The 56984-nt window shown below is 52.6% G+C and carries 57 protein-coding genes and 2 tRNA genes (1 of these 59 cut by a window edge); 49 read left to right on the top strand and 10 right to left on the bottom strand.

Annotation, left to right across the window (positions count from 1 at the left end):
• The 5 genes from ACI4OH_RS10835 to ACI4OH_RS10815 form a co-directional block, all read left to right on the top strand.
• Positions 1–739, top strand: partial view of a LacI family DNA-binding transcriptional regulator gene (locus tag ACI4OH_RS10835; RefSeq protein ID WP_435720916.1) — the 3' portion only. The gene continues 293 nt to the left of window position 1, outside the view; the window shows 739 of its 1032 coding nt (coding positions 294–1032); the start codon falls outside the window, past its left edge; its stop codon occupies positions 737–739.
• A 142-nt stretch (positions 740–881) separates the two neighbouring features.
• Complete coding sequence (locus tag ACI4OH_RS10830; protein WP_435720915.1) at positions 882–2195, top strand: tetratricopeptide repeat protein; 1314 nt, start codon at positions 882–884, stop codon at positions 2193–2195.
• A gap of 120 nt (positions 2196–2315) precedes the next feature.
• Positions 2316–4277, top strand: coding sequence for a methionine--tRNA ligase (gene metG / locus ACI4OH_RS10825; protein WP_439784732.1), 1962 nt, complete (start codon positions 2316–2318; stop codon positions 4275–4277).
• Entirely contained in the window at positions 4277–5053 is a 777-nt protein-coding gene (locus ACI4OH_RS10820; protein WP_432646153.1) for a TatD family hydrolase, read from the top strand. Before metG ends, ACI4OH_RS10820 begins: the two co-directional genes overlap by 1 nt.
• Positions 5054–5247: 194 nt before the next feature.
• Entirely contained in the window at positions 5248–6060 is an 813-nt protein-coding gene (locus ACI4OH_RS10815; RefSeq protein ID WP_432646154.1) for a G5 and 3D domain-containing protein, read from the top strand.
• A 103-nt stretch (positions 6061–6163) separates the two neighbouring features.
• On the opposite strand, the gene ACI4OH_RS10810 is transcribed toward ACI4OH_RS10815, so the two are convergent.
• Positions 6164–6613, bottom strand: a complete 450-nt coding sequence (locus ACI4OH_RS10810; protein ID WP_435720913.1) for a hypothetical protein — start codon at positions 6611–6613, stop codon at positions 6164–6166.
• Between the two features lie 273 nt (positions 6614–6886).
• Here ACI4OH_RS10810 and brnQ point away from each other — a divergent pair, with 273 nt between their 5' ends.
• The 5 genes from brnQ (at position 6887) to ACI4OH_RS10785 (ending at position 12930) form a co-directional block, all read left to right on the top strand.
• Positions 6887–8233: a branched-chain amino acid transport system II carrier protein gene (gene brnQ, locus ACI4OH_RS10805; RefSeq protein WP_432646156.1), complete on the top strand. Its 1347-nt coding sequence runs from the start codon at positions 6887–6889 to the stop codon at positions 8231–8233.
• 241 nt (positions 8234–8474) lie between these two features.
• A complete protein-coding gene (locus ACI4OH_RS10800; protein WP_432646157.1) occupies positions 8475–8831 on the top strand; it encodes a nitrous oxide-stimulated promoter family protein in 357 nt (118 codons plus the stop codon).
• 48 nt (positions 8832–8879) lie between these two features.
• A complete protein-coding gene (locus ACI4OH_RS10795; protein WP_432646158.1) occupies positions 8880–9740 on the top strand; it encodes an HAD hydrolase family protein in 861 nt (286 codons plus the stop codon).
• Between the two features lie 119 nt (positions 9741–9859).
• The gene (locus tag ACI4OH_RS10790) at positions 9860–12109 is read left to right on the top strand and encodes an alpha-galactosidase (protein ID WP_439784731.1); all 2250 of its coding nucleotides are present in this window, start codon (positions 9860–9862) and stop codon (positions 12107–12109) included.
• 176 nt (positions 12110–12285) lie between these two features.
• The gene (locus ACI4OH_RS10785) at positions 12286–12930 is read left to right on the top strand and encodes a YczE/YyaS/YitT family protein (RefSeq protein WP_432646160.1); all 645 of its coding nucleotides are present in this window, start codon (positions 12286–12288) and stop codon (positions 12928–12930) included.
• Between the two features lie 6 nt (positions 12931–12936).
• On the opposite strand, the gene ACI4OH_RS10780 is transcribed toward ACI4OH_RS10785, so the two are convergent.
• Complete coding sequence (locus ACI4OH_RS10780) at positions 12937–13782, bottom strand: helix-turn-helix domain-containing protein (protein WP_439784730.1); 846 nt, start codon at positions 13780–13782, stop codon at positions 12937–12939.
• A gap of 199 nt (positions 13783–13981) precedes the next feature.
• On the opposite strand from ACI4OH_RS10780, the gene ACI4OH_RS10775 reads away from it, so the two are divergent.
• From ACI4OH_RS10775 to ACI4OH_RS10750, 6 genes are all read left to right on the top strand, one after another.
• Positions 13982–14947, top strand: coding sequence for a bile acid:sodium symporter family protein (locus ACI4OH_RS10775; protein ID WP_432646162.1), 966 nt, complete (start codon positions 13982–13984; stop codon positions 14945–14947).
• A 257-nt stretch (positions 14948–15204) separates the two neighbouring features.
• The gene (locus ACI4OH_RS10770) at positions 15205–16197 is read left to right on the top strand and encodes an asparaginase (protein ID WP_435720908.1); all 993 of its coding nucleotides are present in this window, start codon (positions 15205–15207) and stop codon (positions 16195–16197) included.
• A 17-nt stretch (positions 16198–16214) separates the two neighbouring features.
• The gene (locus ACI4OH_RS10765; RefSeq protein ID WP_435720907.1) at positions 16215–17120 is read left to right on the top strand and encodes a LysR family transcriptional regulator; all 906 of its coding nucleotides are present in this window, start codon (positions 16215–16217) and stop codon (positions 17118–17120) included.
• A gap of 165 nt (positions 17121–17285) precedes the next feature.
• Positions 17286–19136 (top strand): FAD-dependent oxidoreductase, encoded by a 1851-nt coding sequence (locus ACI4OH_RS10760; RefSeq protein ID WP_439784729.1) that lies wholly within the window; start codon positions 17286–17288, stop codon positions 19134–19136.
• A gap of 2 nt (positions 19137–19138) precedes the next feature.
• Positions 19139–20086 carry a succinate dehydrogenase/fumarate reductase iron-sulfur subunit gene (locus ACI4OH_RS10755; protein ID WP_439784728.1) on the top strand — a complete coding sequence of 316 codons (948 nt, stop codon included), beginning with the start codon at positions 19139–19141 and terminating at the stop codon, positions 20084–20086.
• Positions 20087–20089: 3 nt separating this feature from the next.
• A complete protein-coding gene (locus ACI4OH_RS10750; RefSeq protein ID WP_432646167.1) occupies positions 20090–20962 on the top strand; it encodes a CoB--CoM heterodisulfide reductase iron-sulfur subunit B family protein in 873 nt (290 codons plus the stop codon).
• Between the two features lie 94 nt (positions 20963–21056).
• Here the strand turns inward: ACI4OH_RS10750 and trpS are convergent, their stop codons facing one another.
• Positions 21057–22064: a tryptophan--tRNA ligase gene (gene trpS, locus ACI4OH_RS10745; RefSeq protein ID WP_432646168.1), complete on the bottom strand. Its 1008-nt coding sequence runs from the start codon at positions 22062–22064 to the stop codon at positions 21057–21059.
• Between the two features lie 499 nt (positions 22065–22563).
• On the opposite strand from trpS, the gene ACI4OH_RS10740 reads away from it, so the two are divergent.
• Positions 22564–22992, top strand: a complete 429-nt coding sequence (locus tag ACI4OH_RS10740; protein WP_432646169.1) for an EamA family transporter — start codon at positions 22564–22566, stop codon at positions 22990–22992.
• Here ACI4OH_RS10740 and ACI4OH_RS10735 read toward each other — a convergent pair whose 3' ends face one another.
• The 3 genes from ACI4OH_RS10735 to ACI4OH_RS10725 are packed head-to-tail and all read right to left on the bottom strand — an operon-like array spanning position 22993 to position 26523.
• On the bottom strand, positions 22993–24750 hold the full coding sequence (locus ACI4OH_RS10735) for an NADH-dependent [FeFe] hydrogenase, group A6 (protein WP_432646170.1): 1758 nt from the start codon (positions 24748–24750) through the stop codon (positions 22993–22995).
• Positions 24747–26000: a complex I 51 kDa subunit family protein gene (locus tag ACI4OH_RS10730; RefSeq protein WP_432646171.1), complete on the bottom strand. Its 1254-nt coding sequence runs from the start codon at positions 25998–26000 to the stop codon at positions 24747–24749. The genes ACI4OH_RS10735 and ACI4OH_RS10730 overlap by 4 nt, the downstream gene beginning before the upstream one ends.
• Before the next feature lie 16 nt (positions 26001–26016).
• The gene (locus tag ACI4OH_RS10725) at positions 26017–26523 is read right to left on the bottom strand and encodes an NADH-quinone oxidoreductase subunit NuoE family protein (RefSeq protein ID WP_432646172.1); all 507 of its coding nucleotides are present in this window, start codon (positions 26521–26523) and stop codon (positions 26017–26019) included.
• A 183-nt stretch (positions 26524–26706) separates the two neighbouring features.
• On the opposite strand from ACI4OH_RS10725, the gene ACI4OH_RS10720 reads away from it, so the two are divergent.
• The 7 genes from ACI4OH_RS10720 (at position 26707) to ACI4OH_RS10690 (ending at position 33078) form a co-directional block, all read left to right on the top strand.
• Positions 26707–26946, top strand: a complete 240-nt coding sequence (locus ACI4OH_RS10720) for a hypothetical protein (RefSeq protein ID WP_432646173.1) — start codon at positions 26707–26709, stop codon at positions 26944–26946.
• Positions 26947–27060: 114 nt separating this feature from the next.
• On the top strand, positions 27061–28194 hold the full coding sequence (locus ACI4OH_RS10715; RefSeq protein ID WP_432646174.1) for a metallophosphoesterase: 1134 nt from the start codon (positions 27061–27063) through the stop codon (positions 28192–28194).
• Positions 28195–28310: 116 nt separating this feature from the next.
• Positions 28311–28826, top strand: a complete 516-nt coding sequence (locus tag ACI4OH_RS10710; protein ID WP_432646175.1) for a cysteine hydrolase family protein — start codon at positions 28311–28313, stop codon at positions 28824–28826.
• A 144-nt stretch (positions 28827–28970) separates the two neighbouring features.
• On the top strand, positions 28971–29873 hold the full coding sequence (locus ACI4OH_RS10705) for a zinc ribbon domain-containing protein (protein ID WP_435720905.1): 903 nt from the start codon (positions 28971–28973) through the stop codon (positions 29871–29873).
• Positions 29874–29932: 59 nt separating this feature from the next.
• Entirely contained in the window at positions 29933–31231 is a 1299-nt protein-coding gene (locus tag ACI4OH_RS10700) for a zinc ribbon domain-containing protein (protein WP_435720904.1), read from the top strand.
• 14 nt (positions 31232–31245) lie between these two features.
• Entirely contained in the window at positions 31246–32184 is a 939-nt protein-coding gene (locus tag ACI4OH_RS10695; RefSeq protein ID WP_435720903.1) for a hypothetical protein, read from the top strand.
• 105 nt (positions 32185–32289) lie between these two features.
• Positions 32290–33078: a gluconate 5-dehydrogenase gene (locus tag ACI4OH_RS10690; RefSeq protein ID WP_432646179.1), complete on the top strand. Its 789-nt coding sequence runs from the start codon at positions 32290–32292 to the stop codon at positions 33076–33078.
• A gap of 75 nt (positions 33079–33153) precedes the next feature.
• Here ACI4OH_RS10690 and ACI4OH_RS10685 read toward each other — a convergent pair whose 3' ends face one another.
• Positions 33154–33945, bottom strand: a complete 792-nt coding sequence (locus ACI4OH_RS10685; RefSeq protein WP_432646180.1) for a sulfite exporter TauE/SafE family protein — start codon at positions 33943–33945, stop codon at positions 33154–33156.
• Between the two features lie 245 nt (positions 33946–34190).
• On the opposite strand from ACI4OH_RS10685, the gene uxaC reads away from it, so the two are divergent.
• Complete coding sequence (gene uxaC, locus ACI4OH_RS10680) at positions 34191–35591, top strand: glucuronate isomerase (RefSeq protein WP_432646181.1); 1401 nt, start codon at positions 34191–34193, stop codon at positions 35589–35591.
• An 81-nt stretch (positions 35592–35672) separates the two neighbouring features.
• Here uxaC and ACI4OH_RS10675 read toward each other — a convergent pair.
• Positions 35673–35763: transfer RNA gene (locus ACI4OH_RS10675), tRNA-Ser, on the bottom strand.
• 4 nt (positions 35764–35767) lie between these two features.
• A tRNA-Ser gene (locus tag ACI4OH_RS10670) sits at positions 35768–35856 on the bottom strand.
• 144 nt (positions 35857–36000) lie between these two features.
• Here ACI4OH_RS10670 and murI point away from each other — a divergent pair.
• The 15 genes from murI to ACI4OH_RS10595 all read left to right on the top strand — a co-directional run bounded on the left by murI (position 36001) and on the right by ACI4OH_RS10595 (position 48036).
• Complete coding sequence (gene murI, locus ACI4OH_RS10665; protein ID WP_435720902.1) at positions 36001–36783, top strand: glutamate racemase; 783 nt, start codon at positions 36001–36003, stop codon at positions 36781–36783.
• A gap of 135 nt (positions 36784–36918) precedes the next feature.
• Entirely contained in the window at positions 36919–37383 is a 465-nt protein-coding gene (locus tag ACI4OH_RS10660) for an acyl-CoA thioesterase (RefSeq protein WP_432646183.1), read from the top strand.
• 74 nt (positions 37384–37457) lie between these two features.
• The gene (locus ACI4OH_RS10655; RefSeq protein WP_432646184.1) at positions 37458–38009 is read left to right on the top strand and encodes a hypothetical protein; all 552 of its coding nucleotides are present in this window, start codon (positions 37458–37460) and stop codon (positions 38007–38009) included.
• A gap of 13 nt (positions 38010–38022) precedes the next feature.
• Entirely contained in the window at positions 38023–38688 is a 666-nt protein-coding gene (locus ACI4OH_RS10650) for a F420-0:Gamma-glutamyl ligase (protein ID WP_432646185.1), read from the top strand.
• A gap of 116 nt (positions 38689–38804) precedes the next feature.
• The gene (gene rph / locus ACI4OH_RS10645) at positions 38805–39587 is read left to right on the top strand and encodes a ribonuclease PH (RefSeq protein WP_439784727.1); all 783 of its coding nucleotides are present in this window, start codon (positions 38805–38807) and stop codon (positions 39585–39587) included.
• Positions 39588–39601: 14 nt separating this feature from the next.
• The gene (rdgB, locus tag ACI4OH_RS10640; RefSeq protein ID WP_432646193.1) at positions 39602–40201 is read left to right on the top strand and encodes an RdgB/HAM1 family non-canonical purine NTP pyrophosphatase; all 600 of its coding nucleotides are present in this window, start codon (positions 39602–39604) and stop codon (positions 40199–40201) included.
• Positions 40198–40689, top strand: a complete 492-nt coding sequence (locus ACI4OH_RS10635; protein WP_432646187.1) for a YfcE family phosphodiesterase — start codon at positions 40198–40200, stop codon at positions 40687–40689. The genes rdgB and ACI4OH_RS10635 overlap by 4 nt, the downstream gene beginning before the upstream one ends.
• Positions 40690–40971: 282 nt before the next feature.
• Positions 40972–41814: a fumarate hydratase gene (locus ACI4OH_RS10630; protein WP_295631353.1), complete on the top strand. Its 843-nt coding sequence runs from the start codon at positions 40972–40974 to the stop codon at positions 41812–41814.
• 45 nt (positions 41815–41859) lie between these two features.
• The gene (locus ACI4OH_RS10625) at positions 41860–42426 is read left to right on the top strand and encodes a Fe-S-containing hydro-lyase (protein ID WP_295631355.1); all 567 of its coding nucleotides are present in this window, start codon (positions 41860–41862) and stop codon (positions 42424–42426) included.
• Positions 42427–42507: 81 nt separating this feature from the next.
• Positions 42508–43134 carry a succinate dehydrogenase/fumarate reductase transmembrane subunit gene (locus ACI4OH_RS10620; RefSeq protein ID WP_295631357.1) on the top strand — a complete coding sequence of 209 codons (627 nt, stop codon included), beginning with the start codon at positions 42508–42510 and terminating at the stop codon, positions 43132–43134.
• 36 nt (positions 43135–43170) lie between these two features.
• Complete coding sequence (sdhA, locus tag ACI4OH_RS10615; protein ID WP_435720900.1) at positions 43171–45078, top strand: succinate dehydrogenase flavoprotein subunit; 1908 nt, start codon at positions 43171–43173, stop codon at positions 45076–45078.
• Positions 45079–45096: 18 nt separating this feature from the next.
• Complete coding sequence (sdhB, locus tag ACI4OH_RS10610) at positions 45097–45849, top strand: succinate dehydrogenase iron-sulfur subunit (protein ID WP_295631361.1); 753 nt, start codon at positions 45097–45099, stop codon at positions 45847–45849.
• Positions 45850–45983: 134 nt separating this feature from the next.
• Positions 45984–46478 (top strand): preQ(1) synthase, encoded by a 495-nt coding sequence (gene queF, locus ACI4OH_RS10605; RefSeq protein WP_036374105.1) that lies wholly within the window; start codon positions 45984–45986, stop codon positions 46476–46478.
• Between the two features lie 25 nt (positions 46479–46503).
• Complete coding sequence (locus ACI4OH_RS10600) at positions 46504–47328, top strand: pyridoxamine kinase (RefSeq protein WP_439784726.1); 825 nt, start codon at positions 46504–46506, stop codon at positions 47326–47328.
• A 45-nt stretch (positions 47329–47373) separates the two neighbouring features.
• On the top strand, positions 47374–48036 hold the full coding sequence (locus ACI4OH_RS10595; RefSeq protein WP_439784747.1) for a TatD family nuclease-associated radical SAM protein: 663 nt from the start codon (positions 47374–47376) through the stop codon (positions 48034–48036).
• Positions 48037–48372: 336 nt separating this feature from the next.
• On the opposite strand, the gene ACI4OH_RS10590 is transcribed toward ACI4OH_RS10595, so the two are convergent.
• Positions 48373–48510: a hypothetical protein gene (locus ACI4OH_RS10590; RefSeq protein WP_439784725.1), complete on the bottom strand. Its 138-nt coding sequence runs from the start codon at positions 48508–48510 to the stop codon at positions 48373–48375.
• A 319-nt stretch (positions 48511–48829) separates the two neighbouring features.
• On the opposite strand from ACI4OH_RS10590, the gene yqeB reads away from it, so the two are divergent.
• From yqeB to ACI4OH_RS10545, 9 genes are all read left to right on the top strand, one after another.
• Complete coding sequence (yqeB, locus tag ACI4OH_RS10585; RefSeq protein WP_435720898.1) at positions 48830–49681, top strand: selenium-dependent molybdenum cofactor biosynthesis protein YqeB; 852 nt, start codon at positions 48830–48832, stop codon at positions 49679–49681.
• Between the two features lie 57 nt (positions 49682–49738).
• Positions 49739–50395: a ComF family protein gene (locus ACI4OH_RS10580; protein ID WP_435720897.1), complete on the top strand. Its 657-nt coding sequence runs from the start codon at positions 49739–49741 to the stop codon at positions 50393–50395.
• A gap of 169 nt (positions 50396–50564) precedes the next feature.
• Positions 50565–52253, top strand: a complete 1689-nt coding sequence (ilvB, locus tag ACI4OH_RS10575; protein ID WP_432646881.1) for a biosynthetic-type acetolactate synthase large subunit — start codon at positions 50565–50567, stop codon at positions 52251–52253.
• 24 nt (positions 52254–52277) lie between these two features.
• Positions 52278–52778: an acetolactate synthase small subunit gene (ilvN, locus tag ACI4OH_RS10570; RefSeq protein WP_432646873.1), complete on the top strand. Its 501-nt coding sequence runs from the start codon at positions 52278–52280 to the stop codon at positions 52776–52778.
• Between the two features lie 178 nt (positions 52779–52956).
• Entirely contained in the window at positions 52957–53163 is a 207-nt protein-coding gene (locus ACI4OH_RS10565) for a hypothetical protein (RefSeq protein ID WP_320834859.1), read from the top strand.
• Between the two features lie 124 nt (positions 53164–53287).
• Complete coding sequence (locus ACI4OH_RS10560) at positions 53288–53578, top strand: HMA2 domain-containing protein (RefSeq protein WP_439784746.1); 291 nt, start codon at positions 53288–53290, stop codon at positions 53576–53578.
• Positions 53579–53581: 3 nt separating this feature from the next.
• Positions 53582–54241 (top strand): HMA2 domain-containing protein, encoded by a 660-nt coding sequence (locus ACI4OH_RS10555; RefSeq protein WP_439784724.1) that lies wholly within the window; start codon positions 53582–53584, stop codon positions 54239–54241.
• Positions 54238–56340, top strand: a complete 2103-nt coding sequence (locus tag ACI4OH_RS10550; protein ID WP_435720896.1) for a heavy metal translocating P-type ATPase — start codon at positions 54238–54240, stop codon at positions 56338–56340. Before ACI4OH_RS10555 ends, ACI4OH_RS10550 begins: the two co-directional genes overlap by 4 nt.
• 214 nt (positions 56341–56554) lie before the next feature.
• Positions 56555–56842, top strand: a complete 288-nt coding sequence (locus ACI4OH_RS10545; protein WP_295631383.1) for a zinc-ribbon domain containing protein — start codon at positions 56555–56557, stop codon at positions 56840–56842.
• The last annotated feature ends 142 nt before the right edge of the window (positions 56843–56984 follow it).

The raw sequence follows: 56984 nt of genomic DNA, 5'->3' as shown, positions 1-56984 counted from the left end.
GCTGAACTGCGCTCAGAATGACCCGGAGCTCGAGATGGAGTGCATCAATACACTCGTCTCGCGCAATGTATCCGGCATCATTGTCATCAGCCCGAATACACAGGGCCTGCGCGAGGAGTTTTACCGCCGCATTGTCAAAAGAGTTCCCCTGGTGTTCATCAATGGCTATCACCGCATTCCCAATGTTTCTTATGTGGCCAATGATGAGATCATGGGCACGCGGCAGGCGCTTGAATATCTTTATAAGCTTGGACATAGAAAGATTGTCCTGGTCCGTGGTGAGAATTCCGATTCTTATACGGTCAAGGAAAAAGCGTACCGTGTCTTTATGAAAGAGCATGGACTCTTGGATGAAGATCATATCATTGACATTGGCGAAGGCAATAACATCGATACGATGGCTTCGGCCAGAATCAAACTCATGAAGGTTCTGCCGGGGCTCAATCCCACGGCTATCCTTTGCTGCAATGACCTCATGGCGACCGGCGCAATCCGTGCCTGCAAGCGTTTGGGGCTCAATGTGCCAAAAGATGTTTCCGTGATTGGCTACGATAATATCACGCTTTCCAAGCTCGTAGAACCGCAGATCACGACTATGGATCAGAATATGTTCCAGCTTGGCACAAATGCTGCGGCTGTACTGGTCGAGATGATTCACGGCGGTCAGAGCAAGCGCATTACGCTGGAAAATATCCTGATTGTCCGGGAGTCGACAGCTCCGTGTGCTGTGAAATCGTAATGCTGCCTTGGCAGATTTTAGCAGATTCGAATAAAAATGCTCTCCATTTTGGGGAGCATTTTTGTGTTGCAGAACGTTTGCGTGAGATATGTTATAATAGAAGGGATGTTGCAGGCAACCCTTTACAGGAGGTTTTTATTTTATGAGAATATCACGTTCCCTGCTGGCTGTGGCCGTCTGCGGGGCTTCTTTTTATTCGCTTTCCGCCCTCTGCCAGCCGCAGGCGGCAATGGCCTCGGCTGCATCTGCTGCCGTTTCTGCAGGCAAAACCGCCAGCGTCACTGAGGATGTTTCCGTGCGCACGATACCGGGGCGTCCGTCTTTCCCTGCTAAAATGACGGGGACGGTCAACAAAAGGGCCATGGACAGCGTCAAATGGCGTCTGGCACCCGCTTATGAAGAGCCGATGCTCGAGGCCGAGGCCGCGGCTGACACGATCACCATCATGGGACCTGCTGAGGCGACGCAGGAACAGATGGTTCATTACATTGAAAAGCGTAATTCGCAGCCCAAGCTCAATTGCTCAGTTGAGGATATCGTGCGCTATTATTACGAAGAGGCAGGCCGCGAGGGCATCCGCCCCGATGTGGCACTTTGTCAGGCACTTAAGGAAACGGGCTTTTTCGCGTATGGCGGCGATGTTTCGCCGAAACAGAATAATTTCTGCGGCCTCGGGGCGACGGGCAACCGCGTTGCCGGAGCAAGCTTTACCACGCCGCAGCTTGGCGTGCGCGCGCATATCCAGCATCTCATGGCCTATGCGAGTTCGGAGCTGCCGCACAGCCAGATCATTGACCCGCGTTACTACCACGTTGTAGAAAACCGGCCGGACATTCACGGCCACATCACGAAGTGGACGGGGCTCAACGGTGTCTGGGCTGTGCCGGGTACGCGCTACGGACAGGAAATCCTCTATCTCTGGCAGCAGGCACAGGCTCCGGACGGCTCGGATGCGTCGCTGGCCGCTGCAGAAAAGAAAGTCCGCGAAATGCCGGATGAGGCCAATTCGTATATTTACCGCGGCATTGTCTATTTCAACCGCCTCGATTATAAAAAGGCAGAAGCGGATTTCCAGCAGGCTGTGCAGTACAAGGCGGATTCGCCGGCTGCTGTCTACAACCTTGCCATCACCCAGCAGCGTGAGGGCAGAGCGAAGGATTCCTTAAAGAGCTACGATGCCCTGTTAAAGCTCAATCCGGAATTCACGCAGGCCTGGTATAACCGCGGGCTTATTGCCATGAATCAGAAGAAATACGCGGATGCCATCGCGGACTTCCAGGAGGCCCTGCGCCTGACGCCGCAGACAGCCGATGCCAAGAATGCACAGGCTGTGGCTTATGTCCGCCAGAAAAAATACGAAAAGGCCTGGCAGACGCTCAGCGAGGCCGCTGATATCAATTCGGCCAATATGAATGTTCTGGCCAACCAGTTTATCTTTGAAGCCTGCCTGAAATGAGCGGACAGGGGACAGTTTTCATTTATGAGGATTTGATTTATAATAAGTAGATAGATTCGCACGAATCCTGTAAATTTTGCGCGGGCGTTCCATTAGCGCCTGACAGGGAGGAATTTTCTCATGACGGAAAAGAAAGAAAAGAAACCATTTTATATCACGACACCGATTTATTATCCGAGTGCCAAACTCCACATCGGCCATGCTTACTGCACGACTATTGCGGATTCCATTGCCCGCTTTCACCGCCTCATCGGCGATGATGTCTTCTTCCTGACCGGTTCGGACGAGCACGGCCAGAAAATCCAGCAGAAAGCGGAAGAAGCCGGCGTTACGCCGATTGAATACGTCGATAAAATTGTCGCGGGCTTCCAGAACCTCTGGAAACGTCTGCACATCAGCAACGATGACTTCATCCGTACGACGCAGAAACGCCATGAGCGCGTGGTACAGGAAGTCTTTAACCGCATCTATGCCAAGGGTGACATCTACAAAGGCGAGTACAAGGGCCTGTACTGCACGCCGTGCGAAAGCTATTGGACGGAGCATCAGCTCGATGAGAACGGCTGCTGCCCGGACTGCCACCGCCCTGTACAGGAGGTATCCGAAGAGGCGTATTTCTTCAAGATGAGCAAATACGCGGACCGCGTGCTCAAGTACATTGAAGACCATCCGGACTTTATCCAGCCGGTTTCGCGCCGCAATGAGATGATCAACTTCATCAAGCAGGGCCTCGACGACCTCTGCATCTCGCGTACCTCGTTTGACTGGGGCATTCCGGTGCCGATTGACCCGAAACACGTCATCTACGTCTGGTTCGATGCCCTGACGAACTACCTGACGCCGATCGGCTTCCTCGATGACCCGGAGAAATTCAAGAAATTCTGGCCGGCAGATCTTCATCTTGTGGGCAAGGAAATCGTGCGTTTCCATACCATCATCTGGCCGTGCATCCTCATGGCCCTTGACCTGCCGCTGCCGAAGAAGGTTTACGGCCACGGCTGGCTGATTGTCGATGGCGATAAGATGAGCAAGTCGAAGGGCAATGTCGTCGACCCGAACGGACTCATCGATGAATTCGGCGCCGATGCCATCCGCTACTTCCTGCTGCGCGAGATCAACCTCGGCCAGGACGGCAACTTCTCGCGCGATGCCCTCATCAGCCGCATCAACAGCGACCTTGCCAATGACCTCGGCAACCTGCTGCACCGCACGCTCAACATGACCATCAAATTCCAGAAGGGCATTCTGACGGCGCCTGTTGGTGAAAGCGAAGTCGATAAAGCCCTCAAGGCCGACGCGAAGGAAACGGTTGAGTTCTTTGAAAAGAATATGGAGGATATGCAGCTTTCGGCTACGATCAAGAAAGTCTGGGCCTTCATAAGCCGTGCCAATAAATACATCGATGAAACGGCGCCGTGGGCACTGGCGAAGGATCCAGAGAAGAAACAGGAACTTGCCAATGTCATGTACAATCTCGCAGAATCCCTGCGCATCATCAGCGTCCTGATTTCTCCGTTCATGCCGGTGACGGCCGAGCGCATCTGGAAACAGCTCAATCTGCCGCAGGCTTTCAAGGATGTCCAGATTGAGGATATCGAAAACTGGGGCGGCACGCCGGCGGGCCTTAAAGTCGGCACGCCGGAGCAGCTCTTCCCGCGCATCGAGGTAGAGAAAGAAGAAAAAGAAGCCAAGAAGGCTCCTGCAAAACAGCAGAAGGCACAGAAGAATAAGAAGGCAGAGGCCAAGGAAGAAGTGCCGGGCGTTATCGGCATTGAAGATTTTGGCAAAGTCAAGCTCCGCGTTGCAGAGGTTGTTGCGGCTGAGCCTGTGCCAAAGGCCGACAAACTCCTGAAGCTTCAGCTGAGCCTTGGCGAAGGCGTTCCGCAGCGTCAGGTCGTTTCGGGTATTGCGAAATTCTACAAGCCGGAAGAACTTGTCGGCAAACACCTTGTGCTCGTTGCCAACCTCAAACCGGCGAAGCTTCGCGGCGTCGTCTCGGAAGGCATGATTCTCGCGGCCAGCGATGGAGAGGCCCTTAAAGTCCTTGAGGTCAATATGCCGGCCGGCACCGAGGTGCGCTGATGAGCATGGAACTCGTCGATACGCATACGCATCTCAACGATGCAAAATTTGCCGAGGACATTCCTGAAACAATTGCACGGGCAAAAGAAGCCGGCGTCACGCGCATGATCAACATGGGCGACACGCTGGCCTCCTCGGAATTGGCCGTGAATCTGGCGGAACAATACGAGGGGCTCTATGCCGGTGTCGGCATTCATCCGGAAGAAGCATTTGAGATGACGTCACGCGAGGACGATATCCTCGCGGCCTGGACGGATATGCCAAAGGTTGTGGCCATTGGTGAGATTGGTCTCGATTATTATTGGGAGAAAGAGGAGGAGAAGCGGGCCCTGCAGCGGCGCATCTTTATCCGCCAATTGCATCTGGCACGCGAGCTGCACATGCCTGTCTGCATCCATGACCGCGATGCTCATGGGGACACGCTGGCTATCCTCAAAAAAGAGGGCAGGGGCATCCGCGGTGTCCTGCACTGCTTTTCAGGCAGCTATGAGATGGCGAAGGAACTCCTAAAGATGGGGTGGTATCTTGGTGTCGATGGCCCCCTGACTTTCAAGAACGCGGCAAAGCTGCCGGAAATCGTCAAGGCCATGCCAATGGAACGCCTGCTTTTGGAGACAGATGCCCCGTATATGGCTCCTGTACCGATGCGCGGCAAGCGCAACGAACCTGCATATGTCCGTTTTGTGGCAGAAAAAGTCGCGGAACTTCGCGGCCTGAGTCTTGAAGAAGTGGCTGCCAGAACGACAAAAAATGCTATAGAGTTATACGGTCTATAAGCAAAATTTATAAAAGTGGTGAGTGACTGCATAAAAGCAGCGCTCACCACTTTTTCATTCCCATTTTTCAGGTTGATTTCAGCTTCTTGTGGGACAATAAGATCATGCAGTTTATAACTGCTGGTTTTGCCATGCTATACGAATTATTTCTTTTACTGTTCCCGTCATAAATTTATGGACAAAGGGGGGATTGAATGAGTTTTAGACAGCTCATTTCCTTACATAATAAAGCAAAAAAGAAAATCCTGTTATGCATGACTTTGGCCATCATGCTCATGATGACCTCGGGCTTCACGCGCGCTGGCGCACCCGACAATACGCATCAGGTACAGATTCATGTCGATGGACGCACCATTGAACTCAGCACAATACACAGAAATCCGGAGGCAATCCTCGAACGCGCAGGCGTGAAACTCAGCGCCAAAGATTCTTATCAGTTACAGAAAATTGACGAACACGACACCGACATCACAGTTTATCGAGCGGTCCCGGTCACAATTGACTATCAGGGACAAAAAAAGGAAGTTCTGACCAGCAATCAGACGGTTAAAGATGTCCTCTTAGAGCAGGGCTACAATCTGGACGATCTGACAGTATCGCCAGGCATGGATTCGAAAATTCAAAGCAATATGGAAATATCGGTAGTGAACAACGCGGAAACGCCGGACACTGCCGGAGCGGGACAGGCAGCAGAAACAGTAGAAACTTCATATGGCAGGGCACCGTACAGTGCCGTTTACGAGATGGAAGCAACGGCCTATATGCCATGGGATGGCGGCGGAGACGGCATCACGGCTTCCGGCATGCTCGCGCAGTATGGCGTGGCAGCGGTCGATACCGATGTTATCCCGCTTGGTACGCGCCTCTATATTCCCGGTTACGGTGAGGCGATTGCAGCGGACACGGGCGGCGCTATTATCGGCAACCGCATCGACCTCTGCATGGATGATTATGGACAGGCTATGGAATTCGGCCGCCGCTATGTAACGGTTTATGTCCTTGACTAAAGCAGTCTGACTGGAGAATTTCTTCAGCAAAAGGAGACTGTTCATGAGAATTTAACTCATGGACAGTCTCCTTTTGTTTTGCCGCCTTCCCAAGTTATGCCATTCAGTCTTTCTGCAGTTTCATGCTGCTGTGGTTGGCTTTGGCCTGCTTGATGAGAATTTTGAGGCGTTCGATATTTTCTTTGTGATGCGTGATGGCGAAGCCGATGCGCGTGCGCTCTTCTTCTGTAAATTCGGGCTTTTCATAGGCCGCTTCAATGCGTTTGAGGCGGGCTTCAACTTCGGCGAGCTCGTTCTGCATGGGCTTGACATGCTGCAGGGCCAGACCGTAGACAGAGCGGATCTGGTCTTCGGCGTATTTTGCATAGCCCGGCTCTCCGGAAAATACCTCGAGCCATTTGACAAAATGGTAAATGATATCGAAGGGATTTTCTGCGCGTTCGATCATGCTGAGGATATCCATCTTGATCTGCTGTTCCTGGCCGTGCGGGCGGTCGACGATGGGATTGATTTTTTGTTCGGCTTTTTTCTTGATATCGGTTGGTTCAGCCATGGTGACACTTCCTTTGCTTTGTATATACTTTTATTATATCATATTTGTCTGTGCAGCCGGCCAAGGGGACAGGTCATGTTACAAAGAGACATATGCTCTTGATTTGATGTACATCCTATGATATAATTGTCACATTAAATGAACGTTCGTAAAATGAAAAACCGTGTAAAACAGTGGCTTTCGCAGGTATCTTACCGAAAGGCCAATTTTTTTTGAGCATAGGTGTTCTTCTTACATGGACATTTTACGGAGATAGAAAGAAGGATGTTTTTCATGCATCGATTCAAGAAGGGTGAAATTCTCACCATCGGGTTCATGATGTTCTCGATTTTCTTCGGCGCGGGCAATCTGATTTTTCCACCGGCGCTGGGGCAGGCTGCCGGCAGCCATACGCTCATCGCCATGGCCGGTTTTTTGATTACGGGCGTCGGGCTGCCGCTTTTGGGCATTACGGCGATTGCCCTGCAGGGCGGCAAATACATTGAGCTCATCAATCGCCGTACGTATCACTGGTTTGCCGTGGCCCTGCTTGTCGTACTGTACCTCTGCATTGGTCCGGTCTTTGCCGTACCGCGTACCGGTGCTGTCTCATTTGAGATTGGCATTCGTCCCTTCCTGTCAGAGAGTTCGCTGACTTTGGGACAGGCTGTTTATACGGCGCTGTTTTTTGGTGCTACATATTATCTCTCCCTGAACCCGAATAAACTCATTGACCGCATTGGCAAGATGCTGACGCCAATCCTGCTCGTTGTGCTGGTCGTGCTTTTTGTCAAAGCTTTTGTTTCGCCTTTGGGAGAAATCCTGCCGGCTACGGGCAATTACATCGATGCACCGTTTACGCAGGGCTTTCAGGATGGCTATCAGACCATGGATCTGCTTGCTTCTGTGGCCATTGGTACACTGGTGGTCAATGCTGTGCGCATGCGCGGGGTTACAGATAACCGCGAGATTGGGCGCATCTGCCTGCTCGCAGGTCTTATCACGGTCGCACTGATGTCCTGTGTTTATGGTTCGTTAGCGTACCTCGGTGCGACGAGTGCGATGATTCTCGGTCATTCGCCTAATGGCGGCCAGCTTTTGGCAAGTGCCGTTACCATCTTCTTCGGCAAGGCGGGCAACGGCCTGTTAGCAGCCATCATCATCCTCGCGTGCCTGACGACGAGCTGCGGCATGCTCTCGGGCGGTTCGTGGTTCTTTAACAAACTCTTCCGGAACAAGATTTCTTACGAGCGCCTGCTTCTGATTTTCACCTTGTTCAGCTTTGCGGTCTCCAATGTGGGCCTGACGCAGATCATTGCCCTGGCCGTGCCGTTCCTTGTGACAATCTATCCGCTTGTCATTGTCTTTGTGGTGATTTCCCTGTTTGACCGCTTTATCGGCTGGCGAAAATCCATTTATCATTATGCTTTGAATCTGACGCTTGTCTTTGCGCTGATTGACGGGCTTAATGCTGCAGGAATTCATTTTCACCAGCTCAATCAGTTTTTGATTGCGTACCTGCCGTTTTACAAACTGACGATGGGGTGGGTCCTGCCGGCTGTCTGCGGTGCATTTTTGGGATTCGTGGCGTCATGTTTTCAGAAAGCACCGGCAGAGTCTGAACGGTCTCTGCGAAAATAAAGAGGAAAAAGGGACAATCGTCCTTGACTGAATTCGATTTATCCACAGTTTTCGTGGATAAATCCTGTGAAAACTGTGGATAAGTTGTGAGCAGCTTTCCAACTTATCCACAGATAACAGCGAAAAGTCAAATTGCTCTGGAGATTGTGCGTAACAATTGTTAACGCACAGTCTCTTTTTTTCTGCTATGCTGTGGATAAGAGCATTCGAACGACAGAATAGATAGAAGAGAGGGAGCAGCTTGAATGTAGAAAAAAAGCGCCGGCAGGAACAGCAGACGGTCAAAACCATTATTGGCATATACTGTCATGGACATCATCATAGGCGGGAACCCGGAGAAAAACTCTGTCCAGAGTGTCAGGCACTGGCCGCTTATGCCGTGGAGCGCATCGAGAAATGCCCGCGCATGGAAGTCAAGAGCTTTTGCAGCGTCTGTCCCATTCACTGCTATGCTCCGGCCAAAAGAGAAGAAATCCAGAAAGTCATGCGCTACGGCGGTCCCCGCATGCTGCTGCATCATCCCTTGATGACACTTCATCATATGTTTTTGACCTGGCAGACAAAAAGGCTGGAAGAAAAAACGAACTGCGATATGTGATATAATAGAAGCTGTTTGTATCATGGCAGCTGGAGGTTTGTATATCACATGAAACCATATGAAGATTATTTGATTATCAGTGATTTGGATGGCACGATTATCCCGCGCGGCGGCCGGGTGTCTGAGGCCAATAAAAAGGCTGCAGCAGATTTTACAGCGGGCGGCGGTCATTTTGGCATTGCGACGGGGCGCACGCCGGAGGCGGCTGCTGGGTATCTTGAAGGTGTGACAATCACGGCACCGAGTGTCTTTTTCAATGGTTCGATGCTGTATGACTGGCAGAAGAAGCAGGTCATCCTGACCAAACCGCTGACGGCCATTCGGGATGAAGATGGGCATCCCGACCCGACCATTTGGCCGCTCTTTGCACAGAGATGCCTGGAACTTTTCCCTGAGGCTTGTTTGGAAGTCTACACGGAGGATAACTGCAACATCATCAGCGACCCGAAGAACGATGACCCGCGCCTGCCGCATGAATATTATAAATACCGTCATTGTGCGCTCAGCGAGGTGGCCAATCTCATGCGGACGCCCTGGCTCAAGTTTTTTGCCTGCGATACGCCTGAAAATCTGCGCCGTCTGGAGCAGCTGGCCGAAGACATGGGGACAGCTGCTCTTTCGCATCATTTTTATTCGGAAGCCAATTACCACGAATTTGTCGCGCAGGGTGTTTCCAAAGGCTCCATGCTGTCGGAAATCCGCAGACTGCCGGCTTTTCGCGGCCTGAAAATCATTGCCCTGGGTGATTATCTCAATGATCAAGAGCTTTTGGAAGAAGCAGATATCGGCATTGCTGCGAGCAACGCTCATGAAAAATTGAAAGAAGCGGCTGATTTCGTTGGCTGCGCTGCTGAAGATGACCTGCTTGTCTGGCTTCTGGAGCATTTTGAGGATATCACAGGCAAGTGACAACAAATATCCGTTAATTGTTAACAGATGCGGATGGAAAAAAAGGATAAAACCTCTTAAAATCGAAGTATATCATAATGAAACGATAACAAATGCTTTGAATTTAGGAGGTTTTTTTGATGGGAAATGCGGGAATCTCTTTTGATGCGGAAAGCAAACAGTTTCATCTGTATAATGACCGCATCAGCTATGTCATGAAGGTACTGCGGGATGGTCAGCTCGGTCAGCTTTACTTCGGTGCCCGTCTGCCGGAGACGCGCGACTACGGCTACTTTGTCGATACGGAGCATTACCGTCCGACAACGGCCTATGTCTTTGACAATGAATACGGTTTTTCACGCGAGCATCTGCGTCAGGAGTATCCGTCCTATGGCACGACGGACTTCCGTGAGGGCGCTGTGGAAATTGCGCAGAAGGACGGCAGCCATATCACGGATTTCCGTTATGTCTCGCAGGAAATATCTGCAGGCAAACCGAAACTCTTGGGACTGCCGGCCACGTATGTCGAGTCGGATGAAGAAGCGAAGACGCTGAAAATCACGCTGCGCGATGAGAAAATCGGCGTGGACCTCGTGCTTTCGTATACGATTTTCCGCGATTTCGATGCCATTGCGCGCAATGCTTATTTCATCAATCATGGCCAGGAAGCCGTTGACCTCACGCGGGCCATGAGTCTTTCGCTTGATCTGCCGGATGCCGACTACGATTTTATGCAGTTCTCGGGCTGGTGGGGCCGCGAACGCCAGAAAGTCGTGACGAAGCTGCGCCCTGGCATCCAGTCAGTCGGCAGCCTGCGCGGGCAGTCAAGCCATGTCCACAATCCGTTCATTGCGCTCAAGCGTCCGCAGACGGACGAAATGCAGGGCGAAGCCATCGGCTTTTCGCTCGTCTACAGCGGCAATTTCCTCGCCCAGGCCGAGGTCGATACGTTCGATGTCACGCGCGTGACGATGGGCATCCATCCACAGGAGTTCCGCTGGCATCTCGCAGAAGGCGAATCATTTCAGACGCCGGAAGCTGTCATGGTCTGGTCGGACAAGGGCCTTAACGGCATGAGCCAGAACTTCCATAAGCTCTACCGCACACGGCTTGCACGCGGTGTCTGGCGCGATAAGGTCCGTCCGATTCTCATCAACAACTGGGAAGCAACGTATTTTGACTTTGATGAAGAAAAGCTCGTCAAGATTGCCAAAAAAGCAAAAGAAGTCGGCGTCGAGCTCTTCGTGCTCGATGACGGCTGGTTCTCGACGCGCTGCGGCGAGACGAGCGGCCTCGGCGACTGGTGGCCAAACACGGACCGTCTGCCCAATGGCATTGCGGGGCTTTCGAAGCGCATCAATGACCTCGGCATGAAATTTGGCCTCTGGGTGGAGCTTGAGATGGTCAATAAGGACAGCGAGCTTTACCGCGCGCATCCGGACTGGATTTTGCACACGGCAGGACGCCACAGCTCGCATGGACGCAAACAGTATGTCCTCGATTTCTCGCGTCCGGAAGTCGTCGACTACATCCATGATTCTATTTATAAAGTTCTGAGCACGGCCAATATTGACTACATTAAATGGGATATGAACCGCAGCATCACGGAATGCGGCTCGGCCGGCTGGGGCCCCGAACATCAGGGCGAAATTTTCCATCGCTATATCTTGGGCGTCTATGCTCTTTATGAACGCCTGACGAGCGAATTCCCGAATATCCTGTTCGAGTCGTGCGCTTCGGGCGGCGGCCGCTTTGATCCGGGCATGTTCTACTATGCACCGCAGTGCTGGACAAGCGATGATTCCGACGGCGGTGAGCGCCTGCGCATCCAGTACGGCACAAGCTATGCCTATCCTGTGTCGTTCATGGGCTCGCATGTCTCGATTACGCCGAATCATCAGGTCTTCCGCGAAACGAGTCTTAAACTGCGCGGTGATGTCGCTTACTTTGGCACCTTCGGTTATGAACTCGACCTCAATAAACTCTCCGACAAGGAACTTGAGGAAGTTAAGGAACAGATTCATTTCATGAAGAAGTACCGCGGACTCATTCAGCAGGGCACGTATTACCGTCTCAAGGACCCGTTCACGGGCAATATCGCGGCCTGGATGGTCGTTTCGGACGATAAAAAGCAGGCCATTGTCGGCTATTACAAGATTCTCTCGCATCCGTGCACGCCGTTTACCTTGATGAAACTGGCCGGTCTCGACGAAGCGGCAGAATACGATGTCCGCATTGACGACAAGAAAGAAATGGGGCAGTTCACAGGCGCCGAACTCATGCGTGCGGGTCTCGTTACGACTGATTTCTCCGCAGGTGAACAGAGTCATGAAGAGGGAAAACACTGCACGGACTTCTGGTCGCGGCTGTTTATCCTCAATGCCAAATAAATGTACTTTGCCAACAAATTTCCGTAAATACCCAACAGATATGGATGGAAAAAACATACCCAAACGGCTACAATCTTAGTTGATTTGAAGAAGAAAAACCTGCAGGAGCTGGCGTTTCGTCAAGTCCTGCAGGTTTTGATATATTCACGATATTTGCAGCAAAGGGGTATTTTCCAATGAAAAAAGCAATGAGAAGAAAATGCATGGCCGTCAGCGGCGTCATGATCTGCGGTGCCAGCGTCGGCGTCTTTCAAAAAATAGCCATGGGGACAGACCCGTTCACTTGTTTTGTCACGGGCATTGCCAATATTTTTTCTTCGACATACAGCACTTGGTATATGATTCTCACCGGCATCATGCTGATTGGCGTCATCGCTCTCAAGCGCCACTATATCGGCTTTGCCACGCTCATTAATTTGTTCCTGACGGGCTTTGCAGCGGATGCCGCACATGCGTTTCTTGATTTTCTGCTGCCGGACCCGACGTTTGGCATGCGCTGCCTGCTCATGGCAGGCAATATCCTGCTCATGAGCTTTGGTGCTTCGCTTTACTACGTAGCCAATCTTGGCGTCTCGGCCTATGATGCCGTTGCCCTGATGGCGTCCGAATGCTATCATCTGGCTTCCTTCCGCGTCTGCCGTGTTGCAACCGATGTTTTCTGCGTGGCCGTTGGCTTTCTGCTGTCTGCAGACATTGGTCTTGGGACGGTCATCACGGCCTTCTTCATGGGGCCTGTCGTACAGTGGTTTACGGAGCATTTCTCCCTGCCTCTCTTACAGGGGCATCTGCGCCGCCGCCGTCATCAGCCTGTGGAAGCCTGAGCCGTACTATTTCTTTATGATACTGCCGCTGCCCTGTTGGCAGCGGTATTCTTTTGGGCTCATGCCGACTTTGCGCAGGAAAGCGCGGGAGAAGGAGTCGCTTTTCGCGTAGCCGCAGGAAAAGGCGATGGCTTCAACTGGCAGAGTGGTGGATTCGAGAAGATGCTGGGCTTTGGTAATACGGCAGTTCTGGATATATTCGTGTGGAGAAATATGCAGGTATTTCTTAAAAAGCGTCGTGACGTAGCTGCGGTTGAGGTTCATGTAGTCCGCTAAATCTTGTATGGTGAAGGGATCTTCAATATGCGTGCGGATGAAATTTGTCATGTGCGTGATATAGATATTGTTGTCTGCTGGCGGCAGCAGCTCACGCTGCGCTTCTGCCAGTACGGAAAGAAACTGCAGGAGCAGACCGAGCCGGTAATAAACACCGGCAAGAGAAAAACTGTTGTTTGCCAGCATCTCCCGTACATAGTTCGCGAGTTTGTCCCCTTGTTTCTTTGTGCAGGAAAAAATAGGCTCGTTTTGGCTGAGTCCCAAAGAAGCTATCGCAGAACTGGCACGCTTGCCGTTAAAAGCTGCCCATATATAAGTCCAAGGCTCATTTTTGTCACTTTGATAAATGGTCTGGTAATCCGGTTCAATGAGAAAACCCTGACCTGCATGCAGATGATAAGTATGCTGATTGAACGTAAAAGTTCCTTTGCCGGCGAGAATGAAGTGAATCAGATAATAAGAACGAACAGCTGGTCCGTAGGTATGTCCTGGCTGCGTCACGGAATGGCCAAATGTGGTCAGGCAGAGATCGCCTGTTTCATCAAATGGCATATTGAAAGACTGCATATTTTCCATTGAGGGGGCCCCTTCCTGTTTTAATTGTATACATTATATCATTATACGCGAAAAAATAACAAACGCGAACAATCCATTCCTCAAGGACAAAATTCAGGAAAATTTCACAAAATCCATTGACATTCTCCATTTTGAGTTGTATCATTGTAAACAATCTACCGAAACAGAGAATCGAAATTATTGAAAGGGGACGGGATTTATGAGGTTTTTAGAAAAACTCAGTGGATTCATATCAAAGTATATGGCGGTGTTCGTCATTCTTGTTGCCGTCGTTGCCCTGTTCCAGCCGTGGACGTTTAAATGGGCTGCGCCGCAGATTGCCATTCTGCTCGGCATCGTCATGTTCGGCATGGGCACGACGCTGCGTCTGCGTGATTTTAGGCTGGTGTTCCAGCGTCCGAAAGATGTTCTTGTCGGTGCCCTGGCCCAGTTCACAATCATGCCGGCTCTGGCATGGCTCTTGGCCAAGGGCTTTGGCCTGCCGCCGGAACTTGCCGCAGGTGTCATCCTCGTTGGTACCTGCCCGGGCGGTACTTCCTCGAACGTCATGACGTATCTGGCACGCGGCGATGTCGCGCTGTCCGTTTCCATGACGATGACGACGACGATTCTTGCACCGATTGTCACGCCGCTTCTGACGTGGTGGCTTGCAGGTGCCTGGGTTGATATTTCCCTTTCGGCCATGATGATGTCCATCGTCAAAGTCGTCATTGTGCCGATTGTCGGCGGCATCATCGTCAACACGCTGTTTGGCAATTTCGTACAGAAATACGTCAAACTCCTGCCGCTCATCTCGGTTGTCGCTATTGTCCTGATTGTCGGCGGCGTTGTTGCCGTCAGCTCGCAGCGCATCATGGAAACGGGTGCTCTCATCATGCTCGTTGTTATGCTGCACAATCTGCTCGGCTATGCTCTTGGTTTTGGCATCGCCAAGGCCCTGCGCATGGATATCGCCAAAGTCAAGGCAATTTCCATCGAAGTCGGCATGCAGAACTCCGGTCTTGCTACGTCCCTTGCTATGATGCATTTCGGCGCCGCAGCCGCTATCCCAGGTGCCATCTTCAGTGTCTGGCATAACATCTCCGGTTCGCTCGCAGCCAACTACCTCGCCCGCCGCATGACGAAGGAAAAGGCACAGGAAAAGGAGCCGGCCGCTGAGGCCTGATGAATTGTTTCATCTCACCTATTGATAAATTACCCTATAATTTGTAAAATCATCGATAAGATATCGATATTATAATTTCACCGAAGTCAGGAAAGCCTTCTGATGTGCAGGGTGCGTCATGTATCTTGCGGATCAGAGGGCTTTTTCCTTGTTCCGGTATGCACTATGAGATTATACTATATAATAGAAGCAAATGGATAAAATAAATGTCAGCTGCCAAGCGAACGGGCTGACAGGACATGGAAAAGGGGCATATCATGACGAAAAAACGTATTTATATCCTCGCGACAGGCGGGACCATTGCGGGCTGGGCGGCTTCCGAGACGGCGACTACGGGCTATCAGGCAGGGGCCATCGGCATTGAGGAACTTCTGCAGGCCGTGCCTGAGCTCAAGGAGTTTGCAGAGGTACAGGGGGAGCAGCTGGCCGCGCTTGACAGCAAGGATATGACGGCGGATGTATGGCTGCATTTGGCCAATCGCTGCGAGGAACTGCTGGCAAATGATGAGATTGATGGCATCGTCATCACGCATGGCACGGATACGATGGAGGAGACAGGCTATTTCCTGCATCTTGCCGTGCACAGCGATAAACCGATTATGCTGACCGGTGCCATGCGTCCCGCGACGGCTGTCAGTGCGGACGGTCCGATGAATCTTTTGCAGGCTGTACGGGTGGCTGTATCTGATGAGTCACGCGGCAAAGGCGTGCTCATTGTCATGAACGGCACAATTGAAAGTGCCCGTGAGGCCGTCAAGACGCATACGACGTCGCTCGACACTTTCCAGTCGCCGGACATGGGGGCCTTGGGGACCGTGCAGGACGGTGAGCCCATATTTTATCGGCAGCCTTTGCGCCGCCACACGAAAGCAAGTGCCTTTTCTGTACAGGGAACTGCATCATTGCCGCGTGTCGCCATTCTCTATGCTCATGCTGACGATGATGGCTTCCTCGTCGATGCTGCCGTACAGGGCGGCGTAAAGGGCATCGTCTATGCCGGCATGGGCAACGGCAGCATCCCTGTGCGCGTGGAAAAAGAACTCGCTGAGGCTGTCAGGAAGGGCGTCATTGTCGTGCGCAGCACGCGCAGCGCTGCCGGCCGCGTCACGAAGGCCGAGACCTCGTACGAAGAACATGGCTTTATCGGAAGCGACACACTGAATCCTCAGAAAGCACGTATTTTGCTGCAGCTCGCTTTGCTGCAGACAACAGACAAAGAGGAAATCCGTAAATTCTATTCTATATATTGAAGGAACATGCATACTTTATGATTGATGAACACGAATGGCGCAGCATCCTGCAGGTGGCGAAGGATGGCACGTTTTCTGCGGCGGCAAAGCATCTCTATATCTCGCAGCCATCTCTTTCCCAATGCATCAAGAAGGTCGAGACGGAACTCGGGGTGCGTCTTTTTGACCGCAGCCAGACCCCGCTTACCTTGACGCCGGCGGGGAAAATCTATGTACGTCAGGCCAGAGAGATTTTAAGGATACAGAAATCGTTGGTACAGGAAGTCGCAGACCTTTCGGAACTGCGGACAGGCAGCCTGACTATTGGCAGTTCGCGCACGCGTTCGGCCTGTTTTTTGATAAAACCCTTAGTGGCTTTTCATCAGCAGTATCCGGGCATCCATTTGTCTGTCCGCGAAGCACCTGTCCGTACCTTGGAAGAATACGCCGCTTCCGGGGATGTTGACTTTGCCCTGCTCTATGGGACTTCCGGCCGCCGTGACCTCATATCCATTCCGCTCTGCCGCGAACGTATTTTGCTGGCAGTGCCCAAAACACATCCTTTGGCCGCAAGAAAGTCGGAAAATCCTGCGGTGCTGCCGCGTATTTCCTTTGCCGAGCTGTCCGACGAACCTTTTATCAAGCTGCAGCCTTTTCGTCAGATGGCCGATGTCTTTGATAAACTTTGCATAGAAACGGGGGCAGAACCTCATGTCATCTTTGAGGCGAACAGCATTATTGAGGCCGCGGAACTTTGTGCCTCGGGGCTCGGGGCGACTTTGGTGACGGATATGCTCGTGCGCAGCTGGCGCTGGCGCGAGGAAGCTGTCTTTTTTGAGCTGGAAGAAGAAGTCGCCGAGCGGGAACTGCTGGCAGTCTACAGCAAGCGTCGGCATCTTTCTTTGGCGGCACAGAAATTCGTCGAATTCCTGCGTATGGAGTGATGAGATAGCCCCTCAAATTACAGCTTATTTGATTCTTGAATAAGTGCTATAAGCAGAATATATTTTCCCTATAGCTGTATTTCATGTACAATAGAAGGAACTTATAAATATAAAGAAGCATTTATAAAGAACGAGAGCAAATGGTAATTATAGGAGGGGAAAGCCATGTCGAAGGAAATTTCGCGCCGTACTTTTATCAAAGGTGTGGCAGCGGCTGGTGTCGTTTTGGCAGCAGGTTCATATTTCACGTGGAATGGCAAAAATATTCCAGAAAAAGTCCGCACAGGTGATGTCACATACGATGTCCTGATTATCGGCAGCGGCGGCGCAGGGATGCGCGCGGCTCTGGCGGCAGCAGAAAACAAGGACCTCAAGGTCGCTGTGCTGACGAAGCTCGTGCCGACGCGCTCGGCTTCGACGATGGCACAGGGCGGCATGAACGGCGTCACGGGGGTCACGGACCCGAATGACAGCTTTGAGTCCCATGCCTTTGATACCATCAAGGGCGGTGACTATCTCTGCGACCAAGATGCTGTCGAGTATTTCGTCGAACGTGCCGGCAAGAACATCTACGAGATGGATTATATGGGGTATCCGTACAACCGTCAGGCCGACGGCCATTTCCATCAGCGCAAGATGGGCGGTCATGCCCATGCGCGTGCCGCTTATTTTGAGGACCGTGCCGGCCATGCCATGGTGCATACGCTCTTTGAGCAGTGCCTCGCCCATGACATCGACTTCATTTCCGAATGCCAGATGCTCGAGATTTCGATGGCCGGTGAGAACAAGGATAAGCTCGCCGGCGTCATTGCCATGGATATGCGCAGCGGCCACATCATCGGCATCCCCGCGAAGACCATCGTCATCGCGACGGGCGGTTATGGCCGTGCTTACTGGGTCCGCACGTCAAACCCTTACAGCTCCACGGGGGACGGCATCGTAGCCGGCATGAATGTCGGCATTCCGTTCAAGGACCCTGAGATGGTGCAGTTCCATCCTACGGGGCTGTCGGTCAACGGCGTGCTGCTTTCGGAATCGAGCCGTGCAGAAGGTGCCCTGCTCATCAATAAGGACGGGGAGCGCTTCATGCAGAAATACGCACCGGAAAAGATGGAGCTTGCCACGCGCGATATCGTCGCACGTGCCATTGCGACGGAAATCGAGCAGGGCCGCGGCATCGGCGAAGGCATCACGGCCGGCGTTTACCTCGATTTCACCAAAATTCCGGCAGAACGCATCCACGAACGCCTCGGTCAGGTCGCAGACCTTTCCCTGCGCTTTGCCGGCGTTGACATCACGAAGGAGCCGGTCCTCATCAGTCCGACCTGCCATTATTCGATGGGCGGCCTCGAGATGAAGGACTTCCACACGGGCGAGACGCGCGTGCCGGGCATCTACACGGCCGGTGAATGCAGCTGTGTCTCGGTCCATGGTGCCAACCGCCTCGGCGCCAATTCCCTTTCCGAGGTTCTCGTCTTCGGCCATACGGCCGGCGACGGTGCTTCGGCTTATGCCAAGGCGCATAAATACGAAGGCAGTCAGGAGCAGCTGACGAAAGACTGCACGAAATGGCTCGATTCCTTTGACGAAGTCACCTCGCGTGCCCACCTCGGCAACCGCACGGTGCCGGAAATCCGTGACGACATGGTCCAGACGATGTGGTTCAAGGCCGGTGTTTTCCGCAATGGTCCGGACCTTGAAGCGGCGGCACAGGAACTTGCAAAACTCGAGCAGGATTATCAGGAATGCTACGTCGGCGACAATTCGCATGTCTACAATACGGCCTATGAGCAGTACGTCGAACTCGGCAATCTGCTGCAGATTTCACAGGCCATCGTACAGGGCGCCATTGCCCGCAAGGAGAGCCGCGGAGCCCATACGCGCCGCGATTATCCAAAACGCGATGACAAGAATTTCCTCAAGCATACGATGGTCTTCAAGGAAGACGGCAAGTACCGCTTTGAATACCAGGATGTGGTCGTCACGAAATATGAGCCGAAGGAAAGGAAGTATTGATCATGGCTGCAACACTCAGAATCCATCGCTTCGTAGAAGGGCGCAAATGGGTGCAGGATTATAAAATCGAAGTCACGAAGGGCATGACGGTGCTCGAAGCCTTGATTGCCATCAAAGAGCATCAGGATCCCTCTCTTTCCTTTACGTGCTCCTGCCGGTCGAGCATCTGCGGCGCCTGTGCCGTGCGCGTCAACGGCAATGCCGAGCTTTCGTGCGAGAAGCTTGTATCGGACCTTTTGGCACGTTATCAGACGGACACGCTCACGATTCAGCCGCTGGGCAATTTCCGCGTCATCCGCGACCTCATCGTCGACTGGGATCCGAAATATGCGCGCATCAAGAAAGTCAAGCCTGTCGTTCATCCGAAGGCAGAATTCAGTCCCGAAGATGGCTGTCGCCAGTCGCCGGCTGATTTTGACAAATACAAGAAATACGCCGGCTGCATCCTCTGCGGCTCGTGCGTCTCGGAATGCAATAAGAACACCTTGAATCAGAAGGATTTCTTAGACCCGTTTGCCTTTGTCAAAGCAGAGCGCATCACGGCGGATTCGCGCGACAAGGACCCCGAAGAACACCTGAAGGCCGTGCTCGATGCCGGCCTCTGGCGCTGCTTCAACTGTCAGGAATGCACGGCCAAATGCCCGAAGGGACTCGACCCGGCCGGTGCCATTGAAAAGCTCAAGGCAGCGACGTTTAAATATCATCTCGATGACAATGTCGGTGCCCGCCACGCCAAGGCGATTTACGACGATATCTCGGAATCCGGCACACTCGATGAGTCGAAGCTCAACATCAAGTCGGAGGGCTTCTTCCTCGCCGGCCTGCGCGCGCCGATGGCCCTGCGTCTCATGCGCGTCGGCAAGATGAATCCGCTCGAAAAACATCCAGTCAACCCGGAAATCAAGACGATTGCGGCCATTGTCAAAGCTGCTGAGAAAGAGGAGGAGTAAGCGATGAAATTTGCATTTTTCCCGGGCTGCGTCCTCAAGGGGGCAGCGGCCGAAGCCTATACCTCTATGCAGAAAGTGTGCGAGGCCATTGATATCGAGCTCGAGGAAATCCCGAACTGGACGTGCTGCGGCGCCTCGCATGCACAGGGCGTCAACGACCTCGCGGCTCTGGCCGTCAATGCGCGCAATATCTCGATTGCCGAGCACATGGGTCTGCCCATCCTCACGGTCTGCAATACCTGCACGCTGCAGCTGCGCACAGCCAAATACCGCCTCGACCACGATAAGGACCTTAAGGACAAAGTCAACGCGATTCTCAAGGAAGCCGGTCATCCTTATGAATATCAGGGCACGAGCGAAATCACGCATTTTCTCTGGGTGCTCGATGACCATCCGGAACTTTTCATGGATAAACTGGCAGGGTCGAAAGGCCTCGATGGCACGAGAGTTGCGGCCTACTATGGCTGCCATATTCTGCGCCCGCAGAACATCATGGGTCATGAGGACGGCAAGTATCCGGAATCCCTCGAACGTCTTGTGCGCCGTCTCGGCGGCAACCCCGTCTGGTTCGATAAAAGCCGCAAATGCTGCGGTTTCCACGCACAGCTGGCCGCGGAGCACGATGTCCTGACGGTCACGGGGCAGATTGTCGACAGTGCGGACCGCGCCCATGCCGAACTCATCGTCACGCCGTGTCCGCTCTGCCAGATGCAGCTTGATATGTATGAGCCGGAAGGCCGCACGGCTGTGCAGTCGCAGGCCTATCTGCCTGTTCTGCACCTGCAGCAGCTCGTCGGTCTCGCTCTTGGCATGAGCAAGAAGGACATCGGCTTTGACCGCCATGTCTCGGCTCAGGAAAAATTGAAACTCGGCTGAGTATAAAGAAACAAGCATATAAAAGAAGGCAAGTTCCAAAGGTTTCAGGAACTTGCCTTCTTTATAATATATGATATTCGTCTTTTCGATTTGCTTATTTTTCAAGCAGCAGGCCAACGCGTTTTTTGACTTTCGTCAGCGTCTTGTTGGCGATATAAGTTGCGCGTTCGGCGCCTTTTCTCATCTCTTCTTCGAGGTAAGCGCGGTCCTGCATGAGGCGGGCGAAGTCTTCGCGGATTGGGCGGAGCTCATCTGCTACGGCCTGACCGACGGCAGCTTTGAAGTCGCCGTATCCCTTGCCGGCAAATTCGGCTTCGATTTCCTCCATGGTTTTGCCCGTGACGGCGGAGTAGATCGTCATGAGGTTGCTGACACCCGGTTTGTTCTCAGCGTCAAAATGGACGCTGGCTTCGCTGTCCGTGACGGCACTCTTGAATTTCTTGAGGATGGTCTTTTCGTCGTCGAGAATGGAAATCGTGGCCTTCGGGTTCGTGTCGGACTTGCTCATCTTGCTCGTCGGGTCCTGCAGGCTCATGACGCGCGCACCGGCCTTCGGGAAGTAGCCTTCCGGCAGCTTGAAGACTTCGCCATACGTGTGATTGAAGCGCGTGGCGACGTCGCGCGTGAACTCAAGATGCTGCGTCTGGTCGGCACCGACTGGAACATAGTCGGCCTGATACAGAAGAATATCGCCGGCCATCAAGGCCGGGTACGTGAAGAGGCCGGCATTGATGTTGTCCGGATGTTTCGCACTCTTATCCTTGAACTGCGTCATGCGCGAGAGCTCGCCGAACTGGGAGCAGCAGTCCATGATCCAGCCCATCTCGGCATGGCATTTATTGTGGCTCTGCACGAAGACGAGGCTTTTTTCGGGGTCAATGCCGCAGGCGAGCAGCAGCGCGAAGGCCTCGCGTGTCTGCTGACGGCGCTTGACTGGGTCAATGTGGATGGTCAGGGAATGCAGGTCGGCGATGAAATAATAGCACTGATACTCCTCCTGCATTTTTTTCCAGCTGCGGACAGCGCCGAGGTAATTGCCGAGCGTGAAGACGCCGGTCGGCTGAATGCCTGAGAGGATGATTTTCTTTGCTTCGTTTTCCATGATAAAGCTTCCTTTCAAGAGTTCAAGAGTCAAAAGTTTGCGGTCTGTCAGGAAAACAAAAGTCCCTGACAGTATCAGATTACTGTCAGGGACGAAAATTTCGCGGTGCCACCCTGTTTCATGGCGAAGCCATGCACTTTGCGGAGCACAAACATGCTCCCGGCAACTGACGCGTGCCTTGCGTCACAGCCTACTAATCTTTTAAAGACGTTCAGTGTGCCCTCAGCGATCCATTTGTCAGACTGGATTCCATCCGGCTCTCAGCTTCCCGGACTCTCTGTCGGCCCATATCAGACGTTATCTTCGCTTCAACGGTTTTACATTGCCTATACGATACCACTATCATTTCCCTGTGTCAAGGTGTAAAGCGCAGAGGATAGTTGTCGGAAAATACAAAATGCGTTATGATAGACATATATCACCCTGCATCTGTGGGCAGGGTACCCTGTCTTGCAGGCAGGACAGGCTGGAGAGCGAAAAGAACGGGAGGATGATTTTTATGGAACCATGGCTTTTTTATGCACTGCTTTCAGCAGTCAGCGCAGCCTTTGTCTCGATTTTTGGCAAGGTCGGCCTGCAGGGCATCGACAGCAATGTCGCGACGGCAGTCCGCTCCATCATTATGGCTGTTTTTCTCGTCGGCGTGGTTTTCGTGCAGGGCAATCTCTCACATCTGCCGGATATGCTCAATGATAAGAAGGGACTGCTTTTCGTGGCCCTAAGCGGTATTGCCGGTGCGACGTCGTGGCTGTTTTATTTCCTCGCTTTAAAATACGGCCCCGTATCAAAGGTAGCGCCGATTGACAAACTCAGCGTGGTTTTTGCCGTCATCCTCGCCGTGATTCTGTTCGGCGAGAAAGTCAGCCTCGTACACGGCATTGCCATTGCCATGATTGCGGCAGGCGGCCTGATTTTAGCCATCTGGTAATCAGAAATTGTATTCTTTCTTGATGGCCTTGTAATGCGTGTGCAGGAGGTCGTGGGCTTTGCCCTCGCCCGGCGTGCCGAGGTAATCTTTGTAGAGGGCCTGCAGTACAGGGTTCTCGTGGGACTTGCGCACGGGGAGATTTTTGTCAATCTCGTACAAGGCCTGCATGCGTTTTTTCTTGATGGCGTTGGTCGTGCCGATGGGCTGTCCGCCGCCGCCGATGCAGCCGCCGGGGCAGGCCATGACCTCAATGAAATCGTAAGGGGATACGCCTTTTTTGACCTGTTCCATGAGAATTTCCGCATTGCGCAGGGTGTGGGCAATCGCGATGTGCAGCGTACGGCCGCCAATGTCAAGCGTGCATTCCTTGATGCCCTTAAAACCGCGCGCTTCCTTGAAGTCGAGGCGCTCAAGGGTCTTGCCGGTCAGTTTGTCGCAGACGGTGCGCAGGGCTGCTTCCATGACGCCGCCCGTCGTGCCGAAAATCGCGCCGGCGCCGGAAGCCGTGCCGAGCGGGCTGTCAAAGTCGGTTTCGGGGAGATTCCCGAAGGACAGGCCGACGTATTTGATGAGTTTGATGAGTTCGCGCGTCGTCAGTACAATGTCGACATCCTGCAGGCCGTAACGTCCCAGCTCGGGACGGGCGGCCTCATATTTTTTCGCCGTGCACGGCATGACGGAGACGGTCACGATGTCCTTGACGTCAATGCCGGCGGCTTTTGGATAATACGTCTTGGCGATGGCGCCGAAAATGCTCATCGGCGATTTCGTCGAGGAAAGATGCGGCAGGCAGTCGCTGTAATGTTTCTCGACGTAGCTGACCCAGCCCGGACAGCACGAGGTCATCATCGGCAGGACGCCGCCGTTTTGCAGGCGGTTTAAAAATTCTGTGCCTTCCTCCATGATGGTGAGGTCGGCGCCGAAATTCGTGTCGAAAACTTTGTCGAAGCCCAGAAGATGCAGGGCCGTGACCATCTGCCCCGTGACGATGGCACCGGGCTCCATGTCAAAGGCATCGCCCAAGGAAACGCGCACGGACGGTGCAACCTGCACGATGACGTGTTTTTTCGGGTCCTGCAGGGCATCGAGGACTTTTTCCGTATCGTCTTTCTCGACGAGAGCACCGGTCGGACAGACGAGGCTGCACTGGCCACAGAGAATGCAGTCCGTGGCTTCCATCGGCTTGTTGTAAGCCGTCGTGACGACGATATCGCTGCTGCGTCCGGCATAGGTGAGGGCGGCAAGGCCCTGCACATCCTTGCAGGCGCGGATGCAGCGGCCGCAGCGGATGCATTTAGACGGGTCGCGCACGATGGCCGGATTCGTCACAATGCGCGGCTCTTCCCTGCAGACAGACGGCAGCGGTGAATCCTGAATGTTGAAGCGGCTGCAGAGCCTCTGCAAATCACAGTTCTGATTGCGCGGGCACGAGAGGCAGTCCTTGTGGTGATTGGCAAGCATGAGCTGCAGGATCGCAACCTGCGTATCGCGGACAATCTGCGTGTCCGTATGGACTTCCATGCCCTCCCATACTTCTGTCGAGCAGGCCGCGAGCAGACGGCGCTTGCCGACGACTTCGACGGAGCAGAGACGGCAGCGTGCCTTGATGCGCTGGTCCTCATGATAGCAGAGATGCGGGATGTCGATGCCGAGCTTCTGCGCAGCCTGCATGATTTTTGTTCCCTTCGGCACGGCGAGGGGGATATTGTTGATGGTCAGATGGACCATTTCTTGTTCGTTTTTCTGTGCTTCCGTCATGCGCGTGCGCCTCCAATGTCAAAGATGTCCGGGAATACTTTCATTGCAGAAAGCAGGGAATTCTGTGCTGTTTCGCCGAGGCCGCAGAGCGACGACATGCTCATGACGCGGGCAATCTTGATCATGATGGCGATGTCTTTGCGCGTGGCCGTGCCTTCCGCCAGTTTGTCGAGGATAATCTTGATGTGGAGATTGCCCTCGCGGCACGGCGTACACTGGCCGCAGCTCTCTTCCCAGAAAAATTCCTGGTTCATGCGCAAAAAGTCGAGTACGCTCGTGCGCTCGTCGATGACGAGCATGCCGCCCGAGCCGACCATGACACCGGCCGCGCGCAGATCTTCATAAGTATAAGGTGTGTCGAGAATAGAATCATCGGCAATTTTGCCCGAGGCACCGCCGAACTGGATAAGCCGAATCCTGCGGTCATGCTGGACGCCGCCGGCGAGACCGTAGATGATGTCGCGCACGGTCGTGCCGAACGGGATCTCGAAAACGCCGGGATTGTTGACATTGCCGGCTACGCTGATGAGCTTCGTGCCAATCGACTCGCCCTTGCCGCAGGAGGCATAAAGGCCTTCCTGATCCATTAAAAGATGCGGTACGAGCGAAAGCGTCTCGACGTTGTTGAGGCAGGTCGGACGGGCAAAAACACCGCTGACCTTGATGAAAGGCGGTTTCATGCGCGGCCTGCCTGCCTTGCCTTCAATGGAGCGTATGAGAGCCGTGCCCTCGCCGCAGACATAGGCACCGGCACCGGAGTAAAGATGAATATTGAAGTCGAAACCGCGTCCGAGGATGTTCGTGCCGAGAAAACCGTAATTCTTGGCCTGACGGATAGCATTTAAAAGCAGCGGACGGAAACAGGCGTATTCTGCGCGCATGTAAATATAGCCATCCGTCGCGCCGACGACATAGGCCGCGATGGTCATGGCTTCAATGAGATTAAACGGGTCGTGGTCGATGAGCTCGCGGTCCTTGAACGTCGTCGTCTCGCCTTCATCGGCGTTGCAGATGACGACCTTGCGTTCCCCGCGGACGGCGCGCGCCTGCGACCATTTGCGGCCGAGCGGATATTCGGCCCCGCCGCGTCCCTTTATCTTGACCGAGGTCAAAAGATCCGTGATTTCGTCTGGTTCCATATTCACGGCCTTGCGCAGGGCTTCATAGCCGCCGATGTTCATATAGGAACCAATGGACGAAGTATCGTACTTCCCAAAATTCTTTGTCAGAAAATGAACTGGACTTTCCATAAATCAATCCTCCGTCTCAAGGCAGTGAACGCAGCAGGGCTTCAATTTTTTCCTGCGTGTCGAGGTGGTCGTAGACATGACCGTTGATGCGCACGGCTGGAGCACGGTCGCAGGCCCCGATGCAAGTGACTTTTTCCAGCGTGAAGCGGCCGTCGTAGGTCGTTTCGCCGAGCTTGATATCGAGGAGGCGTTCCAGCGTCGAAATCAGGCGATGGGAATCGACGACATTGACACGGCAGGCCGGCGAGCAGCAGACCTGGATTGGATATTTGGCACGCGGCACAGGGGAGAGTTCGCTGTAGAACTTCAAACAGTCAAAGATATTGGTCACGCGCATCTTGAGCCGGTCCGCGATGTAATAAGCCGTGGGCTCCGGCACATAATGGCGGTCGTTGAGCCCCTGAACGTCGAGCAGAATGCCGACAATCTGAGTCGGGTCGTAATCATGTGACTCGAGCACGAGATCGATGCGTTCCTGCAGCTCGCTGGGCAGAGGATATTCCTTCGTAAGGGAAGTCAGCATAGAGAAACCTCCTAAGATAGATAAGTGGGCAATACACGTAATATCCATATTATAACGTACTTTTATACAAAAATAAATGGAAAGGTATAGTAGATATATACTAGTATGCCTTACAATTTTATGGTATAATATAGTTGCCCGAAGGTGTCTTGTAAATAAGACCTACATTGTGGGGGGATTACTATGGCAATCAAGAACATTGAAATGGACCGTCGTGACAGTGCGAGCTATCGCAAACTTTTGAAACGAGGAGGTTTCCTTTCTGCAAGTTACTTGTCTGTCAGTGGTTTTGACGTGAATCAGCTCAAAAAACTGGCAAAACGCGGTGAACTCGATGCAGTGCGCTGCGCAATCGGCAAATCCATTCGCTGGTATTACCGCGAACAGCAGGCCGAATCCGCTCATCTTCGCGGCTTGGCTTAAAAAGTCCGACTGCCTCATCGGGGAGTCTGTATCTTAAAAGCCAATTTCAGGCAAAGACCGGTCAGCCGGTCTATTTTTTTTCTTTGTGTTTTTGCGGTTTGAGGGGGAAATTTTTTGACCTGGTTCACCATCATCATGATTGGCATCGTGGCAGCGACTCTGTTTACCCTGCTCTTTACGACGCGTTTTCTTTTTGAAGGCAGGACGCTTTGCCGTGTGCGCCTTTGCATGCTGCTTTTCGACGTTCTCGGCATGGGTTGGTTCGTCGGACGGGCCGTGCTGTATCATCTGATTTCCGGGCCGGCTTTTATCATTGAGACCATCATCATCGGCTTCATGACGCAGATTATCTGCACGGTCTTTGTGCTGTTGGCTGTAATTCTGCGCTTTGTCTGGCGCAGGATGATGGCTGTGCCGGTGAATGAGAGCCGGCGCCGCCTGCTCGTCCATGCCTCTGTTTATCCCGCGGCTGCCTTGGGACTGAGTCTCTATGGCGGTCTTTGGGAGCGTCAGGCCGTTGTGGAGCGGGAGTTCACGATTCCGGTCAAGGGACTCGGCGCAGGAGACGGCTACCGTCTCGCGCAGCTCAGTGATATTCATCTCGGCAGTTTTTTCTCTGTGGCAGAGCTTGACCAGCTCCTTGCCAAAGTTGCAGCCCGAAGGCCCGATTTGCTGGCCGTCACCGGTGACCTTTTTGACGATGTCACGCAGAATGAAGAAGCAGCCCAAGTCCTCGACAAATACGCAGGGGCGTTCCCCGACGGCATCTGGTTTTGTTTTGGCAATCACGAGCATTTTCGCGGCATCCGCACGATCCGTCAGTATCTCGCGAAAACGCGCGTGCAGGTGCTCTGCAACGAAAGCCGCAAAGTGCCGGGCAAAAATCTCTGGTTTGTCGGCGTTGACTACCCGATGGACCGCGAACATTTCGCTGCAGAGCGCAAGTCCTATATGGAAGAAGCCTGCGGGAACCTGCCTCAAAATGTGCCGACCATCCTTCTCGGCCATCATCCCGAATGCATCGACGACGGCGCGGAAAAAGGCATTGCCCTGACCCTCACCGGCCATACCCACGGCAGCCAGATTGGCATCTTCGGAAAGCCTCTTTTTCCCGTCTTCAAATACACGCGCGGCATGGTCAAAATCGGGGATTCCTACGGCTACGTCCACAGCGGCAACGGCAGCTGGTTCCCCTTCCGCCTCGGCTGTCCGCCGGAGATTGCGTATTTCACCTTGAAAAATGCATAAATCTGCAGCAGCGGCTCTCTTTACGGAGAGCTTTTTTATTGTCAAGACAGCTGACTTGTGCCATACTAAAGAAAATATCGACTATTGCTTGGTTGGGTTAGATGGGAGAGATAAAAATGCGCAAGGTTATTGTCGTGATTGATATGCAGAATGATTTTATCGATGGTGCCCTCGGCACGAAGGAGGCTCAGGCGATGCTGCCGCGGCTGGTGGCGAAGCTTGAAAAAGAGAAGGATGCTGTGCTGGTGTTCACGCAGGATACGCATGGCAAGGATTATATGGAGACGCAGGAAGGGAAGAATCTGCCGGTGCCGCACTGCATCAAGCCGGAAAAGGGCTGGGAGATTGCGCCGTCGTTGCAGGTTTTTGCGAAGGAAGCTGCGGCCATCGTCGAAAAGCCGGCGTTTGGCTCCATGGAACTGCCGAATGTCGTGGCAAGACTCCATCCGGACGAGGTGGAATTTGTCGGACTCTGCACGGATATCTGCGTCATCTCGAATGCGATGATCCTCAAGGCTGCTTTTCCGGAGCTGCCCGTGTCTGTCGACGCCGACTGCTGTGCCGGCGTGACGCCCGAGAGTCACGAGAATGCTCTGCAGGCCATGAAGATGTGCCAGATTGCCATCCATTGAATCTATGACATTATATGATGTTCTGCTCTGAAGAAGGATTTTTAAAAAATTTAGCGAACTCTAACCTATCATATTAATTTCATTACACCGGTCATTAATATGATGGCTGATCATTTGCTATGGATCCATCGGGGAGGAATCATCATGAAGAAGTGCATTCATTGTCAAGCAGTCATTCCGGATGAAGCAGAATTTTGCCCGGAATGCGGTACGAAACAGCCTGTTATGCAAAATCCGGCACAGCCGGCAGCTCCTATGACAAATCAGGGGGCTAATATGACTATGCCGCAGGGGCAGCCAAATGCAGGGCAGAACAATGCCTATGCACAGGCTGCCCAGTCTTTTGTGCAGAGCGGCGCAGATACGGCACAGCAGATGTCGCAGAAATTCTTTGCCCGCGTCGGGAATATGATGCGGTGGGAGAAGATTGCTTACATCGGACTCGGCATGATTGCCATTTCGGTTCTGCTGCCCCTCATCAGCATCAGCATCATTTCCTGCCTGACGAGCATGGTCAACATCAGTCAGCTTATGACGTTTGCGGTTTTGGCATTCTGCTGTCTGGCAGGTTATTATGTCAGCGAGGAGAAGTATAATATTCCACTTTCTATCAATATTGGCCTGCTCGTGACATTTGCTGTTATTTACTGCAAACTGCATTTTGCCATAGTCGATTTCTTTGATAAGACGAAAAAAGGGGCACAGGCAGCGTCTCAGATGACGGGTGGACTCGATTTCGGCCTGGGAGCGAATTTTGTTCAGGAGTTTGCCGATAAAATTGTCGGACTGGGCATTGGCGTGTATTTTCTGTTGGCAGGTGCCTTTATTGTCATTATTGCCTGTGCGGCCTGCCGGCTTTCGCGCAAGAATCTGCCAGTCAATATTGGCTTCATCTGCACGGAAGCGAAAGATGCCATGCTGGAGCCGGCTGTCATGGGGAATCAGCGGATTCCGGCGTTCATTCTGACCATTCTCGTTGTCGGTGTGCTTCTCTTCATAGCGATGAATATCGAAGTCTTTGGCTTCCGCATTTCCAGCCTGCTTTAAGGGGAATCTTGAGGGAAGAGGCCGAGAATTGTCAATCCTGACACGGGGAGGAAAATATTTTGTCCGATAGCAAACAATGGACGTGCCCAAATTGCGGCACGGTGAATTCAAGTAAGTTCTGTACGAAATGCGGCATGAAAAATCCGTCGATGAAGGCAGATGAGCCGTCTGTATGGATTTGTCCGCAATGCGGTGCACAAAACAAAGGAAAATTCTGCATCAAATGCGGGCAGCCAAAAAAATCTTCTGTCATGCAAACAGCGGTGGAGCAGACACAAATAATCCCGCCGGTGCAGAGCACACAGGGGCCATCTGCTCCTGTTTCGCAGCCGATGAGTGCGGCGGATATAGCAAAAAATATATCGGCACCTTCTGCAGGCGCACCGTCTGCTTCGCATATGAAGCAGAAACAGGCCCTGCTGATTGCCGTTATCCTCATTCTGGCCGGAGTTCTTGGCTATTTTGGCTACCGCGAATTCTTTGCGGACAATGGGACGGGCTATCAGCCTGTGGCCAAACAGTCGGCAGCTAAGGAAGATGCGCCGGCGCGGGAGATGAAGACGGATCTTTCGCTTGGCGGACTCGACCTTGGCGATGATACCAGTGCCATCTCAGAAGTGGAGAAATCTGCGGAAAAGAAGGATCCGCACCAAGAGGGTTCGATGCTGCGCCATTACTACGATAACATGGAAATCGTTGAGGAAAATGGCAAGATTACGGCGCTTGTCTCGCAGGATGACAGTGTTTCAACCAAACGCGGACTTCATCAGGGCTCGACCTTGGACGAAGTGCAGAAAGCCTATGGCACGGATACGTTCTCGAAATCGGATGATGGAGAGGGCCGCACGCTTTATGAATATAAATTCACGGGGCTGGATGGCCGTATCGGCTTATTGCGTTTTGCTGTGAAGGACAATAAAGTGGATTATATCAGCGTGCGCACATATGAAGGCGCGCAGCAGCCTGCTGGTGTAAAAGCACCGAATCAGGCAAATGCGTCAAACGATACGGAAAGTGCCAAGGGGACGCTGCGGAATTTTCACAGTGCAATCTCCTCGAAAAATCTCAGCGCCGCCTGGAATCTCATGACGCCGGAACAGCAGAATCGGATGGGCGGTTACGATTCGTTCCGCAATGGCTACAGCACGACGCTTTCCAGCACAGTCTCGAATATTTCGGTCGCGTCATCCTCAAGCGATAAGGTAGTCTTGAACTATACGCTGACCGCCCGTGACCGTGCAGACGGCGGCAAAGTCAAGGTACAGAATTTCAATGGCACTGCCACGCTTGTCAAGCAGGATGGCGGTTGGAAAATTGCCTATACGGAGTCGACTAAGACAGGCGAGCATATGCAGTGACGGAAGGGAAGGATATGATGGAAAAGTCGGCCAATACGATGAAAATTCTCGTTGGCATTATCCTCGTACTTGTTCTGGCACTGGCAGGGTTCTTTGTCTTTACCCAGTATGAGCAGCATGTTTATGTCAAACAGGCTGTTTATACGGAAGAAGTTGCCAGCGATGCGCGGGACGTTGCGCTTGGCGTGAAAGACTTGCATGGCGGCCCGGAAAGTGCAGCGGCAAAGGACCTGCTTGGTAAAATCGACGCGGTACAGGGAAACCTGAAAAAGACAGCGGGAGACCTCAAAACGGCGCGTCCAGGCAGCAAGTACCGTACGGCTAATGCAGATTTATTGGAAGCGGTGCTTTTGGAAGGGAATATCCTCGATGATGTTGAAAATATCATTAAGAATCCGTTGGACAAGGATACGAATGCGGCCATTGCGCGTGTGAAGGAAAATGTGGCGGAGCTTAAAGACCGCGGCAGCAGCATTGCGATTGAGAAAACGGATTTTGCTTCTGCGTTCAATCTCGATGGCCTCGATACGATGCTGACATCATACGTTCAGCAGCAGCGTTCGTCATCAAGGACGGTCAAAGCAGCCGCAGCTAAGTCAGCTGATACACAGAAGCAATCGTTAGTGGCAAATTTCAAGGCGCGCTTGCAGGGAACATGGGGAAAACCGCGCACGGATATCATTACGTCGTATGATTCGGTAGGTGAGGTTGTACCAAATGAACCGGGACCAGGGTCCAACCAGGAGCCTTATAAACGGTATCCGTTCCGTTCCATTGAAAACGTGACGTACGACAGCAACAGTGATACGTATACGGCAGATGTTACGTATACAGATGGACAGGTGGTTCACATCGTCATCCGCGGCAATGAATCCCTTTTGCTGAATGGTTCGGTATATCAGCGCAGCTCTGGCACAGCACTTTCCAGCCGCCATGCTGTAGTTGACCAATGAAGAAGATATTTTAAGATTTTCTGGCAGGAAATATCGGATTTGTCAGATTTGTCCATAGCCAGCAGAATCCGATTGATGATATGATGGAGAAAAGGAGGGATTTTTATGTTCGATGTTCAGAAGCAGTTTTCATTGGAAGGAAAAGTCGCTCTTGTCACGGGCGCGGCTTATGGCATTGGCTACGCGATTGCCAAGGCCTATGCGGATGCCGGCGCGAAAATCGCGTTCAACTGCCGCAGTCAGGCGCATATGGACAAGGCCCTGGCCATGTACAAGGCGGACGGCATTGAGGCACTTGGCTATATCTGCGATGTGACGCACGAAGAGGATGTGCAGAAGATGGTCGCGGACATTGAGGAGAAACTCGGCACGATTGATATTCTCGTCAATAATGCGGGCATCATTAAGCGCATTCCGATGGTTGAGATGAAGGCGGAGGAATTTCGTCAGGTCATCGATATTGACCTTACTGCGCCGTTCATCGTGGCGAAGGCTGTGCTGCCCGGCATGATCAAGAAGGGCCACGGCAAAATCATCAATGTCTGCTCGATGCTCAGCGAGCTCGGCAGGGAGACGGTGTCCGCCTATACGGCAGCGAAAGGCGGTCTCAAGATGCTGACGAAGAACATCGCCTCGGAATACGGCGCCATGAATATCCAATGCAACGGCATTGGGCCTGGGTATATCGCGACGCCGCAGACCGCACCTCTGCGTACGCCGGGGAATCCCTTCAACGATTTTATCCTCGCGAAGACGCCGATGCAGCGCTGGGGCACGCCGGAAGACCTCATGGGGCCGGCCGTATTTCTCGCTGCGGATGCCTCAAATTTTGTCAATGGCCATATCCTCTATGTCGATGGCGGCATCCTGGCATATCTTGGCCGCAAGCCTTGAAAAATAAAGCTAAAGCACATAAAAAGACGGAAGCACGTGGGGGGTGCTTCCGTCTTTTTATGTGGCTTTATGTGATTAGTGAGCGCTGCCGAGCAGAATCAGGCGGATGCCGAGGGCGAACATCGCAAGCGATAGCAGCATGAGGATGACTTTGGACTTTGTCTTCTTGGAAATCTTAGCGCCGATCTGTGCACCGACGGCTGCGCCAATCGAAATGCAGATGGCAGGGACCCAGATGATGTGGTTGAGCATGAAATGGCTGATGACACCGAAGGCTGAGGAGCAGGCGAGGACGAAATGGCTTGTGGCCGTCGCGACGTGGACAGGGAAGCCGAGCAGGTAAATCATCAGCGGCACATGGATGACGCCGCCGCCGATGCCGAAGATGCTCGAGATGAAGCCAACACCAAGGCTCGCGACGATACCGAGCGTGCGGTTGTAATGGAAGTCCTTTGGCAGTTCCATGATATTCGAAACAGGCTTGTGTGTGGAATTCCAGTACATGATGATGGACATCAGCAGCAGGAAAATGCCGAAGTAGAGGTCGAGCATCGTCGTGCTGAATTTATTGACAATCCATGAACCGAGTACGGCGCCAGGCAGGGTCGCGATGGCGAAGGGAATTGCCGCACTGAAGAGCACGCGTTTCTGGCGGATATAAGCGAGCGTGCCGCTCATGGCATTGGCCATGACGACGACGAGCGAGGTGCCGGCAATCTGTGCGGCTGTGTGGAAGTACGGGTAAACGCCGCCATCCGAGAGAAACAGGATGAAGATTGGTACGCAGATGAGGCCGCCGCCGATGCCGACGAGCGTGCCAAATGTCCCGACGCCGAGGCCCAGTATCAGGAAGAACAGGATATCCATGTGAGAAAAGACCTTCTTTCTTTGTTTGGCAAATAACAAATAATATAAGAACGTGTTCATTATATCATAGAATGGGCAGCTGCGTAGGACGAAAAAGATATTGCGTGCATAGGAAACGCCTATAAAACGATACGAGCTCTTTTTGCCTGCACCTCTGTTCGATTTCTTTGCCTTTCAGCAGGGATTTTTCCTTTGGAGAGCGAATTCTTCCTTATATAATCCATAAGAAAGAGAGGCTGGTTGTCATGAAACGCTTTATGGATGAAGATTTTTTGTTGCACTCAGAGTTTGCTGAAGATTTGTACCATGACTATGCAGAACATCTGCCGATTATCGATTACCACACACATATTCCCGTGCGGGATATTGCGGAAAACCGTGTCTACCGCAATCTGACGGAGGTCCTCGTCGATAATCCCGTGGCACGCCGCCTCATGCGGGCGAATGGTGTGCCGGAAAAATTTATCACGGGCGGCGAGGCGCCGGCGCGCGAACGCTTCCAGTATTTTGCCGAAGCTCTCGCAAAAGCCGCGGGCAACCCTATCTATACGTGGGTGCACCTCGTGCTCAAACGCATTTTCGACTGCCATTATGTGCTGAATGGCGAGACGGCCGACGATGTTTGGTCTTATTGCGAAGAGAAATTTGCCGATGAGACTGTGACAGTGCGTTCCCTTTTGGAACAGGGACATGTTGAGGCCGTCTTTACGGCAGACCATCCCGAGGACAATCTCAAATGGCACCGCCAGCTGCAGGAAGAGGGGTATCCCATCAAGGTCCTGCCGGTGTTCCATCCGGACGCTGCTTTAGACCTTGCCAATCCGGAATGGGGCAACTACATGCTCTACGACCTCGGCCGGGCCGCTGATGTTGATATCTCAACGATGGGCGAGGTGCGCGAGGCTCTTGCGAAACGCATCGCCTATTTTGACAGCATGGGCTGCCGTACAGCCGACCATGCGCTGCCGCGGATTGTTTACCGCGAGGCCGAGGAGTATGAGCTCGATGATATCGTCGGCCGCGTCATTAACAGCAAGGGCGAGCCGACCGAGGAGGAAATCGAGAAATACCAGACGGCGGTTCTTCGCTTCCTTGGCAAGAAATATGCAGAGCGCGGCTGGGCCATGCAGCTTCATTATGGCATCCTGCGGGACATCAACAGCAAGATGGAAGCAGGCCTCGGCAGCGGCGCGGGCTGCGACTGCATCAGTGCGAGCAGCGATGGCGAGAATCTTGCCAAACTTCTCGACCTGCTTTCGCGCGAAGAAGCCCTGCCTAAAACCATCGTAAGCTCGATGAATCCGACGGACCAAGTCATCATCGGTTCCGTTCTCGGTGCTTTCCAGACAGAAGATGCCGGTCATCTGCAGCTCGGCCCTTCGTGGTGGATTAATCAGACGCCTTTGGGCATCCGTGCACAAGTCGGCTATATGGCAAGTCTCGGCATCATCGGCACGGCCGTAGGCTTCTCGACCGATGCGCGCAGTGCCCTGTTCTGGCCGCGCCATGAATACTACCGCCGCATTCTCTGCGATGCTTTGGCAGGTCTCGTCGAAGAAGGTCTTTACCCAGCGGATAAGGATGCCTTGGGCATGCTGATTAAAGGCGTCTGCTATGAAAATATCAAAAAGTATTTCCGGCTTTGAGGCTGCTGCTGAAAAATAAAAATAATTGGCATAAACATGCAAAAAGGGACTTTGGCAAAACCAAAGTCCCTGACTTTTTCGTGGCGGAGTGGAGAGGATTCGAACCTCCGCACCGGTTACCCAGTCTAACGATTTAGCAAACCGTCCTCTTCAGCCTCTTGAGTACCACTCCATTATGGCGGAGAGGGTGGGATTCGAACCCACGGTGCATTGCTGCATCACCGGTTTTCAAGACCGGCTCCTTAAACCACTCGGACACCTCTCCGCATAAAGAACAGAGTTATTATAACAAAAAAAGACAGTTTCTGTCAAATCGCTTTCCCTGCTTTGCGGCTCCCGTTGCGGTAAAAAATAAGACCTGTTATAATAAGCTAAGGTAAAAATATGACTTACTTGGGAGATGCTGGCAATGAAAATTGCGTTTTTTGATTCGGGGATTGGCGGACTTTCCGTGCTGCATCATGCGATGCGCGTGCTGCCGCATGAACAGTTTGTCTTTTATGCGGATGAGGACCATGTGCCGTATGGCGTCAAGACAAAAGAAGAAGTCCGTGGATTTGTCAAAGAGGCTTTTGATTTTCTCGTGACCTGCGGCGTCAAGGCGATTGTCGTGGCCTGCAATACGGCGACTTCCGTGGCCGTACGCGAAATGCGCCATCTTTATGATATTCCGATTATCGGCATGGAGCCGGCTGCCAAGAAGGCTTTGGACCTTGACGGGGAGCACCGCGTTTTAGTCGCGGCCACGCCGATTACGGTCAAGGGCAAGAAGATGCAGATTCTCATCGAACGCTTTGACAAAGACCATCTTGTGGACCTTCTGCCTCTGCCGCGGCTCGTTGAATTTGCTGAACGCGAGGAATTCAATTCACAGGCTGTTCACGATTACCTGTCGGAGGAACTCGGCCGCTTCGACCTGAGGGAATATTCGGCACTCGTACTTGGCTGTACGCACTTCAATTATTTTAAGGATACCATGCGCGAAATCATGCCGGAGAACATGCATTTTGTCGATGGCAATGAAGGCACAGTGCGCGAGCTCATCCGCCAGCTCAAGGCGCGGGATGGCCTTGAGAATCTGCCGCAGACGGTGGAATACTATTATTCGGGCCGCCGCGTAAAAGATGATGCAGAGCTTGCGCGCATCGGCCGCTACCTCAAACGCCTTGACATGGTTTACGATATTCACTGAGTGCTCCGTTGGCAGGAAGAAGGTCAAAAATCCTGACTTTCCTTGACTTTCGATGGCTTTTGTTCTAGGCTATAGAATGTGCTGCAGGGAAAATGCAAACACGAAATCTGACCGGATTTTAAAGGAGGAATGACCGTGCCAGTCATTACGGAGCATCATGTGAATTTTTATGATACGGATGCTATGGCAGTCGTGCATCATTCAAATTATATCCGCTGGTTTGAGACAGGCCGTGTGGAATATCTGCGCAAGTACGGTATCACACTCGGTGATATGATGAAGGATGGCTACGTATTCCCCATTACGGAGGTGCGCGCCAAATACGTCTCGCCGGGGCATTTTGACGATGTTATCTGCATCGAGACGCGTCCGAAAGCCCTGACGAAGGCCAAAATGGCCTTCCAGTACCGCGTGTTCAATAAGAAGACGGGGGAGCTCATGGTCACGGGCTTTACGCAGAATGTCTTCACGCATATGGAGAGCGGCAGGATCACGCGCCTGCCGGAAAAGTACTATACGAAGCTGCAGCAGGCCATGGCCGATGAGGCTGTTTGGCAGGAGCTGCAGGAAAAAGAGGCAAATAATCCCCACAGGAAATAAAGGACATCCTGTGGGATTTCAAGTTTATAAATTTATCAGGAAAAAGGATAAGAGAATAGTCAGGAGGAATTGACGTGACGGTATTATATGTAATCATTGGCCTGATCGTAGCTGCGGTTATCGTAGCAAAACTTTATCTCTGTGCAGTCGGCAAGGAGAAGGTCGTCGTCAAGACGGATGCTCCTTTTGTCGTAGAATCGCAGACGGACGACGGCATTGTGCTCTCGAAGAAACTGACGTTTGTCAATGAGGGCAAGCAGTGTGCGACGATTATGGATGCTTTTGTGCGTCCGCAGCTGCCGTATGAGCAGTATGACGGCATCGAAGCACGCGGCAAGGCAGAGCGCGAAGGAGAACCGCGCGAGGATGATTACTTTGAAGCTGTACTCATCCAGAAACTCGGTGATCCGAATCATGAGGATAAACTCAATATCTTCGCGAAAGTCAAATTGACGCCGCGCAAAGGCATGACGCTCAAAGAAGCTCTTTCGCATATGGTCGACCTGCCGCTTGATGTCATCTGGATGGAGACGGGCCGTACGCCTTGGCATTACACGAAAGTCCGTTTGACGCTGACGGCCGAAGAGATTGCCAAGCTCGCCGGTGTGGAACTCGTAAAGGACTAAGGGAGGAATTATCATGGCAGAAGCAAAACTCGATCTGATTCCGGTCCCGACGCGCATCCTGACCGAGAAAGACGATATCGTTGACAGCATTGAACGTTATACAAAGGGCAAGATTGGTCCTGACGATCTTCTCTGCACGGCAGAGAGTGTCGTCGCCATCACGCAGGGCCGTTTTGTGCGCCCTGAAGACCTCAAGATTTCCCGCGTAGCTCAGTTCTGCTGCCGTTTCATTCCGGATTACGGCAGCCTTGCCTCGCCGCACGGCATGCAGTCGCTGATGGATGTCGAAGGCAAATGGCGCGTGGCCTTTGCCCTGTTTGCAGGCTTCCTCGGCAAACTTGTCGGCCAGAGCGGCCTTTTCTACAAATGGGGCGGCGAGCAGACGGCCCTCATCGACGATGTCACGGGCACGATGCCGCCGTTCGATAAATGCATCGTCTACGGTCCTAAAAATCCGAATGAGGTCGTCAAGAAAATCCAGCAGCGTCTTGGCTGCTTTGGCGCGATGATCGCGGATGTCAACGACCTCAAGCGTTCCCGCGTGGTCGGTGTCACGGACAAAGTCGACGGACAGATGGCCGCAAAACTGCTTATCGACAATCCGTTCGGCAATGCAAGCCAGAAGACGCCGATCTGCATCATCAAAAATTACAGACAGTATCAGGAGTCGCAGAAATAAGACAGACTGCTTTCCTGCAGGCATAGCCCTGACGAAGCAGAAGAGGTGTGATACCACGAAGATTCGAAGATTCGGGGTAGGGCACCTCTATTTTTTTAGAAAGGAAGTTTTCAGTTATGTCATCGATAAGAGATACGGAAGATATGGAAAATGGGCTGAGGAATGACCGGCGCATGGCGGATGACCTGCGCCCGTATGAGATTCACCGCCATTTCCAGAAGTATCCGGCAGGTTCTGTGCTCATGGAAATGGGCAATACGAAGGTCATCTGTGCGGCCTCCATCGAAGACCGCGTGCCCTTTTTCCTGCGCGGCACGGGCGAGGGCTGGATTGCCGCGGAATATTCCCTGCTGCCAAGTGCCACGGAAACGCGGACGCAGCGTGAAGCCGTGCGCGGCAAGCAGTCGGGCAGAACACAGGAGATCGAAAGGCTCATCGGCCGCAGCCTGCGCTCCGTCGTCGATATGAAGGCCCTTGGCGAACGTACCATCCTGATTGACTGCGATGTCATTCAGGCAGATGGCGGTACGCGCACGGCCTCGATTACAGGGGCATTTGTCGCGCTGGTCGAGGCCTGTGCTTCGTTTTACAAAAAGGGAAATATTTTCCCCGTAAAGGATTTTTTGTCGGCGATCAGCGTGGGCATCAGCCACGAGGGACAGCCCATTCTGGACCTCTGCTATGAAGAGGATTCTCAGGCCATTGTCGATATGAATGTCGTGATGACCGGAGCAGGCCGCTTCGTTGAAGTGCAGGGAACGGGCGAGGGACGCCCGTTCACGCACGAAGAGCTCGGTACCCTTTTGCAGTTCGGCGAAAAAGGCTGCCGTGAGCTCATTTCCTATCAGAAAGATGTATTAGGCGGTGAGCTTGTCTGGCTCGTCGGCCGGGAAGGTTGATGGGGGCTATGAAAATGAAAAAAATCGTGATTGCTACAAAAAATCAGGGCAAGGTGCGCGAAATGCGCGCAGCCCTTGCGCATTTACCGGTAGAAGTCCTTTCTTTAAAAGAATTTGGCCAGTTTCCCGATGCCGTGGAAAATGGCAGTACATTTGCTGAGAACGCACGCATCAAAGCGGAATTCTATCGGGAAAAGACAGGCTGTGCCTGCATTGCCGATGATTCCGGGATTGAAGTTGCGGTGCTTGGCGGTGCACCGGGCATTCATTCCGCGCGTTTTGCCGGCTTTCATGCCGACGATGCGACGAACAACGAAAAGCTTTTGCAGGAGCTCAGGAAGGCCGGCGTAAAGGAATCGCCAGCAGATTACCGCTGTGCCCTTGTTTTTGCGGATACGGACGGCAGCATTTTTACGAGCGAAGGCCGCTGCGATGGAACGGTGCAGATGGTGCCGCGCGGAGAAAACGGCTTTGGCTATGACCCGTATTTTTATCCGGCGGAATATCCCGGCCGGACGATGGCGGAGATCAGCCTGGCAGAGAAAGACCGCATCAGCCATCGCGGCAAGGCCCTGCGTGAGATGGTTTGCAAATTGGAGGAACATTTAAAATGAAGATTGGAATCGTAAGTGACAGCCACGGCTCGACTGCTGCTGTCGACAGGATGCTCGCCCATCCGGCATCCAACGGCGTAACGCTCTGGCTGCATGCCGGCGATGTCGTGCCGGACGCAGAGTATCTGGAGATGGTGACAAAGGGGGAGGCAGACGTGCGTTATGTCGCGGGCAACAGTGATTGGCCGGATGTCTCTGCAAAAACGGATGATGTGATCGAGGCTGCCGGCCACCGCATTTTCCTCACCCATGGCCATCTGTACGGTGTTCGCTTTACGACGAAGATGCTTTGCGATGCTGCGGAAGAGGAAGGCTGTGACATCGCCGTTTACGGCCATACGCATGTCGCGGAAGTATCAACGGGGGGCCTGACCGTCCTGAATCCCGGCAGCGTGGCAAGACCCCGCGATGCGGCGCAGGGTTCTTTCCTCATCATGGAGTTGGAACAGGGGAAACGCCCTCATTGTCAGCTCATTCGCCTCGCATGATTTTTATACATCACGATCATGCATTATAGTAACGAAATAAGAAAAAATCGATGAAAATAAAAATTTTTTTGCATAGCAGGAAGGATTTTAAAATGTCAATACCTAATATAAACTTCGAGTGATGAAGCTCACAATGTGGCTAGTCTCAGGAACCGAAAAAAGCGAATGGAATTCACTTTTTTCAAGGCTTCGCGGGCTTTCAGAAAAGCTTGAAAGCCGCTATAAAATGTGTTATGATGAACCACAGATGTGTGATAAGTTGTATTTATGGGAGGGATTACTTTGCGAGAACTCGACGCAAAACAAATCACGGAGACCGTTGCACAGCTGTGCAAGGAAGCTGCTTATTACCTGCCGAAGGATGTCTATGAAGGCCTGAAGAAAGGCCGTGAGACGGAGAAATCTCCGGTTGGTCAGGCTGTTCTCGACCAGATTATCAAGAATGCGGAAATCGCACGCAATGAAGACCGTCCGTACTGCCAGGATACTGGTATGACGATTGTCTTCCTTGAAGTCGGTCAGGACCTCCACATCGTCGGCGGCGACCTCGAAGAAGCTGTCAACGATGGTATTGCCAAAGGCTACACGGAAGGTTATCTGAGAAAATCGGTTGTTGCTGAACCAATCTTCAACCGCGTGAACACGAAGAACAACACGCCGGGCGTTATCTACACGAAGATTGTTCCGGGCGACCAGCTCAAGATCACGGTTGAGCCGAAGGGCTTCGGTTCCGAGAACAAGGGCGGCATCAAGATGCTCGTTCCGGCTGATGGCGTTGAAGGCGTCAAGAAAGCCGTCATGGAAATCATCCTCCATGCCAGCATGAACCCGTGCCCGCCGATGGTTGTCGGTATCGGCATTGGCGGTACGATGGACCGTGCCGCTGTTATGAGTAAGATTGCTCTTACGCGTTCGATTGACTCGCATAATCCGATGCCTGAGTACGCAAAGCTTGAAGATGAACTCCTCGAGCTCATCAATGAGACGGGGATTGGACCGCAGCTCGGCGGCACGACGTCCTGCCTCGGTGTCAACATCGAGTGGGGCCCGACGCATATCGCTGGCCTGCCGGTTGCTGTAACGATCTGCTGCCATGCATGCCGTCATGCAAAGCGCGTTCTTTGATCCATTCGATAAACTGAGCAGAAAATATCAGGAGGAAAGATAATCATGGCAGAACCTATTCGTATCCATACCCCATTTACGGAAGAAGATTCCCGTAAGCTGAAGATCGGCGACAGCGTCCTCATCACGGGTGAGATTTACGCAGCCCGCGATGCTGCACACAAGAAAATGTGCGAAGCTCTTGCTAAAGGCGAGAAGCTGCCGATCGATTGGCACAACAAGATGGTCTACTACCTCGGACCGACGCCGGCAAAACCGGGCGACCCGATTGGTTCCTGCGGCCCGACGACTTCCGGCCGTATGGACGCTTACACGCCGACGATGCTCGACCAGGGCATCAAGGGCATGATCGGCAAAGGCTCCCGTTCGAAGGAAGTTGTCGATTCCATGAAGAAGAACGGCGTAACGTACTTCGCTGCTGTTGGCGGTGCTGCAGCTCTTATTGCAAAGTCCGTCAAGAAATACGAAGTCCTCGCTTATCCGGAACTCGGTCCTGAGGCTCTTGCCCGTCTGACCGTTGAGGATTTCCCGGCTATCGTTGTTATCGACTGCGAAGGCAACAACCTTTACGATATCAACCAGAAGAAGTATCGTACCCTGAAGGGTTACTGATAAAGTTGGGAGAAAGGAAGTTTTCGGGAGGCTCGCTTGAAGGCTTCCTTTCTTTTTCCAAGAATCAACAGGAGGTATAGAATGTTCCATACAACTTTTTATCTGCGCCGTCTGCATTCGTTAGTTGGTCTGTTCGCAATCGGTCTTTTCCTTTGCGAGCATGTTATCACGAATGCCCGCGCTCTCGGTGGTGCAGAATCACTCAATGGCGCGCTTGCAATGATGGACCTTATCCCGCATCCGATTTTCCTCGGTCTTGAGATTTTCGGTGTAGCCGTACCAATTCTTTTCCACGCTATCTATGGTATCTACATTGCCCTGCAGGCTAAGAACAACCCTGGCCGTTACGGCTATGTCCGCAACTGGCAGTTTGCTCTGCAGCGCTGGACGGCATGGTATCTCGTATTCTTCCTTATCTGGCATGTGTTCTATCTGCGTATCTTCACGAAAGCAATTTCCGGTACGCCGATGTCCTATGAACTCCTGCATTCCTACTTTACGAGCAGCCCGATTGTCACGGTTCTCTACACGATCGGTATGTTTGCTGCAATCTTCCATTTCTGCAACGGTATCACGACTTTCTGCATGACCTGGGGTATTGCCAAAGGCCCGCGCGTCCAGACCGTCATCAACGTTCTGTCGATGTGCCTCTGCGCTCTGCTCTGCCTTGTCACGATTGCATTCATGGCAAGCTACTTCGTCATGTAAGACCCGATACTCTGTGTAAGAAAAAGGAGAATATAAATGGCTAAGAAACCAGAAAATAAGATTATTGTCGTAGGCGGCGGCCTTTCGGGCCTCATGGCTACGCTGAAGATCTGCGAAGGCGGCGGCAAGGTTGACCTCTTCTCTTACTGCCCGGTTAAGCGTTCGCATTCCCTCTGTGCCCAGGGCGGCATCAATGCCTGCATGGACACGAAGGGCGAGCATGATTCGATTTACGAGCATTTCGATGATACGGTCTACGGCGGCGATTTCCTCGCTGACCAGCTCGCTGTAAAGGGCATGGTTGAAGCTGCACCGAAGCTCATCAAGATGTTCGACCGCATGGGCGTACCGTTCACGCGTACGGCTGAAGGCGTTCTTGACCTCCGCAACTTCGGCGGCCAGAAGAACAAGCGCACGGTCTTCGCTGGTTCCACGACGGGCCAGCAGCTCCTCTATGCTCTCGACGAGCAGGTTCGCCGTTGGGAAGTCAAGGGCGGCGTCAAGAAGTATGAGTTCTGGGAATTCATCAAGATCATCAAGAACAAAGAGGGTATCTGCCGCGGTATCGTTGCACAGAACATGAACTCGAACGAAATCGTTTCGTTCCCGGCTGATGTCGTCATCCTCGCAACGGGCGGCCCTGGCCAGGTATACGGCCGCTGCACGGCTTCGACGATCTGCAATGGCTCGGCTGTTTCCGCTGTTTACCAGCAGGGTGCTGAACTCGGCAATCCGGAATTCCTCCAGATTCATCCGACGGCTATCCCGGGTTCCGATAAGAACCGCCTGATGTCCGAGGCTTGCCGCGGTGAAGGCGGCCGCGTCTGGGTTTACCGCAAGAACCCGCAGACGGGCGAAAAAGAGCGCTGGTACTTCCTCGAAGATATGTATCCGGCATACGGCAACCTCGTTCCGCGTGACGTTGCATCGCGTGCCATCTATAAAGTCGTTGTCCACATGGGCCTCGGCATGCACAATCCGAACCGCGTTTACCTCGACCTCTCGCACATCCCGGCTGATTACCTCGAGCGCAAGCTCGGCGGCATCCTCGAGATGTACAGCGACTTCATGGGTCAGGATCCGCGCAAGGTCCCGATGGAGATCTTCCCGTCGATCCACTATTCGATGGGCGGCATCTGGGTCGACCGCGAGCATCATACGAACATCCCGGGCCTGCTGGCTTCCGGCGAGTGCGATTACCAGTACCATGGTGCAAACCGCCTCGGTGCAAACTCGCTGCTGTCGGCAACGTATTCGGGCACGATTTCGGGCCCAGAGTCCCTGCGCCTCGCACGCAGCGGCAAGCTCGGTTCTCCGCTTACGGCAGAGGAACTCGAGGCTGCCCGTCAGGAGTGCGTAGCAGAGTTCGACAAGATCCGCAACATGAATGGTACGGAAAATGCGCATAAGCTCCATCATGAGCTCGGCGACATCATGTACAAATACGTCTCGATCGAGCGTGATAACGATGGCCTCAAAGAGTGCGTCAAGGAACTCAAGGAAATCCTTAAGCGTTGGGACAACATCGGTGTTACGGACCATGGCACTTGGGCAAACCAGGAAGCTATGTTCGTCCGCCAGCTGCGCAACATGATCATCTATGCAATGGCCATCACGCAGTCCGCTCTGCAGCGTGACGAGAGCCGCGGTGCCCATGCTAAGATCGTCCTCAAGTCCGACTATGACAAGATGACGCCGGACCTTCAGGAGGCCCTCCATAAGAAATACGGCAAATTCCACTTCGACGAGAAGACGGGCCGTGGCACGACGGATGATGGCAACGACGACCTCGTATTCTTCGAGCGCAACGATAAGCAGTTCATGCGCACGACCATTGTAAAATTCGACCAGGAGAACGAAGAGCCGGTTGTTTCCTACCGTGAATTCGAGCACTCTCTTATCAAGCCGCGTCTGCGTAACTATGCCGTAGCTAAGAAAGAGTAAGAGGGAGGACAAATAGAAATGGCAGAACAGAAAAAAGTCAGAATCATCGTCGAGCGCCAGGACGGCCCAAAAGAGAAGCCGTATAATCAGGAGTTCGAAGTTGACTATCGCCCGGGCCTCAACATCGTTGCTGCCCTGATGGAAATCCAGAAGAATCCGGTCACCGTTGACGGCAAGAAAGTCCCGCCAGTAACGTGGGAATGCAACTGCCTTGAAAAAGTCTGCGGTGCCTGCATGATGGTCATCAACGGCAAGGCTCGTCAGGCATGCTGCACACTGGTTGATACGCTCAAGCAGCCGATTCACCTGCAGCCGGCACGCACGTTCCCGGTCATCCGCGACCTGCTCATCGACCGCTCCGTCATGTTCGAAAGCCTCAAACGCATTCATGGCTGGGTTGAAGTCGATGGTACGTGGGAAGTCAAGGATGCTCCGATCCAGAACCCGTACACGGCACAGACGGCTTACGAGATTTCGCACTGCATGACCTGCGGCTGCTGCCTTGAGGCCTGCCCGAATGTCGGCCCGCAGTCCGACTTCATCGGACCGGCTCCGACGGTACAGGCTTACCTCTTCAACCTTCATCCGCTCGGAAAGTTCGACGCTCCGAAGCGCCTGAACGCACTGATGGAGAAGGGCGGCATCACGAGCTGCGGCAACAGCCAGAACTGTGTCGAAGCTTGCCCGAAGAACATCAAGCTGACGACGTATCTCGCACAGCTGAACCGCGATGTCAACAAGCAGGCCCTGAAGAATATCTTCAACCACTAATTCCTGTTGATGGCAATAAAATCCCGCATCATCTATTGATGCGGGATTTTTGTCTGCTTGATTATTTTTACAGGATTCGCTATGATAGAAACAGTATCTATAAATACGATGATAAATAAATGGAGGGAACGCTATTGTCACGCGATAAATCCCAGGAAGATATCACCCTTTTGGGCAAGAAAAATGTCAAATATCATTACGACTACTGTCCGGAAATCCTCGAGACTTTCGAGAACCGTCATCCGGACAACGATTACTGGGTCAAATTCAACTGCCCGGAGTTCACGGCACTCTGCCCGATTACGGGACAGCCGGATTATGCGACCATCTACATTTCCTATATCCCAGGCCGCCGCATGGTGGAGAGCAAATCTTTGAAGCTTTATCTTGTCAGCTTCCGCAATCATGGGGACTTCCATGAAGATGTGGTCAATGTCATCATGAAGGACCTCATCCGCCTTATGGACCCGAAGTATATCGAGGTCTGGGGCAAATTCCTGCCGCGCGGCGGCATCTCGATTGACCCGTACGCCAATTACGGACGTCCGGATACGAAATATGAGCGTCTGGCAGAACATCGTTTCATGGAGCACGACCTCGTAGCGATGGACAAAGTCGACAACCGCTGAGCAGAGGGGAGCAGCAGGAGTAAAAATGAAACGACAAAAGCGAATTGCCCTGGTCAATGATATCACGGGCTTTGGGCGCTGCTCGGTCACGGTGGAGCTGCCGCTGATCTCCGCGATGAAGATACAGGCCTGTCCGCTGCCGACGGCGATTCTTTCGGTTCATACGGGTTTCCCAGACCACTATCTCGATGACTACACGTCGCGCATGATGCCGTATATCGAGAGCTGGGAAAAGAATGAACTTATTTTTGACGGCATCTGCACGGGCTTTTTAGGCTCAGCTGAACAGATTGCCATCGTACTGGATTTTATCCATCGTTTCAAGAAGCCTGGGACGAAGGTGATGGTAGACCCTGTCATGGGGGATTATGGCAAACTTTATCCATCTTATACACAGGAAATGTGTGATAAAATGCGCAGTCTGCTGACCGTGGCCGATATTGTGACGCCAAATCTTACGGAGGCCTGCCAGCTTTTGGATATTCCTTATCCGGAGGATGGCATCATTGCCGATGAAGAGCTCGGCCACATGGCTGAGGAACTCTCGAAGCGCGGCCCGCAGCAGGTTGTCATTACGGGACTTCATGAAAATGAGACCATCAAAAATTTCCTTTACGAAAAGGGAAAGGCCTCGCTGGTGCGCGTGCCGAAAATCGGCGGGGACCGCAGCGGCAGCGGAGATGCCTTTGCGGCGATTGTCGCTGCCAGCCTGATACGCGGTGAGCATCTGGAAGATGCCGTGAAAAAAGCATCTTCTTTTATCAGCAAGTGCCTGGCTTATGCAGAGAAGCTGGAACTGCCATGGAATTACGGTCTGCCGTTTGAGGAGTATCTCACCGAACTTCGCTGAATATGACATTATCAACTTGTATTTTATATCTTAGGGGGTATCATGATGATTGTCTATGCAACACATGCCGGCGGCAAATATCTGCCGCTTGATGAGTCCCTGCGCGTACAGCCGGAGGGCAAGCGCAACCTCTATGTCAATCTCACCAATCACTGCAACTGCGCCTGCACGTTCTGCCTGCGCACGATGAAACACATGGCAGAACAATCCTCTCTCTGGTATAAGGGGAAGGAACCGACCGTGGCAGAAATCGAAGCAGCCCTTGACAAAGTTCCCTGGGACTACATTAAGGAAGTTGTTTTCTGCGGCTTTGGTGAGCCGACCATGCGTCTCGATGACCTTTTGACCCTGCTTCGCTATGTCAAGAAACAGCATCCGGGTATGCCGACGCGCCTCAATACGAACGGCCTCGGTGAACTGGAGAACGGCAGGGAATTTGCCAAGGACTTTAAAGGCATTCTCGACACGGTTTCCATTAGTCTCAACGCTTCAAACGCGGAGCGCTACCTGAAACTCACGCGTGCAAAATTTGGCATCAAGTCGTATGATGCCATGCTGACTTTCGCCCAGCACTGCAAACCGTACGTACCACATGTCGTCCTGACAATCGTTGACCATGTCGAAGGCCCTGAGGAAATCGAAAAATGCCGGAAAATCTGTGAGGACAGGGGGCTTACGCTGCGCGTCCGTCCTTATGAAGATTCGTAATGATTCTTAACGTAGGAATTCTGCTCTCAAATAGTTATCAAAATAAAAAAGGCAGGGCCTCAAAGCCTTGCCGCATAAGGGATATAATAAAAGCGGCTTACATTCTCTCGTAATGTAAGCCGCTTTATATGTAGTTAACCATAAACAATGTGATCCTTCTTCAATATTCTGTTGTCAGTAGGCAAATTTCCCTCGCGACCAGGAACTTTGCAAATATCTCATGCTCAGCTGAAACAATTGTGATCTCAAAACCACTTTGTGCACATCCGGTTCATCTTGGTACGTTACCGATAACATAGGAGATACCGACTACTTCTCGATGGATACTAGATGACTTTACTTAACCCAGGGCTGCTTCGCTTCAATCCACTTACTGACGCTGCGCTCCAGACTTCCAATGGCATCGAGCACGACTGGCGGCCCCTGGCCATCATCACGTGCATTCCCCGCCTGCTGGATATTATTGTACTTCACCAATGCGCTTGCTAGTCAGGATGGAAAGAAGTTTTGCTCATCATAATCTTCAATAACCATCCACATCCTTTCGTGTAGGGTTTTGAAGAGTGCCTTTTTCGGCAGGACAGACACCTGCAACTTTTCGACCTCCAGGACTACTCGGTGGTGGTTTGTATGTCCATCTCCTCTTTACATTTATATTATAACATGACTGTCAGATAATTGCAATGCTTTACATAAAACTGACAAAAATAAATTATTTCTGCTACATTGTGTCAATTTATAGTATAATAAAAAGAAGAATATTCGATATCGGAAAAGGAAAGAGGGTTCTTTTATGAAACATCTGATTATTGTCCGTGGCGGCGGCGAACTGGGCAGCGGCATTGCGCATTGTCTGCACCGTGCAGGCTTCCGTGTGCTGATTTTAGAGCAGAAAAAGCCGACAGCAACACGGCGCAAAGTTTCTTTTTCAGATGCCATGTACCGTGGTGAGACAGAAGTAGAGCGCGTCATCTGTCACAAGGCAAAGAACCTTTCCGATGCGCAGAAACGCCTGAAAAAGGGTGATGTCATGATGATCGCGGATCCAGATGCGCAATGTGTGGCGGAATTGAAACCGGATGTCGTTGTTGATGCCATTGTAGCACATGAGAACCACGGCATGAAGAAGGACATGGCGGAACATACAATTGCCCTTGGCCCTGGTTTTTGTGCGGGACGCGATGTCGATGTAGTCGTGGAAACGGGCCGCGGGCATAATCTGGGCCGTCTCATCTATGAGGGATATTCATCAAAGGATGCGGATCACGGCAATGGCACAGTTGGGGAATCTCCGAATATTGAACACCTTGTCTTTGCCCCCGCCGATGGGCGCGTTGAGATGCTGCGGACGATTTCCCTGATGGTCCGCAAGGGAGAAGTGATCGGTCATCTCCATACGAAAGGTGAGGAACAAGAAGGGGCCATTGAAATCAAGGCGACGATTGACGGCGTTCTGCGCGGCGCGATTTACGACGGCATCAAGGTGTCGGCAGGACAGAAAATCGCGGACATCCATCCGACGATGGGGCAGGAAGAGTGCTATACGATATCCGATAAGGCGCGCTGCATTGGCGGCTCCGTTCTCGAAGCTGTCATGGCCTGGGAGAGCAAACGACCAAAGCACCGTCTTTTTGGCCGTTCTTAATGACGTTTCATAATCCGTGACTTATGCAGGCACGCTTTATAAAAGGAGGGGCAGACGATGTTTCAGGAGGGATGGCAGGCGTTGCTTGATTTTCTATTCCCGCCGCACTGCCCTGTCTGCCATGCGTATGTCCCGCGAAGTGGAGAATGGTGCGCATCCTGTCTGCAGGATGCGCAGAAGCCTCATATGATATTGCTGCCTGTGCCCATGCGCTCTTTAATTGGAACGGCATGGGCGCTTGGTGTATATCGGGGCGGACTGCGCAGTCTTATTCATGCACTGAAATACAAGAAACAGCGCAGCACGCTGCCATATATTGAGACCTTCTTGCAGCAGACAGGGCTGGTCCTTGCGGATGATTATGATTTTGCCGTACCTGTGCCGCTTCACAGGCAGAGAGAAAAATGGCGCGGGTTCAATCAGGTCGAGGTTATTTTCCGCAGCTGGCTGGCCGCCAAGGGCATTCCTCTCAGGCGTGCCCTCGTACGAACGAAAAAAACAGCGCCGCTTTATGACCATACGCCGCAGGAACGGCGCGAGATCCTGAGTCAGGCCTTTGCCCTGTCGGATGATGCCGCCGTGGCAGGCAGGAATATTCTGCTGCTCGACGATATCCTGACGACAGGTGCGACACTTTTTGCCTGTGCTGCTGTTTTGAAACGTGCTGGTGCTGCGCGCGTTGACGTTCTTGTTTTTGCCAGTGATCACCGCTGAACAAGTTAAAGTGTATCTTTAATGTATATTTTTGTACCTTTCAGTTGTAACATTGTATACATATGTTGTATAATATAAGAATCCGCTTTTCTGTACATGTTTTTTTATGCATTTCGTACATTTCCGTACATTATGGTATTAATCCACGATATAAGGGGGCTTTCACTTGATGATGAATGGTGCAGAGGCTGTGCTTACCAGTCTTAAAAATGAAGGTGTGGACGTTGTTTTTGGCTATCCTGGCGGTGCTGTGCTTACGCTGTATGATGCTGTTTACAGAATGAAATTCCCGCATGTGCTGACGCGCCATGAGCAGGGAGCTGTGCATGCGGCTGACGGCTATGCGCGGGCTACAGGCAAAGTCGGTGTCGTCTTTGCCACGTCCGGTCCTGGTGCGACGAATCTGGTCACGGGCATTTCCACAGCTTATACGGATTCTGTTCCTTTGGTCTGTATCACGGGGCAGGTGGCAAATCCGTACATTGGCAAGGATTCTTTCCAGGAAGCTGATGTCTGCGGCATCACGACGCCAATCACGAAACACAATTATCTCGTCAAGAACGTCAAAGACCTGCCGCGCGTCCTCAAGGAAGCTTTCTATATTGCGAGAACGGGACGTCCGGGGCCTGTGGTTATAGATGTAGCTAAGGATGTATTTGACACAAAATTTGACTACGTTTATCCGGATTCGGTTCATCTGCGCGGCTACAGCGGCGAGAATATCGGCGATGAAAAGGAAATTGACGCAGTAGTCGAGGCCATTCGTGCAGCCAAGAAGCCACTGATTTTTGCCGGCGGCGGCGTCATCATTTCGGAAACCTCGTCTGTGCTCTGTGATATCGTCAGACGCCTCGGTGTGCCGAGTACGGCAACGCTGCTTGGTCTCGGCGCAATCCCTGCGGATGAAAAGGGATTTTTGAGTTTTGCCGGCATGCATGGTTCCTATGGCGCCAATATGGCCATCCAGGAATGCGACCTGCTGCTCTGTATTGGCATGCGCTTCAGCGACCGCGTCACCGGCAAAGTCTCCGAATTTGCCCCGCACGCTAAGGTGGTTCATTTTGAGATTGACCGCGCCGAAGTCAATAAGAATGTCAAGGCGGATTACCGCGTTCTCGGCGATCTCAGCTGGTCCCTTCCCATTCTGCGCGATAAACTCGCAGCCTGCCCGGATGATTTTCAGAAGGCATTTGCTCCGTGGCTGGAACATGCCCTGGAAACGGCTGCAAAACATCCATTTGGCTATCAGGAAGAGGGCGACGCGATTAAGCCGGGTGCGCTCATCAGCAAGATCAGTGGGCTCTCGAGCCGTGATGCGATTGGCGTTACGGATGTCGGACAGCATCAGATGTGGGCGGCGCAGTTCTTCAAGGTTTATAAGCCGCGCCATTTCCTGACCTCAGGCGGTCAGGGTACGATGGGCTATGGCCTGCCTGCTGCTCTCGGCGCCAAAGTCGGCTGCCCGGATTCCCCCGTCATCCTGTTCACGGGTGATGGCAGTATCATGATGAACTGTCAGGAATTTGCAACCATTGCAGACAACGATATTGATGTAAAAGTCGTAGTCATCCGCAATGAGATTCTCGGCATGGTCGGCCAGTGGCAGCGCTTGTTCTACAATCATCATTATTCGCAGTCCGAGCTCAAGGGCAAGACGGATCTTGTCAAACTGGCCGAGGCCATGGGCGTGAAAGGCTATCGCCTGACAAAGAAGGAGGAACTTGAGACAAAACTGCCGGCTATCATGGCGGAAAAAGGCGCAGCCCTCATCGATGTCGTCATTCCGGAAGAAGAGGATGTCCTGCCGATGGTTCCGGGCGGCAAACGACTCGACCAGATGGTACTGGGCAATCTTTGACAGAGGCATGAGGAGGAAAACGAGATGAAAAAATATCTGCTTGCAGTACTTGTGGATAATAAACCAGGCGTCCTGACGCATGTATCCGGTCTGATCAGCCGCCGCGCTTTCAATATCGAGAGCATTTCTGCCGGCTATACGGAAGAGCCGGATGTCACGCGCATCAATATCGTTGTCTCTGTTGAGTCGGAGGCCGAACTCGACCAGGTCATCCAGCAGCTCAATAAACTCATCGACGTCATCAAGATTGTCAATCTGACGCAGGAAGATTCGATTGAGCGGGAACTCGTGCTCATTAAGGTAAAAGCTACTCGTGAGACGCGCAGTGATATCATCAATGTCGTCAATATTTTCCGTGCCAATATCGTTGATGTGAATCCTGAAGATGTGGTCATTGAATTGACGGGTTCACAGAGCAAGATCGATGGCCTTTGTCAGATCCTGGCAGAGTACGGGATTATCGAGATCGCCAGAACGGGCGCCATTGCACTTTCCCGCGGTCCGGTGCCGGTCAAGAATATGTAAAACATGAAATGATATGTGCCTGTTTCCTTGTTTATTTTAGGAAACAGGCATTTTTATATTTTGACAATGATAACCATTAGTGATAGAATTTAAAGGAGTCAAGGGGATGGTCCCTTTGCTATTACGATGAGTCAGGAGTGAAGCTCCGCTTGTTTGAAATGAAGGAGGATGGATTAGGATGTTCCAGAAGACTGATTTTTGGATTGGCCTTGCAGTAGGTGCTGTTGCAGGCATCTTCGGCTACCGCTTCATGCAGGAGCGTGAGCAGCAGATGGCAGCTCTGCAGCCGGCTGCTCCGGCTGGTGAAATTCCTCTCGCTGAACTTCAGCGCCAGAAGGAAGAGCTCGAAGATCTCATTGCGGCTCAGGAAGCCAAGAAAAACTAATTTTCTTGCGAAAGGGGGAGACTGCCAGTTCGTTTGGCAGTCTCTTTCTGTAAGAGCAGTTTTGAGGGATAGGGATGGATTGCGCATTCATCGCGCGTAACTAGGAGGAAGTATCTTGAACCTTATGGGAAGTTTGCAGATCCCTACAAGTAAATTGGACCTGTTCATCCGCTCCGTTGAGATTTCATCGTATTTACCAGGACGTATCCGCCTGCGCAGCAAAAAATTGCTTGGCAATCTGGAGCTGGAACGTCAGGTACAGCAGCAGCTCAATGCCTTTGCGGAGATTGAACGAGTGGAGACGAGTATCGTAACAGGGTCGATCCTGATTCATTATGAGCCGGAAAAACTCCGCAGAAATCACGATCTGCGCAAAGTAGAGGAATATATCATGACGCATGCAAGGAGGAAATAACCTATGTCATACGTATCGGGATTCATGATGGGCGCCGCAATCGGCAAGGGCATCCGCCAGTTCTTTGGCGGCAGTCCTGTGCAGAGCCGGAATATGCAGGCAGCAGGGCGCACCGTAGGAAAAATCAACAGGGAGGTTGGTGCAGTGAAAGTAGAAAAAACACTGCCTGCGTTTGCTCTCGTTTCCGCGCTGCCGGGACGCCGCCGTTACCGTGCCGGAAAAATAGCACCGTCCATGGCAAAAATGCTGGAAGACAGCCTTGCCCGCCTTGACTTTGTAGAAAGCATCTCGGTGAATGCCCTGAGTGGCAGCATCTTGATTACTTTTGCTGAGAAGGATGCAGTTCGTGTCGATGGCCTCGCTGCCTGGCTCGAAGAGCGTTTCTTCCGCATTCCGGCCGCCGAAGCCGCTGAAAAAGCAGAAGCCGCGGCCATCGATGAGTCGCATGCCGGCGGCATCACGCGCAGTGTGCGCAATTCGGGCCGTGCTTTTTCGGCCTGGATCAACCGCCGTACCTGCGGCTGGTTTGATATGAGCTCACTCGCTTCGCTGCTTTTTGCCCTGCGCGGTCTGCGCAAGATGCTCATGACGTATAGTTCCCCATCGGGAGCACAGATGCTCTGGTGGGCGTTGTCTCTGATGAGAGGATGGCGTACAGTATGATGTACGGAAGTTGTTATTTGAATCTGCAGATGGCACTGCCGCGTGAAGAACGCGCGAAGCTTGCCGCTGCGATACGCCGCTACCGCATGGTCAAGGCCGTGGCGGTTATGGAAAAGAGAGTACAAATCTGGTACTGCGGGACTTTGCCGATTCGTGAAATCCAAAATTTGGCCATTGAAACTGTGACGCGGGCAAAGGAAGCTGCTGTTACGCCGTCTGAGCGCCTTGCCGAATATCGCCGCGATGCCCTGTTTTCTCTGGCAAGTTTTGCCGGCATGGAAGTCCTCAAACGCACGTCGCCGCAGCTTTTCCTGAGCATGAAGGTGGTGCGCAGTCTTCTGGTACTGGCCATTGCCCGCAAATTCATCCAAAACGGCGTGCAGGGAATGGTCAGGGACCATCGCCCAAATGCCGATACATTGACGGCCACGGCTGTCATTGCTTCGGTGCTGGCTGGCAAGCCGGAGTCGAGCCTGACACTTCTGGCCATCTCGAACGGTGCGGAGATGCTCACGAGCTATGCGGCAGAACGCGCGCGCAGTCACATCTCAGGCCTGCTGTCGATGGACCAGCGCTACGTATGGCTGGTTGACGGTGAGACGGAACGCAAAGTTCCCATTGAACAGGTCAAGGCCGGCGATGTTATCGCGGCGCATACCGGTGAGAAAATCGTCATCGATGGCCATGTGCTGCGCGGCGATGCTGCCATCAACCAGGCGTCCATCACAGGTGAATCGAACCCGGCTATGAAGCATAAGGGTTCGCCTGTTTATGCAGGCTCTGTTGTGGAAGCCGGCGAACTCGTCATTGCCGTTGAAAAAGTCGGCAAAGATACGAGCCTCGCGCATATTGTCCATCTCGTTGAAGAAGCACAGACACGCAAGGCACCGGTACAGAATTTTGCCGACCAGATGGCCAATTTTCTCGTGCCGATTTCCTTCCTCGGCGCAGCCATCGTTTACGGTGCAACGCGGGACTGGCAGCGCGTGCTCAACCTGCTCTTCATTGATTTCTCCTGCGGCCTGAAGCTTTCGACCGCTACGGCCATTTCCGCGGCTATCGGCGCAGCAGCAAAACGCGGCATTCTCGTCAAGGGTGGCAACTATATTGAAGCTTTGGCCGAGACCGATACGGTCGTGCTCGATAAGACGGGCACGCTGACCATTGGTGTACCGCAGATTTCCTTTGTCAAGACAGCACAGGGCGTTACGGAAAAAGAGGCCGTGCTGCTCGCTGCTTCGGCTGAGATGCATTCCGTGCATCCTCTGGCTGTGGCCATTCAGAAATACGTTAAGGAAAAGAAATGGGAAACGCCGCATCATAAGACGTCGCAGACCATTGTGGCCCGCGGCATGCAGGCAGAAGTCCCCGATTTTGAAGGCTTCAAGGGCGGCGTAGTCCGCGTCGGCAGCAGAAAATTCTTGGCCGAGAATGGCATCGTCGATGACGAAGCGCTTGATGCGGGCCTCACGAGCAAGAATCTTCTCTATGTCGCAAGAGACCAAAAGCTTATCGGTGTCATCGGCATTGAGGATCCGATTCGTCCAAAGATGAAGAAGACGCTCAATCAGATGCGCCGTTACGGCATCGATGAGATTGTCATGCTTACAGGCGACAGCAAGGCCGTGGCACAGGAAGTTGCCCGCAGCATGGATATCGATTCGTATCATGCGGAGATTTTGCCCGAGGATAAGTCGGACTATGTCAACAAGCTCAAACAGCGCGGCACGGTCATGATGGTCGGCGATGGCATCAACGATGCACCGGCTCTGGCTTTTGCCGATGTCGGTGTATCCCTCGGCGGCCGTCAGACCGATATTGCAGCAGAATCTTCGGCCGTGACGATCCATTCGGAAGATCCGTCACGCCTGATGGAAGCCCTGCAGCTGGGACGCCGCACGATGGATCTCGTGCAGCAGAACTTCATGGCCACGATTCTCGTCAACAGCGGCGCGATGCTTCTCGGCGCTCTTGGCAAGATCAACCCGCTTTGGGCCGCGGTCATTCACAATACGGCAACACTGGCTGTTGTCCTCAACAGCTGCCGCATCCTGAGACCGCAGAAAAAAGCCTTTATCAGCCGCCGCAGAAGAGCGTAAAAAAGAAAAATATTTCTTAAAATCTTTAGCCGGATTCGTTCGGCTAAAGATTTTTTGCTTAAATGCCTGAAAACTTTAGCAATAAAAAAATTACTTGCACTTTAACTCCTTTCCTTATATACTGTCTTATAGACGTTCTATTTTCTTCGCATATCTGCATTTAGAGAACGGACATCTACAGTGTTATTCTATTTTTCAGTAAGGGGATTATCTTATGGCTTTCCAGGACAAGACACTCACGTGCAAAGAATGTGGCAAGGAATTCATCTTCACCGCTGGTGAACAGGAATTCTACGCTGAAAAGGGCTTCGAGAACGAACCGGCTCGCTGCCGTGATTGTCGTGACAAGCGCCGCCGCAGCCGCGAGGGTGGCGAGCAGCGCCAGATGTACAAGGTTATCTGTGCAGATTGCGGTAAAGAAACGGAAGTTCCGTTTGAACCGAAAAACGACCGTCCGGTATACTGCCGTGACTGCTTCAACAAGAGAAAAGCACAGCATTGAGATCATGGTGAAAATGTTTGCATGAGACTAGCATAATTATACTAACTATGTTATAATAGGGCATGCAAGTGAGCAATGAGGCCCGGAGGAATATTCCGGGCCTCATTGTCTGAAAGAATCTATGAAAACCTATGAGAGAGAG

Source organism: Mitsuokella apri (genome assembly GCF_051886055.1).
Classification (GTDB): Bacteria; Bacillota; Negativicutes; order Selenomonadales; family Selenomonadaceae; genus Mitsuokella.
The sequence above is the reverse complement of the archived record's forward strand: the minus strand, read 5'-3'. Positions and strand labels throughout refer to the sequence as shown.

What these genes read in the sequence shown, in the direction of transcription:
- ACI4OH_RS10595 (WP_439784747.1), top strand. Translation starts at nt 47,374, where the DNA reads ATGATTGTCTATGCAACACATGCCGGCGGCAAATATCTGCCGCTTGAT.
- ACI4OH_RS10730 (WP_432646171.1), bottom strand. Translation starts at nt 26,000, where the DNA reads ATGGAAAGTCCAGTTCATTTTCTGACAAAGAATTTTGGGAAGTACGAT.
- ACI4OH_RS10620 (WP_295631357.1), top strand. Translation starts at nt 42,508, where the DNA reads ATGTTCCATACAACTTTTTATCTGCGCCGTCTGCATTCGTTAGTTGGT.
- ACI4OH_RS10555 (WP_439784724.1), top strand. Translation starts at nt 53,582, where the DNA reads ATGTCATACGTATCGGGATTCATGATGGGCGCCGCAATCGGCAAGGGC.
- ACI4OH_RS10705 (WP_435720905.1), top strand. Translation starts at nt 28,971, where the DNA reads ATGAAGAAGTGCATTCATTGTCAAGCAGTCATTCCGGATGAAGCAGAA.
- metG (WP_439784732.1), top strand. Translation starts at nt 2,316, where the DNA reads ATGACGGAAAAGAAAGAAAAGAAACCATTTTATATCACGACACCGATT.
- trpS (WP_432646168.1), bottom strand. Translation starts at nt 22,064, where the DNA reads ATGGAAAACGAAGCAAAGAAAATCATCCTCTCAGGCATTCAGCCGACC.
- sdhB (WP_295631361.1), top strand. Translation starts at nt 45,097, where the DNA reads ATGGCAGAACAGAAAAAAGTCAGAATCATCGTCGAGCGCCAGGACGGC.
- ACI4OH_RS10750 (WP_432646167.1), top strand. Translation starts at nt 20,090, where the DNA reads ATGAAATTTGCATTTTTCCCGGGCTGCGTCCTCAAGGGGGCAGCGGCC.
- ACI4OH_RS10625 (WP_295631355.1), top strand. Translation starts at nt 41,860, where the DNA reads ATGGCAGAACCTATTCGTATCCATACCCCATTTACGGAAGAAGATTCC.
- ACI4OH_RS10735 (WP_432646170.1), bottom strand. Translation starts at nt 24,750, where the DNA reads ATGACGGAAGCACAGAAAAACGAACAAGAAATGGTCCATCTGACCATC.
- ACI4OH_RS10695 (WP_435720903.1), top strand. Translation starts at nt 31,246, where the DNA reads ATGATGGAAAAGTCGGCCAATACGATGAAAATTCTCGTTGGCATTATC.
- sdhA (WP_435720900.1), top strand. Translation starts at nt 43,171, where the DNA reads ATGGCTAAGAAACCAGAAAATAAGATTATTGTCGTAGGCGGCGGCCTT.
- ACI4OH_RS10790 (WP_439784731.1), top strand. Translation starts at nt 9,860, where the DNA reads ATGGGAAATGCGGGAATCTCTTTTGATGCGGAAAGCAAACAGTTTCAT.
- rph (WP_439784727.1), top strand. Translation starts at nt 38,805, where the DNA reads ATGTCATCGATAAGAGATACGGAAGATATGGAAAATGGGCTGAGGAAT.
- ACI4OH_RS10710 (WP_432646175.1), top strand. Translation starts at nt 28,311, where the DNA reads ATGCGCAAGGTTATTGTCGTGATTGATATGCAGAATGATTTTATCGAT.
- ACI4OH_RS10565 (WP_320834859.1), top strand. Translation starts at nt 52,957, where the DNA reads ATGTTCCAGAAGACTGATTTTTGGATTGGCCTTGCAGTAGGTGCTGTT.
- ACI4OH_RS10815 (WP_432646154.1), top strand. Translation starts at nt 5,248, where the DNA reads ATGAGTTTTAGACAGCTCATTTCCTTACATAATAAAGCAAAAAAGAAA.
- yqeB (WP_435720898.1), top strand. Translation starts at nt 48,830, where the DNA reads ATGAAACATCTGATTATTGTCCGTGGCGGCGGCGAACTGGGCAGCGGC.
- ACI4OH_RS10550 (WP_435720896.1), top strand. Translation starts at nt 54,238, where the DNA reads ATGATGTACGGAAGTTGTTATTTGAATCTGCAGATGGCACTGCCGCGT.
- murI (WP_435720902.1), top strand. Translation starts at nt 36,001, where the DNA reads ATGAAAATTGCGTTTTTTGATTCGGGGATTGGCGGACTTTCCGTGCTG.
- ACI4OH_RS10775 (WP_432646162.1), top strand. Translation starts at nt 13,982, where the DNA reads ATGAGGTTTTTAGAAAAACTCAGTGGATTCATATCAAAGTATATGGCG.
- ACI4OH_RS10785 (WP_432646160.1), top strand. Translation starts at nt 12,286, where the DNA reads ATGAAAAAAGCAATGAGAAGAAAATGCATGGCCGTCAGCGGCGTCATG.
- ACI4OH_RS10685 (WP_432646180.1), bottom strand. Translation starts at nt 33,945, where the DNA reads ATGGATATCCTGTTCTTCCTGATACTGGGCCTCGGCGTCGGGACATTT.
- ACI4OH_RS10635 (WP_432646187.1), top strand. Translation starts at nt 40,198, where the DNA reads ATGAAGATTGGAATCGTAAGTGACAGCCACGGCTCGACTGCTGCTGTC.
- ilvN (WP_432646873.1), top strand. Translation starts at nt 52,278, where the DNA reads ATGAAAAAATATCTGCTTGCAGTACTTGTGGATAATAAACCAGGCGTC.
- ACI4OH_RS10600 (WP_439784726.1), top strand. Translation starts at nt 46,504, where the DNA reads ATGAAACGACAAAAGCGAATTGCCCTGGTCAATGATATCACGGGCTTT.
- ACI4OH_RS10780 (WP_439784730.1), bottom strand. Translation starts at nt 13,782, where the DNA reads ATGGAAAATATGCAGTCTTTCAATATGCCATTTGATGAAACAGGCGAT.
- ACI4OH_RS10560 (WP_439784746.1), top strand. Translation starts at nt 53,288, where the DNA reads ATGGGAAGTTTGCAGATCCCTACAAGTAAATTGGACCTGTTCATCCGC.
- ACI4OH_RS10770 (WP_435720908.1), top strand. Translation starts at nt 15,205, where the DNA reads ATGACGAAAAAACGTATTTATATCCTCGCGACAGGCGGGACCATTGCG.
- ACI4OH_RS10650 (WP_432646185.1), top strand. Translation starts at nt 38,023, where the DNA reads ATGGCAGAAGCAAAACTCGATCTGATTCCGGTCCCGACGCGCATCCTG.
- ACI4OH_RS10760 (WP_439784729.1), top strand. Translation starts at nt 17,286, where the DNA reads ATGTCGAAGGAAATTTCGCGCCGTACTTTTATCAAAGGTGTGGCAGCG.
- ACI4OH_RS10795 (WP_432646158.1), top strand. Translation starts at nt 8,880, where the DNA reads ATGAAACCATATGAAGATTATTTGATTATCAGTGATTTGGATGGCACG.
- uxaC (WP_432646181.1), top strand. Translation starts at nt 34,191, where the DNA reads ATGAAACGCTTTATGGATGAAGATTTTTTGTTGCACTCAGAGTTTGCT.
- ACI4OH_RS10755 (WP_439784728.1), top strand. Translation starts at nt 19,139, where the DNA reads ATGGCTGCAACACTCAGAATCCATCGCTTCGTAGAAGGGCGCAAATGG.
- ACI4OH_RS10740 (WP_432646169.1), top strand. Translation starts at nt 22,564, where the DNA reads ATGGAACCATGGCTTTTTTATGCACTGCTTTCAGCAGTCAGCGCAGCC.
- ilvB (WP_432646881.1), top strand. Translation starts at nt 50,565, where the DNA reads ATGATGAATGGTGCAGAGGCTGTGCTTACCAGTCTTAAAAATGAAGGT.
- ACI4OH_RS10830 (WP_435720915.1), top strand. Translation starts at nt 882, where the DNA reads ATGAGAATATCACGTTCCCTGCTGGCTGTGGCCGTCTGCGGGGCTTCT.
- ACI4OH_RS10690 (WP_432646179.1), top strand. Translation starts at nt 32,290, where the DNA reads ATGTTCGATGTTCAGAAGCAGTTTTCATTGGAAGGAAAAGTCGCTCTT.
- rdgB (WP_432646193.1), top strand. Translation starts at nt 39,602, where the DNA reads ATGAAAAAAATCGTGATTGCTACAAAAAATCAGGGCAAGGTGCGCGAA.
- ACI4OH_RS10725 (WP_432646172.1), bottom strand. Translation starts at nt 26,523, where the DNA reads ATGCTGACTTCCCTTACGAAGGAATATCCTCTGCCCAGCGAGCTGCAG.
- ACI4OH_RS10810 (WP_435720913.1), bottom strand. Translation starts at nt 6,613, where the DNA reads ATGGCTGAACCAACCGATATCAAGAAAAAAGCCGAACAAAAAATCAAT.
- ACI4OH_RS10820 (WP_432646153.1), top strand. Translation starts at nt 4,277, where the DNA reads ATGAGCATGGAACTCGTCGATACGCATACGCATCTCAACGATGCAAAA.
- brnQ (WP_432646156.1), top strand. Translation starts at nt 6,887, where the DNA reads ATGCATCGATTCAAGAAGGGTGAAATTCTCACCATCGGGTTCATGATG.
- ACI4OH_RS10720 (WP_432646173.1), top strand. Translation starts at nt 26,707, where the DNA reads ATGGCAATCAAGAACATTGAAATGGACCGTCGTGACAGTGCGAGCTAT.
- ACI4OH_RS10765 (WP_435720907.1), top strand. Translation starts at nt 16,215, where the DNA reads ATGATTGATGAACACGAATGGCGCAGCATCCTGCAGGTGGCGAAGGAT.
- ACI4OH_RS10545 (WP_295631383.1), top strand. Translation starts at nt 56,555, where the DNA reads ATGGCTTTCCAGGACAAGACACTCACGTGCAAAGAATGTGGCAAGGAA.
- ACI4OH_RS10580 (WP_435720897.1), top strand. Translation starts at nt 49,739, where the DNA reads ATGTTTCAGGAGGGATGGCAGGCGTTGCTTGATTTTCTATTCCCGCCG.